Here is a 56,462-nt window from a genome sequence, read left to right on the forward strand (position 1 = left end):
GAGACGCTCACCACAACGTTTCTTTTCGAGAAGTTCACTTTCTGATCGCTGAGATCATGTGTTTCCCGGTCGAAACCACCCTGATAAAGTTATCCAAATTGTCGCGTTGACTAGGGGTTTCTTTCACTCCCTCGCCGCGGCGACTCGTACTACTTTACACAGGGGTAAACGGTCGTGCAACTCGAAATGACGTGACCTGAACGACAAAATGACACCAACGGCTCCCCCAGGAACCCACACACTCGCAAAACCCCTAGTCAGGGCATTATCGGTGGTAGAAAAATTCTTCTAAATTTTCTCTCAACCTTCCTGGATTATCCCCTCCAACCCCTTACAGACCCCAGGAACAAATCCACTCCCTCATGCGTTGAGATCACCAATACAGTAACCGTCTCACTAGGGAGTAAAACCATGCCAACGCTTTCCATCCTCGACTTCGCCCATATCTTCGACGGTGAAGACGTCAGCGTCAGCTTCGCACGCTCAGTCGAACTGGCTCAGCACGCAGAGCGCTTAGGGTACGAACGCATCTGGTACGCCGAGCACCACAACATGAAGTCGATCGCCTCCTCGGCCCCCGCCGTCCTGATCTCTCACGTGGGTGCTAAGACCAATTCCATCCGCCTGGGTTCGGGCGGTGTCATGCTTCCTAACCACTCACCACTGACCATCGCCGAGCAGTTCGGCACACTCGCCGGTCTCTACCCCAACCGCATCGACCTGGGTCTCGGCCGCGCCCCCGGCACCGACATGCGCACCCTGCAAGCGCTGCGCCGTGATCCCCGCGCCGCCGAAAGCTTTCCCCAGGATGTACAGGAGCTGGCCGGTTTTCTCGGCGATAAAAGTCTGATCCCCGGTGTGGAGGCAACCCCGGGTAAGGGTAGCCACGTACCGCTCTATATCCTCGGGTCGTCGCTGTTCGGTGCCCAGCTGGCCGGCATGCTCGGCCTCCCCTACGCTTTCGCCTCCCATTTCGCACCGACTCACCTGGAAGAAGCGGTGAAGGTTTACCGCGAGCGTTTTGAGCCCTCGGAACAGTTGGCCGAGCCCTACGTCATCGCGGCGGTCAACGTACTGGCCGCCGACACCGAAGAGGACGCCGCGTCCCAACTAGAGAAGGCCCGGCGGGATCGCGTGAAGCGGATGGTCGGCCGCGGCCACGATTACTCCGACGCCGAGGTGGAGATGCTGATGAACTCCGCCCAGGGTCAGCAGGTACTGGCAATGCTTAAGTACACCGCCTCGGGCACCGCACCGCAGGTTAAGGAATACCTCTTACGCTTTGCGAACTTCGTGGAAGCCGACGAGCTCATGCTCTCGCCGCTCTCGCCCAGCACCGCAGGTGTGCATCGCACCCTAGACATCGTGGCCGAGCAGCTTTTGCCGGACGCACCCCGCAACTCAGCTGCCGAGACCAAGTAATTCTCGGGGCCAGGGTGTGCCACAACATGAGTGAGGTAAAGACCTTGAGTGCATGAGACCGTGCGCGAGAACGCCCCATTGCGCGACTAATACCCGACGTTGTGTTGCGCTAACGGCGTGTGATAACTCTGTGATTTCAGACACTGTGGGTCGTACTGCTGGCTGTCCCCCACGTTGTTGCACACCGCCGGTGGGGGCGACCCGCAACGTCCTCCAGGGTTACCCGAGGGTAACCTCGCCCTTCACTGATCGAATGATCATTGCGCTTTAGGATATTCCCTTAACTTTTTCGGTTACCGCGCAAATCCGCAGGACAGCGAATTGATTAACGAATCTAATCTTTTCGCCCCCCACGATCCCGCAGTGAACGGTCAGCAGCGTCCATGAGCACCCGCTCCACGCCCCGGCCACATCGCCGCGGATCGTTCTCAGCGCGTCAACACGCCCTACACGTCACCCAGCGGTCACCGAAAATACATCTGCAGATTGTCCCCAAATCAGGCAGTGTTGAGAGTTTTCCTTTTAGACTATCGAGAGTTCGCACATTCGCCGGCCTCCCCCATCTACCGGCGAGCGATTAGGGAAAACGCCATATCGATAGCAAGGGATTTACCGCACACCCATGAAGCACGCAGCACCGAAGACCCCCTGGGTTAAGACCAAAGCGTTCAAGGCTGGTTACGCCGCCACCCTGGCGGGCGCAGTACTGGCCGTCTCGTCCATCACCGCAACCACCCCGGCCTCCGCACTGGCGGGTAACGAAACCTACGCCAGCTACACCGCCTCCAACGGGGTGACCTCGCAGTACCACGTCATCGCCAACAACATTGACTGGACCAAACCTGTGGGCGTTGTCTTCTTCATGGACGGCGATCACCACAACAAGAAGCAGACCACCATCCACAACCCCTCCGGCGCTTCGTTGCAGGCCATCGGGCAGGTAGCCAACTCGCACAACATGGTGTTGGTTCCCGTGGTCTCCCCAGATAAGGACGGCTCCCGCGGTGGCTTCACCTGGTGGGAAGACAAGCAGACCAACGGCAAGTGGTTCCGCGACTTCGCACAGAACTTCATTGCTGAACACGGCATCGATTCCACCAATGTCTGGACCTTGGGTCAGTCGGGCGGATCCGAATTCATCGGATACGAGCTCGGCGCCAACTCCCAGGAGAGCTGGCGCAACGGCGGAGGCGACATCATGGTCGGTGGCGGCAACTCCGACGGCATGAAGACCGACCCCTCGGCGGCCTACCGCAAGATCCCGATGTACTGGTACGTCGGCACCAACGACAACGTCAAAGACAGCAACGCCTACGGTTGGTCCGCCTACCGCGCTGCCCTCTCGGGCAAGGCTACCTACGACGCCAACGGGTTCACCAACACCCACCTGGTCATGGTGCCCAACACCAACCACTTCCAGTACAACCACGCACAGATCCTGGACGACACCCTCAACCGCAACACCACCGGTGCCACCTGGTCGATGACCACCCTCACCACCGCGTCCAACAAGACGCAGGCCGTGGACGTCTTCGACCCGCAGCCCGGCTACCAGGCCATCGCCGACTACTACTACCAGCACGGCGGCTTGGACAAGCTCGGTTACGCCACCGCGCAGCCCACCTTCACCAACGCCCGCGGCATCACCCAGAACTTCTCCTCCGAGAAGAACATCTACTGGACCGAGGCCACCGGCGCCCACACCATCGCGTGGAAGGGTGCCATCGGCGACCGCTTCGCACGCCAGGGATTCGAGAACGGCTGGGGTTACCCGAGCATCGACGAGACCTCCTACGCCGGCGGCGCCAAGCAGTACTTCGAGAACACCTACGGCGCGACCGCTGTGTACTGGTCCAAGGCCACCGGCGCGCACTCGCTGGTCAAGGACGGCGCCATCCGCACCAAGTGGGTCAACCACGGCCACGCCAAGACCCTCGGCTTCCCCGCCACCGACGAAATCTTCATGGATGCAACCGGTGTAGCGGGCCCGGGTGCCAAGGCATCCTTCGTCAAGGACGGCGAGCGCACCGTGGCCTACTGGTCGGACGACACCGGCGCCCACATCATGAACGAGAAGGGCGCGATTCACGCGGCCTGGCAGAAGTTCGGCGGCGCGGCGTGGATGGGTTACCCCGTCACCGACGAGACCACCGACGCCCACGGAGTCACCTCGGTGACCTTCTCCAACGGCACCACCCTGAACTGGACGGCTCAGTCCGGCGTGTGGGTCAGCTAGCCTGAGACGCAAAAAGCCCCGAGCGCCCCTCTTCGCGAGGAGCACTCGGGGTTTTTTCGTGGTTACTTCGAGAAAGTGGCGGTGTCGATCACGGCGCGGAAGTGCACCTCACCGGCGACCACCTTGTCGTAGTACTCATCGACCTGGTCGATGGAGATCTTCTCGATCTTCGCACCCAGGTTGTGCTGGGCGCAGAAGTCGAGCATCTCCTGGGTCTCAGGGATGCCACCGATGTTGTTACCGGTGAGCACCTTGCCTCCACCCACAAGGCTGCCCATGTGCAGGTTGAGCGCCTCCGGCGGCAGGCCGACCACCGACATCACGCCGCGGGGCTTGAGCAGGCTGAGGTAGGCGTCCACGTCAATGGGGGCCGAGATGGTGTTGAGGATCATGTCGAACTCGCCGCGATGCTCGGCGAAGAAGCCCTCCTCGGTGGTGGCCAGGGTGCGGGAGGCACCCAGCTTGGCGGCTTCGTCCGCCTTCTTCAACGAGCGGGAGAGCACGGTGACCTCAGCACCCATGGCTGCGGCGATCTGCACGCCCATGTGCCCCAGCCCGCCGAGGCCGAGGATGGCGACCTTCTGACCGGGCTGCACATTCCAGCGGGCCAGGGGCGAGTAGGTGGTGATGCCTGCGCACAACAGGGGTGCGGCGACGTCGAAGTCCAGGCCTTCGGGAATGGTGAGGACGAAGTTCTCGTTGACGGTGACCTTCTGCGAGTAACCGCCCTGGGTGATGGTGCCGTCGACGTCCTTGGAGTTGTAGGTGCCTACATTGCCGCGCAGGCAGTCCTGCTCCATGCCCGCCTGGCACTGTTCGCACTCACCGCAGGAGTTGACCAGGCAACCCACGCCCACACGGTCGCCGACCTTGAACTTGGTGACGTTGCTACCCACCTCGGCGACGACGCCGGCGATTTCGTGGCCCACGCACAGCGGGAAGTGCGCCTCTCCCCATTCATTGCGGATGGTGTGGATGTCGGAGTGGCAGATTCCCGCCGCTTTAATGTCGATGACGACATCGTCTTCGCGGGGGTCGCGACGCTCAAGGTCGACCACCTTGAAGGGCGCCTCGGGGCCGGTTTTTTGCAACGCTTTGACGGTGTAAGACATAGATACTCAACCTTTCAATGATCTGTGTACTTACTATCCTATCGGCGCTGGCCCGACCCCTAAAAGCGTTTCGCTATGCGCCGACCAACCAGCAGTCGTCCGACTGCCCGAGACCCTTGAAGCGGCGGTCCATGAAGGTCAAACCGCGCGGGATCACGGCCAGGGCCGCACCGGCGTGGGTGGGCGTCATCGGTGAGTAGAAAGAGACGTCGCTACCGGCGCGGCAGTACGCCTGGCCCAGCTTGCGGTTGGTGGCGTGCGGGATCACGTCGTCACCCCAGGAGCTGTTGATCAGGATCGGTGCCTGCGGGTGGCGTCCCTCGGCCGCCAGGCTGTTCTCGCGGAGCAGCTGGGTGAGCTCGGGGTTGTTCTTGATGACGGTGGACAGCGGCTGACCGGCCAGGGTGTACGCGCCGGTGTTCTTGACCGAACCGAACGCACTGATGGCCTCACCGGTGCACATGGTGCGGATCTGCGAGACGGCCTCCTGACCCTGGGGAGTCAGGTATTTGGAGTAGTCGATGCCGTAGCTATCACCCAGGCCTGCCAGGCCCATGAGCATGAACCCGTTGTAGAGGGTGCCGTCGATATTGTCCATGACGGCCTGGAGATCCGCCGGGGAGGCACCGGCAACGATGCCCTTAACGTTGAGCTCGGGGGCGTAGGTGGCCTGTAGCTCACCGGCGGAGGCCACGGCGCCGCCGCCCTGCGAGTATCCCCAGAGACCGACGGGGGTGGTCGCGGTGGCGATGCCCGCGCCCTGAGCAACGCGAGCGGCGTCCAGCACCGCATTACCCTGATCTACCCGGTTCAGGTAGCTGTGGGTGCCCTGGGTGCCGGATCCCACGTAGTCGGTGACCACCACGTTGTAACCGGAGTTCAGCAGCGCGGTGAGGGCAATGAACTCGTACTCAGTGCCCTTCTCGAGCTGATACGAGGGGGCGCAGGAATCCCCGAGACCCTGGGTGCCGGGAGCGAAAGAAATAACCGGACGCTCGCCGGGGCCGGACCACGCGACCTTCGACTCGAGCACGGCACCGGTCACGGCAACGGGCCGGCCACGGAAGTCGGTGGACTTGTACATGACCTTGGTGGCCTTGGCCGCAGGGCCGGTGATCACGTTATTGGGGTCGATGTTGAAGGTCATCGGGGCGGTCTTGACGATCGCTCCGTTGCTTGCGGGCAACGTTGCCGGAGCCTGATAGAAGTCGCTCGGCAAACCGGCATCGGAGTTGAGCTTGCCGTACCAGTCGGCTAGTTCGCCCTGGTCTGCGTTGTTGAGTTCGGGGACGATGTTTTGGATTTCGGCTTCGGTGACCTGCGCCGATTCGGTGGCGTTGTGCGGTAGGTCTTCTGCGGCGGCAGGGGCCGCGAGGCCGGTCAGGGTGAGAAGGGCGGTTGCGGAGAGGGTGCCTGCGCTGACAAGGGCGCGACGAAGGGTCTGCTGCATCGGAGAACCTCGGTGTGTGTATCTAACGTGTACGCCTAAATTGTAAGGGCGCCGTTGGTGGCTTGACGAGATACTTTAGTAGGGAAAAGCGGTGCATCTTTGGCGGCAAAGAGGGTCGGTCCTTTAAGCCTGACGCCTGTATAGACAGGAATAGTTTTCCCAGCTCAACCGTTCTATCCTCCGTCAGGCTCACCAGTTCAATGGAGGAACATTTATGCCAACCCTTTTCGATCCCGCCGACCTCGGTTCGATCAAACTTCGCAACCGCATCGTCATGGCTCCGCTGACCCGCTCACGCGCAGAAAAAGACGGCATTCCCTCAGATCTGCACGTCGAGTACTACAGCCAACGTGCCCGCAACGGCCTGGTAGTCACCGAAGGCACCTTCTTCGAAGACATCAACCGCGCCTTCGTTGGCCAGGCGGGTATCGCCACCGATCAGCAGCAGGCGGGATGGGCCAAGGTTGCCCAGGCTGTCCACGAACAGGGCGGGCAGATCGTCATGCAGATCATGCACGGTGGACGGCTCACCCTCCCCTCCATCAACGGTTTCGACCAGGGTGAGGCACCCAGCGCCATCGCACCGGGGGTCACCCTCCACGGTGCCGAGGGCCGGCAAGACGTCCCCACTCCCGTAGCCCTGGACGACGCCGGTATCCAGCGCGTGATCTCCGGTTTTGCTGCCGGCGCCCGCCGCGCCATCGACGCCGGTATCGACGGCGTAGAAATCCACGGCGCCAACGGTTACCTGCTCCACGAATTTCTCTCGCCCGACGCCAACCACCGCACCGACTCCTACGGCGGCTCACCCGAGAACCGAGCCCGCCTGCTCATCGAGGTGATCCGCGCGGTTGCCGCAGAGATCGGCGCCGATCGGGTGGGCTTCCGCATCTCCCCGATGCACAACGTCCAGGGTTGTATGGAAACCAACGAAGAGGACGTCGTGGCCACCTACAACGCCGTGATCGACGGCGTGAAAGATCTAGGGTTGGCCTACCTCTCGATCCTGCACCACGACATCGACGGCCCGCTGGTGGCCGGCCTGCGCGCTCGGTTCGGCGGGTTCACCATGCTCAACAGCGGCTTCGGTGAGATCACCGGCAAGGACGAGGCGCAGCGCATCGTCGAAGAGAACCTGGCCGACGCGGTGATGGTTGGCCGCGAGGTGATCTCTAACCCCGACCTCTCTTACCGCTGGGAGAAAGGCCTGCCCCTGAACGAGATGGACATGGCGACCTTCTACACCCCCGGCGCCGCCGGGTACACCGACTACCCCTTCGCCGAGGAGGAATCGGGCCGGTAGGAGGAGCCCCGCTGCGCCAGCGGGCGCCTGTCGAAAATCGGGGATATTCTTCAACAAAAACAGGGGCCTCCCGCATAGTGCGGGAGGCCCCTGCCTCAATCACTCACAGCTTTGAGAGAGTGCTCCTCTTAGCTGTTCTTGCGGCGGCGAGCTGCGAACATGACGATGTGGTAGTCGCCGGTAGCGTCAGAAACAGCGGTGTAGATCGGCGAGGTTGCACCATCGCGTTCGTACCACTGGGCGTACACGCGGACGCCCTCGAGAGGCGTGGTGGTCGGGTGGGTTTGGCCAGCACCGGCGTAGTCGGTCAGGACGCCGCCCAGACGGTGCACGACCTTACCGTTGACGGTCTTCTGGGCATCGGCCTGGGTAGTGCCCGACTCGATGACGTTGACGCCGTCGACGGTCAGGGTGCTATCACCGGGGGCAGCGTAAGCACCGGGTGCCGAGATGACCGAGCCGGCCACGACCACTGTAGTGGTGCTGAGAAGAACGAGCCCTCTGGCAAAGGGGGACTTAGCGTTATAACGCTTAGAAAAAGCCATGAGATCTATATCCAATAAAGGTATGTGATTGAGAGATTGTCGCTAAAGATTAGACATCTCCACGAACTGACGCATTACCTGCGACAAGTCTAAGTATGCAAATCATCACAATGGCCTACAAGATTATAAAGAAAGCATCGATAAATGCGAAAAGCGCAACAAAAATAATGAATTTTGTTTTGGAGCGATCTTCCCTCCAATCGACCCACTTCGGCTTAATCGCGCGGAAGTATACGCCTTGAGCCACAATGTCCCCCAGTTCAACGGAAGCTTCCCCCAAATGGTTGGCAGTGGGCAGATGTGGTGTATCATGCAGACATTCGTTTTGTAAATAATGCTTATTTCATACAGCGCTATAAATTATGAATAAATTATCTAATGTTATTAAATTCATTGATATGCGATATACATACGAATCGGTTTGTTGACGGTCATAGGCGCAATAAATCACAAGGTAAAGACAGGGGGTGCTACAGAGAATATTATTCTTATCGATTATCAACAAAAGGGAAGAATAATCTCAGTCAGCCACCCTGAGACCTCAACCGGGACATTCTCCTCCGGCAGACGCCCACCACCCCTACCACGCAACACTGGGGAAGGAGCGCCACGAAGAGACTGCGGACGGCCTATACCGCAACCCGCCGCCGTAGCACAGAGGGAGCACATCGTAAATCTGCTTTACATATGGTGCGAATTTACCCCGATTGCTTTAGCGTCTATTGCGGGTCGCAACCGATCACGAAGGGGTTCATATCGCCACTAGGAGGCCTTAGAAGGTTCCGTCTTCAGCCCCGCAGAGAGCTCAGGGCGAGCATCTAGTAAAGGGGGCTTTCATGTTCCCCTCAATGCTCGCTCACTAAGGTTTGGTTCAGACCCCTTAAGATCGCTCGAAACCGGCGTCCTGAGACCCCTCACACTGCAGGTGAGCGACCACCTGTTTGATCATCGCACCCATCCGCGAGCGCTCCGGAACGAGCGGTTCAAGCCCCAGAGCCAGCATCGGTTCGGCCGTCACGGGGCCCACCGCCGCCACCGTCATATGACGCAGGGCACCCACGAGGGCGTGTCGCTTTCCGGTGGCTTCGGCCCGGTGCATCATCGCCTCGAAGGCAGGAGCTGCGGTGAAAGTGATGGCGTCTACCTCCCCGGCGATCACGCTGTCGATCAGTGCCTCGGCCTTGGCGGGCTCCTTGGGGTCTTCCCATCGGTTGGGGTGAATCTGGACCACCGTGGCCCCGGCCCGTTCCAGGGCGTTCACCAGGGCAGGGTCAGGTTTGCCGTGCTGTTGAATGGTCACGTTCTTTTCGGCCACACCGCGTTCCATGGCCAGTTCGACCAGCGACTCGGTGGTCTCCTCGGCCGCCACACCGGAATCTTCAAATCCCAGCGAGCGCACCGCACCGCGTCCTTTGGCGCCGCGCACCAGGATCTGCGCGCTGGCGAGAGCCTCGCGGAGTGGGGCGCCCAGTTCGGTCTTGTCGACGGTCTCCAGCCAACCCTTCAAACCGTTGCCGGTGGTGACCAGCACCAGCTGGGGTGGGTGCTCGAGAACCTGTCGGGTTTCGTCCAGCAGCAGGGCGTCATCCTCGGTTTTGACGATCCGCACCGTGGGCGCGGCGATCACAAACGCGCCGTGGCGCTCGAAGGCGGCCGCTTGTTCTTCGGCGCGGCGGGAGGCGGTCACGGCGATGGTCTTGCCTACAAGGATTTCGCTCATGCTTCTATTGTGGCGCAGGTACTTTGCCCTGTCTCATCAGTACCTGCTCGGCCTCACTCTGTGGACGCCGCTGGCGGCTCTTCGTCGCCGGCGCACCGCCAGCACGGGGCGGCGGGGTCATCTTTGATGGCGCCGCAGTCGGGGCAGGTGAGGTGCATCCAGCAGGCGAGGTCGCCGCCTTGTTCTTCGTTAGAATCCATCGCCGCCGCCGTAGGAATCATGGGTCATGTTGGCGAAGCGGGAGTAGTGGCCCTGGAAGGCGACCGCGATGGTCTTGGTGGGGCCATTACGGTGCTTCGCGACGATGACGTCGGCCTCACCGGCGCGCGGGGACTCCTTGTCGTAGACGTCGTCGCGGTGGAGCAGGACGACCATGTCTGCGTCCTGCTCAATGCTGTTGTGGACGGTGATGCCATTGGCAATAAAGTTGTGGTTGCCCAGCACGGTGGCGTCGAAGACTTCTTCTTCACCCTCATAATCGATGGACACCACGGTGTCCCAGAAAAGATCGTTGACAGCCAACATATCGAGCTCTGCGGAGTCGAGTACTTGGGCTACCTTCGCCAACACGGGGGCAGAGGAATGCGCGTCTGGTGAGCGCAAGGCGTCCGCCACATGGATGGGTTCTTCAAGCACGTTACCCACAGTGTTCCAGACCCGAGGGTCAGCTTCTTCGGTTTTTGAGAGTCTTGCGACCTCGTGAACTGGGACGATGACTCCGAATTCATGGTAGAAGCGAACCAGGTCATCAGCGGAGCAAATCTTCAAGAAACCGTCGGTCGTTACCACCGAGATCCCAAAGCGCAACAGGAGCAATCCGAGCGCGTCCGCTACGAATTGGTGGGCAGCGAGAGTGATCGTCTCTTCCTTGTAATCAGCATGAGTTTCAAATACTGCCTTCAAGAATAGGCGGATGTGCTCCTTGGACAACCCAAATACAGGTGGAGTGACCCCTTCAGCCATAGCCGAATGGGCGGCGTCCAACACCTCTTCGTCGCTCCAGTGCACCCGCTGGCTGGGCCCGTTCACATGGCGAGGGGTGCCGATGCGGGTGCCAACCTCCAGTTCACCAAGGCCTTTCCAGCCACGGAAGGTGAAAAAGGGGTGGTTGGCGGTCGCGCGGATCTGCTTACCCGAAGCTAGCTTCAACCGATAGACGGGTTTGGTTCCCGTGGAGAATACGTGGGTCAGGTGGCGCTCAACGTAGCGCATGTCGTCACCCAGGGACCAGACAGGGACGTCCTTGGCTCCGGAGGCGAACAACTCACCCATTGTCGTTTCGGCACCGGTATCGGAACGCAAGATGCGAGTATCGGCCGTCAGGCAACCCGACTCACGCAAATCCGAGACCATGGGTTTCTTATCCGTGCGTTGCTCCGAGCCGCGGTTCAGCTGCGAAAGTGCGATGACCGGAACCTCAAGCTCCTTGGCCATGAGCTTCAGGGCGCGGGAGAACTCCGAGACCTCTTGCTGGCGAGACTCCACTTTCTTGCCCGAGCTCATCAACTGCAGGTAATCGAGCACGATCAGCTTCAGGTTGTTGCGCTGCTTCAGGCGACGCGCCTTGGCGCGGATCTCCATCAGGGTCATATTCGGGGAGTCATCGATAAACAGCGGGGCGGCCTCCATCTTGCCCACTGCCGTTGCAAGCTTCGCCCACTGATCGTCGTCCAGGTTGCCCTTACGCAGATCGGAAAGATTCAGCGAGGCCTCCGCCGAGAGGATCTTCATTGCAATCTCGTTACGACCCATCTCCAGCGAGAAGAACACGGTGGTCATGTTATGTTTGATCGCTGCCGAGCGGGCGATGTCGAGGCTGAACGTGGATTTGCCCATCGCCGGACGAGCCGCAATAACGATCATCTGCCCCGGCTGCAGGCCCGCGGTCAGCTCGTCGAATTCGATGAAGCCGGTCGGTACACCGTGGATGCCGCCCGCGCGGGAGCCGTTGGCCTCGATCTCGTCGAGGGTGGTGTCGAGGGCGTCTTTCAGCGGCACGTAGTCTTCGCTCTGGCGGCCGTCGGCCACGCTGTAGACCTCGGCCTGCGCCTGATTGACCAAACCCTCGACCTCGCCGTCGGCCTGGTACCCCAGCTGGGCGATCTTGGTGCCCGCCTCCACGAGGCGGCGAAGTACCGCCTGCTCGGCGACGATCTCGGCGTAGAACCCGGTGTTGGCCGCGGTGGGCACCGAAGAAATCAGGGAGTGCAGATAGGCCGCGCCGCCCACCCGGTTCAGCTCACCGCGCTTGTTGAGCTCGTCGGCAACGGTCACCGCGTCGGCGGGTTCACCGTGGCCGTAGAGGGTGATGATGGCCTCATAGATCGTCTCGTGGGCAGGCTTGTAGAAGTCGGCGCCGGTGACCTCTTCGACGACGTCGGCAATCGCATCTTTAGAGAGCATCATGCCGCCGAGCACCGACTGTTCCGCGGTGTCGTCGTGCGGCAGGGTGCGGGTTCCGTAGTCGTTCGGGTTCTCTGACACGTTCGCCTCTACTTTCGCGCGCACCCGTCACGGGCGCCGGTGCATCGGGGATTCTTGAGACTCCATTTTCGCACACCCGGCCGGAGGTGCAGGAGGACGCCCCCGGCGGGTTATGCCAGCACGTCGGCGGCGATCTTCGCCCCCAGTTCTTCGACATAAGGACGCGGGTTGGCCAGGGACTCTTGCAACGAGACTCCCAGTCCCAGCACCGAGTAGGCGGCGGTGATACCGGCCTCGGTGAGGCGCTGTTCGCTGAGCTCGTTCACGCCGCAGACGACGACCACCTGCGCCCCGACCGATTGTGCGGCCCGAGCCACCCCGGCCGGCCCCTTGCCATGCAGGGTTTGTTCGTCGAGTTTCCCTTCGCCGGTGATCATGACCTGGGCCCCGTCGAGGGCGCGGTGGAAGTCGGTAAGTTCAAAGCAGATATCCACCCCGGGCCGCATGTGTGCGCCAAGCGCCAGCGCCGCGAATCCCAGGCCGCCGGCCGCTCCGGCGCCGGGCTGATCGGCGAATGTTCCACGTGAAACATCCAAAGCCAACTCGAGAAGGTTGGAATAGTGCTTAAGAGCGTCATCCAAGAGGGGAACCTGCTCGGGACTCGCACCCTTCTGCGGGCCGAAAACCGCCGCCGCGCCCTCGGGGCCGCAGAGCGGATTGTCCACGTCGCAGGCGACCGTGAGGTCCACGCGTTCTACACGGGGATCGAGGCCGGAGAGGTCCACGTTCATCACGCCGCTCAGCGCTCCCCCGCCGGGAGCGATCGGGCTGCCGGCGGCGTCCAGCAGGCGAGCGCCGAGGGCCGTGAGCATGCCCGCCCCGCCGTCGGTGGTGGCCGAGCCGCCCAGGCCTAACACGATGTGTTGCGCCCCGAGGTCGAGCGCGTGCGTGATGAGTTGCCCCACCCCGGTGGAGGAGGCCCGCCAGGTGTCCAGTTGCTCGGCGGGGATTCGCCAGATTCCGCAGGCCTGGGCAACCTCGATCACGGCGGTCTGACTCGCCGGGTCGTAGGCGTAGCGGGCGTCGACCGATTGGCCGAAGGAGTCTTCTACGCTAACCACCTGTTCTTCGAAGCCTGCGGCGAGCGCGGCGTCCACGGTGCCGTCACCACCATCGGCGATGGGGCAGATGCGCGGGGTGAAGTTCTCCCCCAGGGTCTGGCGCATGCCGGCGGCGATGGCTTCGGAGAGTTCGGCGCCGGTGAGGGTGCCCTTGAACTTGTCGACGGCGATAAGAATGGTGGGTGTGGTGTTCATGGGTTAAGCGTATCGCCGGTCAGTGGGTGAGTTTCAGTCCGATCACGCCACCGATGATCATGGCGAGAAAGAGTAGCTTCAGCGGGGAGACCATTTCGGCACCGGTGAGGAAGGCATAGGTGATGGTGGCGACCATACCCACGGCCACCCAGACGGCGTATCCGGTGCCCACGGGGATCTCTTTCAGGGCGAAGGAGAGGCCTGCCAGACTGAGTCCCGAGCTGACGAAAAAGACGAGGGTTGGGACGAGTCGGGTGAAGCCGTTAGATTTATCGAGGGCGTTGGCCCAGACGGCTTCGAAGAGTCCAGAGACGACGAGAATAATCCAGTACATGACGCACTTTCAAGTCGGTTGATGAGTTCTATTCAAGCCGTCTTAGCTTCAGGGGTTGCGGCCCTGCCGGGTACGGCTTACATCGTCCGGGCCCCCATACCCTAGCACAGTGGCTGTATATGACAAACGACCGAAGCCCCCATACTGGCTTCGGTCGTTTATCTATCACACACACATTCTCGATACGGATTCAGCATTTATCTCGCATCGGCATTATCCAGAAAAGCCGGAACGCCTTGCGGCGCTTCTCGAACCTTCTGATAACTAGTTAACCGCATGTGGCTCCAACTCCGGTGACAGAATCCTGAAAGTATTCTGAGCGTTTTAAAAACGGTGTGTGAACATTGGCCGTTGGACTACCCGGCGGAACGAGTAAAAGTCTGCGGGAACGCGTACGAGCCCTAGCCAAATTCGGTCACGGCGGTAGGGTGGAGTAAAAGTTCACCCCAGCCAGAGGAGCATGATGGCCGCCAAACTTTTCGAAGAACTGACCATTCCTACGCGAGCCGGCAACGGCGTCCAGCTGAAGAACCGCGCGATCGTAGCACCCATGTGCCAGTACAGCGTGACGGAGCGCGACGGCGTGCCCAACGACTGGCACCTGATGCACTATGGCGCGTTCGCGGCGGGCGGTTTCGGTCTGGTGACCGTCGAATCCACTGCCGTCGAGGCTCGCGGACGCATCTCGCCGCTCGACCTGGGCCTGTGGGACGACGGGCAGATCGCCGAGCACCGCCACATCGTCGACTTCATGCATTCCCTCGGGGCGAAGACCGCGGTGCAGCTCGGCCACGCGGGTGGCAAGGCCGCCACTCCCCCGTGGTTCCCCGGGGAAAGTGGGGCGACGCTCTCTGAGGACGAGGGCGGCTGGGAGGTTGTCTCGTCCACGGACCAACCCATCTTCGAGGGTATGGCGGCCCCGCATCAGCTCAGCACCGACGAGATCAAGGACGTCATCGCCGCCTTCGCCGCCGCCGCTCGGCGCGCCGACGAGGCCGGTTACGACGCCATCCAGCTACACGGGGCGCACGGGTACCTGATCCACCAGTTCCTCTCCCCCGTCACCAACCAGCGCACCGACGAGTACGGCGGCTCGGAGGAGAACCGCACCCGCTTCGTGCGTGAGGTGTTACAAGCCGTGGCGGACGTGTGGCCGCGGGAGAAGGTGTTGGGAATTCGCATCTCCGGTACCGACTGGCTGGAAGAGACCGATCAGCCCGGTTGGACCGTCGAGGAATCAGCGCGGCTCATTCGCACCCTGCGGGAGGAATCGGGGCTGACCTGGGTGGACGTTTCGTCCGGCGGGCTGACCGACGGCAAGACCATCCCGATCGGGTTTGGCTACCAGACCCCGCTGGCCCAGCACATGCTCAACGAGTTGGCGGACACCGACGTCGTGGTCACCACCGTGGGCATGATCGACTCCGCCGTGCAGGCCGAAAGCATCCTCCGCACCCACCAGGCGCACGGTATCTCTTTCGCCCGCACCGCCCTGGGCAATCCACACTGGGCCACCCATGCCGCCCTCGAGTTGCGGGTACCCAAGGAGAAGCTCCCCAACGCCGTGCAGCTGTGGCGCGCTCGGTTCTAAAACGCGATACACAAAGCGGGCCGCCCCGCATGGGCGGCCCGCAGTGGTGAGTGTGGTTCCCCGCCGGGGTTAGGCGATCGGCATTAAGCGAACATTGCGATCAGCATGAAACCGGTGATCGGGTTGAAAAGGATTGAGGCAACTAGCAACAGCACGAAGGCGACCGTGTGCCGGCTGTAACGAAAGAGGCCGACGAGCGCGAGGATGCCCGCCAAGGCCGAGGCGACCACGCCGACCACCGTGCCCACCAATAGGACCGTCATCGCACCGCTGGGCGAGCCAGTGGTGAGTACCCAACCCAGGATGCCGGCGACGATTGCCGCCACCTCGGCGATCACACCGGCTAACAGCATCTGCGTGCTCGGATGGGAGGTGCCGAAGCGAGCACCGGCGCGCGGGGTACGGGAAGTCGTTTTCGATGAGGCCATGCCACCAGTATGCCGAATATCGCTGGAAGTTCGCATAAAGACGCCGCCGCCTCTCCACAGGGAGGGGCGGCGGCGTCTTCTAGATCGCTTGCCGGCGATAACCGAAATCGGTTACTTAGGCAGCAACAACCTCGAGCTCAACGTTGGCCACAACATCTTCGTGCAGACGCACGGAAACGGAGTGAGCACCGGTCGAGCGGATAGCCTTACCGAGGTGGATCGCACGCTTGTCGACGGAACCGAGGCCAGCAGCTTCGATTGCCTGTGCGATAGCGTCTGCACTCACCGAGCCGAACAGGCGGCCTTCAGCGCCTGCCTTGTGCGACAGGGTGACGGTAGCCTCAGACAGCTTAGTTGCCTGTGCCTGAGCTTCCTCGAGGGATGCCTTGGCACGAGCGGCACGAGCTGCGCGGATGGACTCAACCTGGCGTTCGCCGCCCTGGGTCCAGGTCACTGCGAAGCCGCGGGGCAGCAGGTAGTTACGTGCGTAGCCGTTCTTGACAGTGACGACGTCGCCAGCAGCGCCGAGACCGGTTACTTCCTGAGTCAGAATGATCTTTGCCATGTTCTTCTACTCTCCTTCTCTTTAGCGGCCAGCGCCGGAGTAGGGCAGCAGTGCAACTTCGCGGGCGTTCTTGATTGCCTGAGCGATCTTGCGCTGTTCCTGTACGGTGACGCCAGTGACGCGACGTGCGCGGATCTTGCCGCGGTCGGAGATGAACTTGCGGAGAAGTGCAACGTCCTTGTAGTCGATTTCAGTTACTTCAGCAGCCTTGAGCGGGTTCTGCTTTGGTTTGGGCTTACGGAGTTCAGCCTTAGCCATCGTGGTGCTCCTTCTTGGGTGGGAGCCCGCGGCCTGTACCGCGGGATGGGTGAATATTTTTAGTGAGTGAGGACGTTCGGTTTAGAACGGGGGCTCGTCGTCAGCGCCGCCACCCCAGTCGTAGTTTCCGCCGGACTGTGCGCCCCACGGATCGGTTGCCTGGGTGGACTGTTGCTGTGCGGGTGCCGCCTGCGGTGCAGACTGCTGGCCACCGTTGTAACCACCGCCGTTGTTGTAACCGTTGCCGCCGGAGTAACCGCCCTGCTGGCCACCGGCGTTGCCGCCGTTGTAGCCACCGTTCTGGTTACCTCCAAAGTTGCCGCCACCGTTGTTGAAGCCGCCGCCCTGCTGACCACCGAAGTTGTTACCTCCGGAGCGCTGGTTGCGGTTCACGTTGGCGGATGCGAAGCGGAGCGAGGGACCGATCTCGTCGATTTCCAGCTCCATCGAGGTGCGGCGTTCGCCCTCTTTGGTCTCATACGAACGGGACTTCAGACGGCCCTGGGCGATAACACGCATACCCTTGCGCAGCGTCTCGGCGACGTTTTCAGCCGCTTCGCGCCACACCGACGCACGCAGGAAGAGGGTCTCGCCCTCTTTCCACTCGCCCGATGCGCGATCGAAATTGCGCGGGGTGGATGCGATGGTGAAGTTAGCTACTGCCGCACCGTTGGGGGTGAAGCGGAGCTCGGGATCGCCGGTGAGGTTACCGACGACGGTAATGACGGTATCGCCTGCCATGTGATGCCTCCTGGTGTTCGTTCAAGTATCTTTCGTTCACAGTCTCACACAGGGGTATGACATTTTAGGGCCATCCCGGTGAGGAAGTGCGAAATTACTTGGAGGAGATCTTCTGATCTTCCGGACGGATGATCTTGGTGCGCATCACGGACTCGTTCAGGTTCAGAACGCGGTCCAGCTCTGCAGCGGTTTCCGGAGTAGCAGTGAAGTTAACGACGGCGTAGATGCCTTCGTTCTGCTTCTGGATTTCGTAAGCCAGGCGACGACGGCCCCAGATGTCCATCTTGTCGATGGAGCCGCTGTTCTTGGTCACGATTTCGAGGAACTTGGAGAGGGTGGGCTCAACAGCCTTGTCCTCTACCTCGGGATTGAGGATAACCATCAGTTCGTATGCACGCATGATTAAACCCCTCCTTTGGGCTAAACGGCTATGGGATTTCCATAGCAGGAGATTCTTACGTGTGGTGTACACGCCGGGGATTGGCCGACCGTGCACATACCCGCCCTACTTTACCGCACAGGCGGGGTTTTGAGCAGAGGGTATCTGTAGTTCGGCTCAAGGTCACAGTAATTCCAGCCGTGTAATTTCGCTGGTTTCTGCACTTCTGGACGCCGGTGGTGGCTCGCTCGACCGAGCTTTAGTACATGCGGGGGCGAGCCAGGGCGTTCATGATGCCCACGCGGATGGGCATGGTGAACAGGTCAACGAACATCAAGATGCCCAACAGACCGGCGAAGATCAGGCCGATACCGATCGGCATGAGCAACCAGGCCAAGCCGTGCAGAGTCAGGTACAACAGCGCCATGAACGGCTGACGCAGGTAGAGCTTGTGGCCGCCGAAGACGCCCACAAAGAACCACAGCAGATATGAGATCAACAGAGACTTCTGATGCACCACGTACACCGGACGCCCGGCGGTAGCACCCAGCCCGTAGCTCGGGGCGAAGGGGTTACGTTGGTTGGGGTTCGGCAGGTACTGCGGGGTGTAATGCTCAGGTTGCTGAGACAAGAATTCTCCTCGGTGTAAGGGATCCACCGGGCACTTTCCAGGTGGTGGGTCTTACCTCCTTAACTTACCGGTCAGAACCCTCCCGATATAGGGGGTTCGCACAGGGCTAAGTAGGTCGAACGGGGAAGCTGCGGGTGGCGTCCTACCCCTCGATATGGCCGGGGCACACCATACCCGACTCGTAGGCAAAAACCACCACCTGCACGCGGTCGCGCAGGTGCAGTTTCGAGAGGATCGACCGCACGTGGGTCTTGACCGTTGTTTCGGAGACAAAGAATTGCTGGGCGATCTCGGCGTTGGAGAGCCCCTCGGCGATGGCTTTGGCGGTGTCTTGTTCGCGCGGGGTCAACAACTCAACCTTCTGCGCGTATATGTTCGTTTCGGAATGCTTCTGTTGGCCCGCCGACTTCACGTATTCTTCGACCAACCGAGCGGTCACCCGGGGTGCCACGATGGACTCGCCCTCGCTCACCACCTGCACCGCGCGCACCAGTTCCTCCGGCTCGGCGTCTTTGAGCATGAAAGCGCTGGCACCGGCCTGCAATCCCGAAAAGGCATACTCATCTAGGTCGAAGGTGGTGAGGATGATGACTTTCGAGTCGGTCTCCGAGGTGATGAGTCGAGTGGCCTCGATGCCGTCCATCACCGGCATGCGCACGTCCATCAGCACCACATCGGGGGCCAGCTCGCGCACCATGCGCACACCCGCCGCGCCATCGTTGGCCTCGCCCACAACCTCAATGTCGGCACCTTCGAGCACCAGGCGGAAACCCATGCGCAACAGCGACTGATCATCAACAAGTACCACCCGTAGGGGGACGTTAGGTTCAGACACCGAAACCTCTTTCGATAGTTCTGGGAAAATATAAGGTTTCCCCTCTATTTTAGGACGATCCCGCCGGCTTCTCGGCGCTCCAGCGCAGGTGGGCACGAACCGTCCAACCGCCTACATCGTTCTCGCCGGCCCGCACCGAACCGTCGTAAAAAGCCACGCGCTCTCGCATACCAGCCAAGCCCTTGCCGCTACCCAGGCCGGAAAGCCCCGACGTCTTCGGAGAGGCCGTGAGCGCGGCGGTGCCATCGTTGATGACGGTCACCCAGATATCGGGCAGCTTCACGTTGACGGTGACCTGCACCTTGCTGACGTCCCTGCCATACCGCAGGGCATTCGTCAGCGATTCCTGCACAATGCGGTAGAGGCTCAGGCGCAGATTGTGATCGGCGGGGATGGTTTCTCCCTGGTGTTCAAACGTAACTGGCAAACCCGTGGACGCGAAGGACTCGACCAGCTCGGCAAGGTTGGTCGCGGCGTCCTCCGCCCGACCCTCCGCCGGGGCCAACGGGGCGTGATCTCCCGCCGGGTCGCGCAACACTCCCAGAGTGCGGCGCATGTCGGCCAGCGCCGAGCGCCCGGTACTGGAGAGCTCGCCCAGCACCTCTTCGGCGCGCTCGGGGTTCTTCTTGCTCACGATGCGTGCCCCATCGGCCAGCGCGATCATGACAGTCAACGAGTGAGCCACCACGTCATGCATCTCGCGGGCAATACGGGTGCGTTCCTCGGTAGCCGCGAGGGTCTGGGTCTGCTCGAAGTGTTTAAGCACCTCTTGGTCGAAGAGACGGTTCTTGCGGGTCGAACGGCCGGCCATGAGCACTACCAAATTGAACATGGCGATGAAACCCAGGCCGATGCCGTAGATCAACAACAATTCCCAAAAATTCTCATCATTGGGAACGCCGCCGGTAGATAGTTCCACACCGTTCTTGAAACCGCGTTGAAAGTCCACCGCGCCGAAGAGAACGTAGAAGACCATCAGCACGGTATAGGCCAGGCTGGCGGTTTTCCCGTTGCGAAGAGAGGCAACGGTGTAGAGGAAGATCCAGGTGGTAAACCCGCTGACCGAGTTGGAATTCGAATTGGTCGCGAAGATCATGACCGTCTCCATCACCAGGGCGATCACCATCAACAGGAAAGGGAACCGGTGCCGCAGGAAGATCAGCCCCGAAAAGACCAGGTTGGTGACGATCAGTATCCACCCCGTTGAACCCAAAAACTGAGGGTCGCCATCTGAGAAGACGCGCTCCGAGGCGACACCGGCGATCGTCATTAGCCCCACGCCGAGGATATTGGCCGCGGCCAACATCGCGTTCACGGCAGTGGGATGGTGGAGCATCCAGCGCCGGATCAGGCCGTAGCGACGCGTCAGCAGGCGCTGCCCCTCGTTGAGAGGGGCAGCGCCTGCCACAGGATATGCGCCGGTGGGCATGTTTTAGTTATCCCTTAACGTCTGTGAAGCGGAAGCGCAGGTAACCCAGCAACGCGGGGATGCCGCACCAGAGGGCCAGAATGCCGCCGGCCTCAACGTTGTTGAACTTGGCGTCTTCGGGCACGGAGTACTCAATCATCGCGCGACCCACCTGGGAGGGAAGGTAGGGCGTCATGTCACTAGCCCAGTCGAATCCCATAGAGAAGATCGCCAGCAGGATCGGCAAGATCAAGAAGAGGGTCACGACCATCATGATGCCGCCGGCATTGTTACGTAGCAACGCACCGAATCCGATACCCATCCAGGCCACCATCATGAAGTACAGACCCACACCCAGGGCGTGAAAGAACACTCCATTCTCGAACGGGAATTTATCTTGAATCTCGCCATTGATGAACTGGAAGGCAAGCAGGTAGCCGATCATTGCCAACACAAAACCCAGCACGAAGCTGATCAGGCTCACGACCAGCAACTTGGCCAGGTAGATCATCGAACGCTTGGGAACCACGGTCATCGTGGTGTGGATAGACCGGTTGGCATATTCCGAAGCCAGGAACACAACAGCCACGGAACCAACCAGCATATTGCCCATATCGATACCCACGGATCCGAGAGTATGCACGATATTACCCAGGCTGTCGATACTCATTCCTTCCATACCGTGTTGCGGAGGAGCATCTGCCGCGGCATCTTTCATATCCTGATACATGGTGTTGACCATCAGGGCGCCCAGCAGAGAGAAACCGAGCATGAGGGCCGAGATGATGGCGGTCATCACCCAGCTGGTGGTGAGAGAACGGAACTTCAGGAACTCAGAGCGGAGTACCCCGAAGAAGCTGAGTTTCTTATCGGCGTACCGCGACGGTACCTCGGCACCGTGGCGAGCCTCAGTAGTGGTTACAGCAGTCATTACTTGGTCTCCTTAGCTGAAGGGTCTGCCCAGGGGGTGGACGGCTGACTCGACTGCACTTCGGCATGTCGAGGGTGAGCAGTGGCGTCTGCCGAATCTGCGGCGACGGAGCTGACGCGGGCGTCCTGCTCGTACATCGTCGCTCCCTGAGCCACGGGCATACGCTCGGGGGTGGAGTTGTCCGTGCCCAGTTGCGAGGAGGTGTATTCGACCTCTTCGCGGGTCATGTGCATGTACACGTCTTCCAGCGTGGCCACCTGGGGAGTGATCTCGTGGAGCAGCACGCCGTTCTCGGCCGCCAGGCGAGCCAGGGAACGCGAGTCCAGGCCCTTGACCATGAGGCCGTCGTGATCGACGCCCGAGACGGTAACGCCCTGGGTGGCCAGAACGCGATCAAGCTCTTCACGCGCATCGGTGCGCACGAGAACGCGGTCGTTGTCTGCCAGGTTCAGGTAGTTCTGCATCGAGGCGTTGGCCAGTACTCGGCCGCGACCGATAACCACCAGGTTGTCGGCGGTCTGTGCCATTTCGCTCATCAGGTGGGAGGAGATCAGCACCGTCTTGCCCTCGGAGGCGAGATAGCGGGCCAGGTTGCGTACCCAGATCACGCCTTCGGGGTCGAGGCCGTTGACGGGCTCGTCGAGAATCACGTTCTGCGGATCACCCAAGAGAGCCGCGGCAATACCCATGCGCTGCCCCATACCCAGCGAGAAACCCTTGACCTTCTTCTTGGCCACGGCGCTCAGGCCGGTCATTTCGATGACCTCGTCCACGCGCGACTTCGGGATCGAGTGCGTCAGCGCCAGCGAGCGCAGGTGGTTCAGGCCGGAGCGGCCGGGGTGCATGGCCTTGGCGTCGAGCAGGGTTCCGACCGAGGAGAGCGGGGAGGTCAGGCTGGCGTACCGGCGTCCATCGATCAGCGCCTCGCCGCTGGTGGGTTTCTCCAGGCCGACCAGCATGCGCATGGTGGTGGATTTGCCGGCGCCGTTGGGGCCGAGAAAACCGGTGACTTTGCCGTTGGGAACGGTGAAACTGATGTCGTTGACGGCGGTCTTATCGCCGTATCTCTTGACTAGGTTTTTGACTTCGAGCAATTTTTACTCCTCGTGACGGGCCTTGTGGCTGCTAAGGCATATCTCTACCGTACGGGGAGTCGAGGAGGCTTTCCTCACTCTCAAGGATGAAATGTAGGTTCTCTTGGGTATGAGTTACCCCAAGAACCCCACGACCCCGCCGAGCACCGATGGGTGGTCGATGTTCAGCGGGGTCGATGAGGGTGCCTGTGGCCAGTAGAACTTAGGGCTCTTTCTTGTCGGCGAACGCCTCGACCACGGGTTTGATGCCGTTCATGAGCGGACCCATGACGTCCACCGGTAGCGGGAAGACCACGGTGGAGTTCTGGTCGGCTCCCAGCTCGAGGAGGGTCTGCAGGTAGCGCAGTTGCAAGGACGCCGGCGATTGGCTGAGCGTGTCTGCTGCGGCTTTGAGCTCGGCGGAGGATTCGAGCTCGCCGCGGGCGGAGATGATCTTGGCGCGCCGTTCTCGTTCCGCCTCCGCCTCGCGGCTCATGGCTCGTTGCATCGCCTCGGGGATCTCGACATCCTTGATCTCTACCACCGAGACGTCGATGCCCCAGCCTTCGGTGCGGGCGTTGATGATGCTCTGCAGGTCGGAGTTGAGGTCGTCGCGGTGGGCCAGCAGGTCATCGAGTTCCGCGCGGCCCAGCAAGCTACGCAGGGTGGTTTGCGAGATTTGGGAGGTTGCTACGGCGTAGTTCTCCACCTCAAGGACGGCCCGGAGCGGGTCGGTCACGTTGAAGAGCACCACTGCGTTGACCCGGGCCGGGACGTTGTCTTTGGTGATGATTTCCTGCGGCGGAATGGTCAGGGTAATCACGCGCAGATCGACCCGCTGCAGAGAATCGATGAAGGGGAATATAAGGTGAACGCCCGGGTTCAGCATGGGCCTTATATGACCAAATCGGAATGCTATGCCGCGCTCATACTCGGGGATCACGCGGATCGAGGCGATCAGCAATACGAGAACAACGAGGATGAGGCTCCCCACCATGATGAGAACTGACATGGGTCTCTACCTTTCTTGCCCCGGTGTCGAGGCCGAAGTTTCTAGTTGTTCGCTGCGTTCCACGACCATGCGCTCTAGCGCCTCTGCGGTGGTGCGATGCAAAGGTGCCTCCTTCACGCCGCTCCACCCGCGGTTCGTCCCCAGACGAGAGGCGCCCACCCGGGGTTTCGAGGTCGGCGAAACAACCGGCAGCAGTTCGCGTTCTCGGGTGGCCACACCCTTGGCCTTGCGCTCGTTCGCTACTCCACCCCATTTCTGGGCAAAGCGATCCATGAGCACCTCGGTCGACTCGGTGGCCGAGACGTTGCGTACGTGAGTGACTCCCAACCCGTCGAGGTTGGCGGGGTGGTGCAACAGCTTGATGCCCAGGGGCACGGTGAGTCCCAGGCACAGCACACCCACCGCCAGTTCAACGGCCAGCTCCACGGGAGAGTGAAAGAGCACAGCCGCCATAGCCATGATGACCAGGGAGAAACCGGCTACCGCGGTCGCCAAGCCCCGGTGGAAGCGTCCGGAATCCGAGTAGGGCCAGGGGTCGATCTCACGCACGATCTCCCGCCCCTGATTGGAGACGGTGCAGGTGCTTTTGACCGGGCAGGTGTTGCAGATATCGGCGTTACCGCGATAGCGCATCACCCGGTTGTCGGTGTCGTAGGCGGTCGGCCACAGCCACTGGTCTTCGGGGCAGAGCCAGGCGTCATGCGCCTCGTGGTAGTGGAACCCGAAGGTGCGGTTGGCCACGGATCGCTGCGAGGATCGTCGGGCTAACCAATCGAAGAGGTAACCCAGGCCCACCAGGAGCAGCGCGTAACCGGCCGCGACCCAGACCAGGGTGGTCACGCCCCAGAGATGCTCAGGCATGACTACCTCTCTCGACGATCGCTGCGATAGGGGCTGACCTGCTCGGGAGTCTTCTCGGCTCTCTCCTGGGCGGCGAGCTCGTTCATCCGCTCCTCGGTGATCGTCTCGTAGAGCGGGGGATCCTGTAGCTGCAACGTGGTGGGCTTGGCGTCCTTGGCGAAGTAGGCCTTGATCGCGCGGAAGCTCAGTAGCAGCAACGGGAACACGCCCGTGATGAAGATGATGTCGCCGGGCATTCTCAACCACTCGATGAGCGAGTTGGTGGGGTTGTTGATGAAGTCGAAGGTGCGGGCTTCGTAATAACCGGTGTTCACCGATTCATAAAGCTGGCTGACGCCCATGGGCAGCAGCGAAATGAACACCATCCAGATGAGGCCGATATTCAGCGCCCAGAAGGAGTAGCGCAACCCCTTCTCGGGCCACTTGTTCTCGGGGATGATGTAGCGTAGCCCGAACACCGCGAAGGCCAGGGCCAAGAATCCGTAGACGCCCATCATGGCGCCGTGGGCGTGGTTGGCGGTTAGCGCGGTGCCGATCTCGTAGTAGGAGACGATGGGCAGGTTGATGAGGAAGCCCATGACGCCGGCACCCAGGAAGTTCCAGAAGCCCACGGAGACCAGGAACATCACGGCCCAGCGATGCGGGAAGGGCTTGGTCTTGTTGGTGTACTGGCGGGCGCCCAGCTGCATGAAACCCCAGGCCTCCACCGTCAGGAAGGTCAACGGCACAACCTCGATGGCCGAGAAGAACGCGCCGAAGGCCATCTGCTCGGCGGGCGTTCCCGAGAAGTAAAGGTGGTGCAGGGTGCCGATGACGCCGCCGAAGGAGTAGAGGATGGCATCCATCATGATGATCGCGATGGCGATCCGCTCGCGGACGACACCCAGCAACACGAACAGGTAGGCCACCATCACGGTGGTGAAGAGTTCGAGGAAGTCCTCGACCCAGAGGTGCACCACCCAGAAGCGCCAGAATTCCGCGACCGAGATGTGGGTGCCGGAGCTTGCCATGTGTCCTACGGCGTAGAACATGGGGATGGCCAGGCCCGAGAAGAGGAAGAGCCAGGGCATGGTGTCTTTGCGTTGGCCCTTGATGGTTTGGCTCATGGTGCGGTAGACGATGAAGATCCAGAGGAACATACCCGCCGTGATCGCTACCTGGAAGACGCGGGGCAGGTCGAGGAACTCCCACTGCTGGGAGAAGATGCTGCCCGCTGGCAGGAGGCCCTTTTGGGAGAGCCATTCGAAGGCCATGGATCCGAGGACCACCACGACCACGGCGATGAAGAGGATCACGGTGAGCAAGCCCTGTTTTTTGGGCTCTTTTTTGGTGATCAGCGGAGCCACGAAGATTCCCCCGGCCAAGAATGAACCGGCGGTCCAGAGTAGCGAGAGTTGCAGGTGCCAGGTTCGCGAGACCGTATAGGGGAGGATCTCAGCGATCCAGTCCACACCGTAGAAGCTGTCGGGTTCCACTCGGTAGTGCTCGGTCAGGGCACCGAGCATCATCTGCAAGAAGAACAATACGGTGATGGTGATGAAGAAGAGACCGGCGGCTTTCTGCGACGGGGTGAGGTGCACGTCGTCGGGCTGGCGGAAGTCTAGGATGGGGGCTTCTTCGCCGTGCCACCCGATGGTGCGCGACCAGCGTCCGTAGATCAGGAAGATGATGCCGATGCCGCCGATCAGCGCGATGAGGGAGAGGGTGGACCACACGAGCAGTTCGGCGGTGGGCTTGTTGCCCACGTTGTCTTCACCGGGCCAGTTGTTGGTGTAGGTGTAGTTCTGATCCGGACGCTCGGCGGCAGATGCCCAGGCCGTCCAACCGAAGAAGGCGGTGGTGTCGTAGATTTCTTGGTCGGTCTTCAGGGCATCGCGGAACATGCCGTTCTCACCGGACTGCGTGCGCAGGTAATCGTTGTAGTGATCAACCATCCGGTGGAATTCTTTGACCTGCTGGTCCGTCCACACGAGGGTCTTGCTGTCCTCGTTGTAGCGGTTTTGGCGCCATTCGTCCTGCACGGCTTGGGCAGGCTCTTGCTTGCCCTGGGCACGGTATTCCTCGATAGCGTGTTCGGTGGTGAGGTGCAGGTATTCGGCGGTGAAGTCGGGGCCGAGGTAGCCGCCGTGGCCGAGAACCGAACCGTATTCTTGCAGGCCGCGGCTTTGGAAGATCTCCTGGCCGTGGGTGATCTGCTCGGAAGTGGCGATGGTGTTGCCGCGTTCGTCGACGATTTTGTCTGGCAGCGGCATCGATAGGGCGTAGGTTCGCATGGCCAGAATGGCCATAATGGTGAAGCTCAGCAGCAAGACAATGGCGAGACCCTGCACCCAGCCACGGCCCGCATATGCGGAAACATGATCGATGCGTTGTTCCGTCTTGAGCCGAGCGGCCGTGGAGATTCTTTTGCGCATGAGAGCGTCTCTCTCGTTGAAAAAGCGTATGTGACCTGGGGGGAAAACCCCCTCTTAAAAATACGCACTAAAAATGCAAATTTTCAACCGCGAGAGACGAACTCACGACTACATTTCTTTTAGTCGTTTTACTTAGGCTCTGAGGCGGGCAAATTCTCCGCCGCCCACGCCTTCAACCGACGGGTGGCTTCTTCTTCACCCACGGCCCCTTCATCAAGCCGCATATCCAGCAGGAACTTATATGCTTTACCAACCATAGGGCCAGGTGAGATACCCAAAATCTGCATGATCTGCTGGCCGTCTAGGTCAGGACGCATCGCGTCCAGCTCCTCCTGTTCGGCCAGTTCTTTGATGCGCCGCTCCAGGTCGTCATAGGCCTTCGCGATGCGGGTGGCCTTGCGCTTATTACGGGTGGTCACGTCTGCCCGCGTGAGTCGATGCAGGCGTTCGAGCAGATCACCGGCGTCCCGCACGTAGCGGCGCACCGCCGAATCCGTCCACCCGGCGTCCCCATATCCGTAGAAACGCATATGTAGCTCCACGAGTCGTGCCACGGCCTTGATCGTGTCGTTGTCGAAGCGCAACGCGCGCATGCGCTTCTTGGTCAGCTTGGCGCCCACGACATCGTGATGCAGAAAGCTCACCGACCCGTTGGGTTCGAACTTGCGGGTAGCGGGCTTGCCGATATCGTGCATGAGCGCGGCGAACCGCAAAACGAAGTCGGGGCTGGGAACCTCGCCGTCGGGCCCGGTCTCCTGCGCGGCCGCCTGTTCCATTACCCTCAGGGAATGTTGATAAACGTCCTTGTGGTGGTGGTGCTCGTCGACCTCCAACTTCAACGCGGGGATCTCGGGCAGGACGTACGCGGCCAACCCCGAATCGACCAGCAGGTTAATGCCGCGCACGGGAGCCGGGGCGTTGATGAGCTTGACCAGCTCGTCGCGCACCCGCTCGGCAGAGATGATCTCGATGCGCCCTGCCATATCTTTCATCGCCGCGAAGACGTCCTCGGCCACGTCAATATCTAGCCGAGCCGCAAACCGGGCAGCGCGCATCATGCGCAGCGGATCGTCGGAGAAGGAATCCTCTGCCTTGCCGGGTGTCTGAATCACGCCGGCATTCAGGTCACGTATGCCGCCGAAGGGATCAACCAGCTCCATCGACGGCAGGCGCAAGGCCATCGAGTTAATGGTGAAGTCACGGCGGAACAGGTCGTCTTCGAGGCTCGTGCCGAAAGCGACGGTGGGCTTTCGTGAATCGGGATCATAGGCCTCGGCACGGTAGGTAGTGACCTCCAGCATCTCGTTGCCCTTACGTATGCCGATCGTGCCATATTCTTTGCCGATCTCCCACGTGGTGTCTGCCCAGTGTTGGACTACCGCCAGCGTCTCGTCGGGGGTGGCATTGGTGGTGAAGTCGAGGTCGGTGGCCCGCTGACCTAAGAAGAGGTCACGCACGGGCCCGCCGACCAGCGCCAATTCGTAACCGGCTGAGTGAAAGAGTTCGCCGAGAGACAGGGCAACAGGGTTGATAGCAGAAGAATCTAAGAGGTTCGCCATAGTGCTCTCTATCGTGCCAGATAATTCGCCACCACACCTGCAGAGTGGGAGCACATTCATACATCTTCCACGCTATCGGTTAAGGTAGGGGTATGACCTTTCCAATTCCCCGGGCACCCAAGAAGCGGGCATTTACGCCCGTTTCAATGTTGTCCACGGTTGAGGAAGTCTCTGCCGGCGGGGTGATCGTCGACTTCGATCAGCCCCAGCTCCCCGTGGCCATCATCGCCCGCATCAACCGCGGCGGACGCCTCGAATGGTGCCTACCCAAGGGTCACCCCGAAGGTGCCGAGACCAACGTCCAGGCGGCGACCCGCGAAATTGAAGAAGAAACCGGTATCGCCGGGGACGTGCTGGCCTCGCTCGGGAGCATCGACTATTGGTTCACCGTGGCCGGCCACCGGGTGCACAAAACCGTGCACCACTTTTTGCTCTCCGCCACCGGGGGATATCTCACCACCGAGAAAGACCCGGATCACGAGGCCGTAGACGTAGCATGGGTAAATATCGACGACCTCGGTCGCAAACTCTCTTTCCCCAACGAACGCCGCATCGCTGAGATCGCGCGCGAGTACATTATCCACCAGCTCTCCTAACGCCTCGTCGAGGCACCGGTAGAGCCAGTCGCAAAGGGTACACACGTGGCACGTACGGGTGCAGTTTCTAGCGCAATTATGGCCTCGGGAACCCTGGTTTCCCGTATCCTCGGCTTCGTTAAAACCATCCTCATCACGGTCGCCATCGGTAGCGGCACGGCGATGGGTACCATCTTCGAAACCGCCAACACCCTGCCCAACCTGATCTACGTGCTGGTGGCCGGGGGTATCTTCAACGCGGTGCTGGTGCCGCAGATTATCAAGGCCGCCAAGCACGAAGACGGCGGTTCCGACTTCGTGTCTCGATTGGTCACGCTGGCGACCACCGGCATCGTGGCCGTCACCGCCGTGGTGGTGGCCTGTTCCTGGCCGATCATCTCGCTCATGGGCCGCGGGTGGACCCCCGAACAGCGAGCGCTGGGCCTCATCTTCGCCCTGTGGTGCCTGCCGCAGATCTTCTTCTACGGTTTCTATACGATCATCGGTCAGGTGCTCAACGCCCGCGGCGCGTTCGGGTGGTTTATGTGGGCGCCGGTGATCAACAACGTGGTGGCTATCGCCGCGCTGATTCTCTTCATCGTGATGTTCGGTCGTCAGACGAACTCCACTCCCCCGTTGCACGACGTGTCGAATTGGACCACCGCGCAGACGCTGGTGTTGGCCGGTTCGGCCACGTTGGGTGTGGCGATCCAGGCCCTGGTGTTGTTGGTTCCGCTACGTTCGACCGGGTTGAAGCTGCGACCGAAGTTCGGTTGGCGCGGTATCGGCTTGGGTGACTCGGCGAAGTTGGCGGGTTGGACGCTGGCCACCGGCATCGTCTCGAACCTGGCATTCTTTTACCTCACCCAGACTGCCTCGAACATCATCTCCACCGACGGCACGGTGGTGCCGGGTATTCAGTCGCTGAACTACTCCTCGATGCTGTACTCGTTGCCGCACGGCGTGATTGGCCTGTCGATCGCCACCTATCTCTTCAACCGGATGTCGGCGGCGTCCCAGGATGAGGACGACGAGAACGTGGTGGCCGCGCTGTCGTCGGGCCTGCGCGTCTCGTCGTTGGCGACGATCTTCTTGGCGGTGGCGCTGATCGTCTTCGCCGGCCCGGTGGGCATGCTGTTCGGTAACGGCAACACCGCTTCGGCGGCGCAGATCGGTCAGACCGTTGCGGTGATGGCTCTCGGTGGCCCGTTCTTGACGATCTCGTTCATGATGATGCGCGTGTTGTACGCGCAGGAGGACGCCCGCACGCCCTTCTTCATTCAGCTCATCTCGGCGGTGTTCATCGTGGTGTTGGGCTTCATATCTTCGCATCTCGACCCGCATTACATCGTCTTCGGTCTCGCTGCCACCTACGCTTTGCAGAACGTGATCGCGGTGGTGCTGTGCCATCGGGTGCTCCACCGTCGTTTCGGTTCGTACGATGGGCGCAATATTGTCTCCACGCACGCGCGGGTGGCGCTGGCATCTTTCTGTGCGGGCCTGGTGGGCTCGCTGGTGTTGTGGATGCTGGGCGGGTACGCCTTGACCGGTTTCGCCTGGGGTTCGATGCTCAACGCGATGATCACGATCGTGGTGGGTGGCCTGGTAATGTCTTTCGCCTACTACATCTTCTTGCAGGTTTTCCGCGTGAGCGAGCTCGATACTTTGTTGGTTCCGTTACGCCGCAAGATTCCGTTTCTCTAAGGTGGTTGCGCGCAACACACGTTTGCTCAAGTAAACTTCCCCTTAGACTCTCAACGATTTCAGACTCTAGCCTCGGAGGGTACGTTGTCCCAGAACCCATCTCATGCAATCCCGCTTCACACCCTGCTCGGTGAGCGTTACAAGGTGACGGCGTCTGCGTTGGAGACCGCTGAGGGCGACGCCGTGTTGGAGGGCAAGGATCAGGTTCTCAACCGCAAGGTCTCGATTGTGGTGGCGACCCCCGAGCATAATGACCGCCTGATGACGAATGCCCGCACTTTGGCGCGCAACTCGCGGTCCACGGTTCAGATTCTGGACCTCGGCAACACGAACGGCCGCACGTACCTGATTACCTCGTACTCCCGTTCAGAGACGCTGGTGGAGAATCTGCTGGCTGACTCGCAGGTGTTGGCGGCGTCTTCGGAGACCCAGGAGGCCCTGGGGCAGGAGATTTTCGGCGACGAGGCACATACCGGCCAGAATTCCCACGTCTCGCGTTCGACTCGTTCGGACCGTTCGGATCGTTCGTCCATTTCGGCGACCCGCGACGTTGAACCGGAGGCTTCGGTGGCCGCCGGTTCGACCACTACTGCTCCCGCTGCGATGGGCGCGGCAGCTGGTGCCGCAGGCGTGGGCGCCGGTGCGGCTGCAGCGGCCGGTGCCGCGGCCCACGACGAGGATCCGACCGAGACCCTCGCCGCGGGCCAAGATGAAAACGAGGATTACGAGTACACCGACTACGACGAATACCCCGAAGAGCCGGATTTCGACGACGAGGACGACCGCAGCCGCGGCGGCGTGCTGGTGGTGGCCATCGCCGCGATCCTGTTGCTGGTGATGGGTGTCGCCGCAGTGTTTGCGAACCTCAACGGCATGGTCGATCAGGACGCCTCGAACGAGGCCGCGGACGTCAGCGACGCCTACTCGACGACCCCCTCCCCGACCGCGGCGTCCTCATCGGCGTCGGCCTCGCCGAGCCCCACCCCCACCCAGAAGCCGGACGCCGAGATCACCACGGCCTCCCGCGTGGTGCCCTCCAACCCGAATCTGATGGCGGATCAGGATCAGACCCTGGGCCAGCTGACCGACGGTAACCCGGGCACCCAGTGGATGAGCTACGGTTTCGGCTCCGCTAACTTCGGCGGCCTGGTCAGCGACTTCTCGCTGGCATTCGAGCTGAAGGATAAGACCACGGTTTCGCAGCTGACCATGGATCAGGTCGGCGGCTCGGGTGGCGCGTTCACCGTGTACACCAACGATTCCGCCTCTCTGGACGGCGCGACTGAGGTGGGCTCCGGCTCGTTCAGTGACCCGCAGGTGCAGACCTCTTTGGACACCAAGAAGCAGGGTGAAGGCGCCAAGTACGTCATTGTGAAGTTCACCGAGGCCCCGCAGCAGTCGCAGCCGATCGCCGGCATGCCGTACGGCCTGCGCATTGCCGAGGTCAAGGCCTCTAACTAACCTGTGAACCGCTCCGCGGGCAGGGGTTCCGTCGGTGAGAGCCGCGCGGAATATTTCTAAGCGCGAGGCGGTTGAACTCATCGATACACGACCTACCTTCTGATGAAAGGAAGCCCATGACGACCAATGGATTTGGTGGCGTTTTCGCAAACGGTTCCGGGGTCAACCTGAACCTGGGCGCCGCTGCCCAGCAGGACGACGCCCCCGAGCAGAACGCACCGGCTGAGGGCGAACAGACCGTGCACGACGTGATCATCGTCGGTTCCGGCCCGGCCGGTTACACCGCGGCGATCTACACCGCGCGCGCCTCGCTCAAGCCGGTCTTGTTCGCGTCGTCGGTCTCCCCCGGTGGCGACCTGATGACCACCACCGAGGTGGAGAACTTCCCCGGCTTCGTCGAGGGTATTCAGGGCCCCGAACTGATGACCACCATCGGTGCGCAGGCCGAGCGATTTGGCGCCGATATCCGCTACGAGGATGTCGAGTCTGTAGAGCTCGAGGGTGATACCAAGAAGGTCATCCTCACGGACGGCTCGGTTCATCTGGCCAAGACCGTGATCCTCTCGACCGGTTCCGAGTACCGCAAGCTGGGCGTGGAGGGCGAGCAGCGACTCTCTGGCCACGGTGTCTCCTGGTGTGCTACCTGCGATGGCTTCTTCTTCAAAGAGAAGGCTTTGGCCGTGGTCGGCGGCGGCGACTCCGCCCTCGAAGAGTCTCTGTACCTGACGAACCATGCCTCGAAGGTTTATCTGATCCACCGCCGCGACTCTCTGCGCGGTTCGGAGATCATGCAGCAGCGCGTGTTCGAGCACCCGAAGATCGAGGTCATCTGGAACTCGCAGGTGAAGACCATCAACGGCGACGCCAAGGTCACCTCGGTGACGCTCACCGACACCGTCTCCGGCGGGGAATCCGAATTGGACGTCGAGGGTGTGTTCGTCGCGATCGGTTCCGACCCGCGCACCGACCTGGTCAAGGACAAGCTGGAGCTGACCGAAGCCGGCACCATCGCGGTTGAGGGCCGTTCTTCGCGCACCTCGATCCCCGGCGTCTTCGCCGCCGGCGACGTCATCGACTCGACCTACCGCCAGGCGATCACCGCCGCCGGTTCCGGCTGTGTGGCCGCTCTGGACGCCCAGCACTACCTCGAGACTCTCTAAAGATTTAGCCTTTTGAAAGGAAAATAGACATGGCAGAGCAAGTAACTGACGCAACTTTCGCCGACGAGGTACTCTCCTCCGACAAGCCCGTGATCGTGGATTTCTGGGCCGAATGGTGCGGCCCCTGCCGCATGGTGGGCCCCGTGATCGATGAGATCGGCGAGGAGTACTCCGACAAGGTGAAGGTGCTGAAGCTGGACGTGGAAAACAACCCCGCGACCGCAATGAAGTACGGCATCACCTCCATCCCCGCTATCTACGTTTTCAAGGACGGCGAGGTCGACAAGCAGACCGTGGGCGCCAAGCCCAAGGCCGCCCTGCTCAAGGAGTTCGCTCCCTACCTCGAGGGCTAATCACCTGCTGAAGCGCTCTGCCTGGGTGTGATGCCCGGGCGCAGGCCCCCGTTCCGCTCGCGCGGTGCGGGGGCCTCTTCGTGCGCGCCGGTTGTTGGGGAGGACGCCGCGGGAAGGCACCCTCCCCGGTTATCGGTTCTTCCGTGCGGTGCTCTCGTCGCATAGATCGAGCGTGCAGGTGATGCCGATGCGCTCGCAGAAATCTTCGTCGTGAGAGACCACCACCAGCGCCCCGGCATAGGAGTTCAACGCTTCGACCAGCCAGTCGACCCCGGCGATGTCGAGGTTGTTGGTCGGCTCGTCGAGGAGGAGCAACTGGGGCGCTGGGGCGGAGAGCAGGACGCGCGCCAGGGCGACTCTGAGCCGTTCGCCGCCGGAGAGTGTACCCACCGGTTGCAGCACGCCCTCGCGGCGGAACAGGAGCTTGGCCAGTTGATCCCGGAGGCGTTGTTCTGAGGCCTCCGGATTGGCCTGGGCAACGACGTCGAGGAGGGTACTCTCAGACGGTAAAACAATCTGTTGAGGTAGATAACCCAGGTTTTCCAACCGGTACGAACAGGTGTAGGCCGGTTCGACCCCGCCGGTAGGCGCCCCGGCGATTTCGCGCAGTAACGTGGTTTTGCCGCTGCCGTTGGGGCCTGCGACGCGGAGCCGCTCTGGCCCCTGCACGATGACAGATACCGGACGCGCGGCGAGGGGAACTTCGTCCTCACCGGCGGGGTCGGTGGCGGCTACGGTAGCCATGCTGAAGTTGGGCGCGCAAAATTCGTCGGGTGCGGCGTCCGAGTCTCGAAGGGTCAGTTCGAGGGCACGTTTACCGGCCGGCAGCGCCGTCTCGGGGAGCTCTAGGTAAATCGCCTTCTGTTCGCGGATCTCCCGCTCGGCGGCCTCGACGGCACTTCTCGCCCGAGCCTCATCTGCCTCGTGGCGAGCCTTGAGGCGCCCCGCCGAGACCTGAGCGTCCATCGCGCGCAACCCGGCCACCATCTTGGGAACGGTTTTATTTCGCTGCGCCTGCGCACCCCGCTTGGCCCGTAGCGCCAGTTTCTCGTTGGCTTCGATGCGCTCTCTCTTTTGCTTGCGCTCCACCGCCTCTGCCTCAGTCAAACGACGCTGAGCGGTTGTTTGTTCAGCTACGATCGCCTTTTGATATTCCTCGTAATTACCCCCGAAGAAGCGCAGGGTACCAGCATGAAGTTCGGCAATCTCATGCATATGGGACAGCAACCTACGGTCGTGGCTGATGATCAGAGCCGGAACGTTGAGGGTCAATAGGTGGCGCGTCAGGCGCTTTTGCGCGGGGGTATCGAGGTTATTGGTGGGTTCGTCGAGAATAAGGAATTCGGGTGCCCCAAACGTCAGCGCAATGAGCGCAGCTCGCACCGTTTCGCCTCCGGAAAAGGTCGAGAGCCTACGGTGTAAGAGAGCTTCGGGTGCACCCGAGTGCTTCTCGGCGGGGCCGAAACCTTCGTGGGCGAGGTGTGCGACGATCTCATCGGGTAGCATCCATCGGTCGCCGATGGTCTCGTAAAGCTCGTCGGAGTACTCCCCCGCTTCGACCCTCTGTAATGCCTCCAGCACGTCCACTACCTGGAAGAGATCGGCGAGTGTGGCGGTAGCAGTAATGCCGAGATCTTGCGGGAGGTAGCCGACCCGTGGATAGCCCCGCACCTCCCCCGAGGTCGGTTGCAGGCGTCCCGCAAGGATGCGCGCCAGGGTGGATTTCCCTCCACCGTTGTCGCCGACGAGTCCTGTCAACGGAGCTGTCAACGACCCTGAAACATCATCGAGGCAGAGCGTGCCGTCAGGCCAGCGCAGGGTGAGGTGTGAAAATTGCAGACCGCCGCCCGAAGTGAGCGTGGGACGAGAAGGAGTGGTCTCGATATGGGAATGGTATGTGGGCATGAAGGAGCCTCTCAGCGTAGAAATTGAGGACGCTGACGGCCGGTTGCGCATCAGCGTTATGCGGAGAGTGCGCGCTGCTTCACGCCTGATCCCTTCGTCGACGACAAGACGAGATCATCATAAGACCTTTGTGATGCCCCAGTCGAGGGTGAGAAAGAATGTTTCACGTGAAACGTCCGCCCCATGAGGAGTTGCCGATGCACAGCCCGTGCTTCGGGGGCGGTAACGATCTGTAGCGAGATGGGAAAGTATCGTTGAGCTATGAGGTGACTTCTCAAAATAAGTTATTTGCAAAGTCGCCGGAAACCCGCGCTTAAATCGATGCACGAGCAACCGGTCGAGATTAAGGCAGATTATTTAAATAGATCAATTATAAATCAGTTCAAGCTCGATAAATGGGTAACAATCTAAAACCTTATGAATATTAAACCCTCTATCGAGCAACGATTATTTTCTACATATTTCTTCTAAAGAAAATCTCGGGTCTTCATTATTCTTCAATAAACCGGGTGATAATAGCCCCAGACGCCTGCATCGGCGCCATGTCTTAACGTCATGTTTCACGTGAAACATTGTTACGACTCGAGGCTTCAGTTGTTGTTCTGAACCGCCCCCCTCACTCAGAACGAACCTGATGGGGGTTCCCCAATAAGTCCTTTCTGATAGTTCTGCCATCCGATTTGAAAATCTTCTACATCCCCCTCATGTCGACCACGCCTATCTACAACTCATTAATGACCACTGGCCTCCCCACCCGGGGGTCTCACGCACCAGGTCCAGCTCGCCACTGTCATCCATCGAGAGACCCCTTCAGCTACTTTTCCCATCCCTACCCTTCATCCTGTCGTAGACCCTTCACCTCAGGACTCCGCGTGATGTTTCACGTGAAACGTCAAGATCATTCTGGGGATTTTTACCATGTAAACATATCTCTAAAGTTGGTTTTCTATATTCTAGATTCAAAACTTAAGATTGACTCCTGCAGCAAAACAAGGGGCTCATCAACCCTTCCACACGGTCGTTGACTATATTCCTCGACCATGCTGAAATCGCCCCCGTCGGAGGGACTGCGGACCAGTTCAGACCTAGTATCAAGATGATGAACATCGCATGTTTCACGTGAAACATCTCCACACTCCCTCGTTGAAGAAACGTTCTCAGACCCCGAAATCAACCGACGACTCTGCCCCACTACCCACGGTCAACAGTGACCAGAAATTTGGAAAACAACCTGCGATCACGACTTGGAGTACACCTTCATCCGCACCGAATCGCAGCCTCTTTCCTGAACCCACCTCAGAAATATCGGTTCAACAACACCCCTAAAACGCACGCCACAGAGCCCCCTCTCTCCACATATGCGCTCCCCTCAAGATGTGCTCACATCCGTTCTCCTTTTAGTGATGCACAAATATAATTACTCAGCTATTATGCACTCACATATTTTTCACGGTCTGGCAGGGATAATCTATATAAGGGATATATTTATAAATCTCCACCAACATCCATCAAAAAAAAATAATTGAAATATACTTTCAACGCCCCAGTGTTATTTAATGGACCAACACGAAATTCAATTCCCCAATTAATTCACAGAGTCTCTCAACAACGCCTTATCTTCAAGAGTGCTCGCCACCCGGGCTCACTAACGTCCCCGACCCTGCGCCAGCTACCCCTCTCCCCCGCCAGGCATTTCCTGCGACTCAAAGAAGCGCTGTGCTAGGGGTGCGTTGTTACTTTGTTTCAGTTCCCTTGTGAGAACTTCGCGCACAACAACGAGTTCTTGGATCACAGTTCCAGCAGAGCACTCACAACGCTCAGCCTTCAACTCGCGCAGCATCCAGGGTGCACAGCACCCAGCACGCGCAACTCTCTTCATCAGCGGTATCCAGTGAAAACAGCCCACACCACGCAGAGGCCAGGGGCCATCACAAAGTTCTTCACAACTTCTAACTCAAAAATTTCACGCGGTGATTCGACCCGTTTCAACCATTCCTACCGAGTTCCATCTTTCTCATCCGAAGAAATTCTTGACCGTCTGCACATCTTCTCAACAACATCGAGAGAGGCCTCAGAACCGCCAAAATTCAGAAATTTCACGTTTCAGGACGAAAATCGGGCCGCTAGGCGGTCGTCTCCCGCGATTTTAGAGCTGACCATGGATGATTGAGCATTCGAACCCTTCAGAGGTGCTGAGAAGCGCTCACAGCCGTTTTTACCCCGCGGGAAGCCCGCATTTCTGGTCTAATTCATCGTTTTAGTCTAGTTCAGCATCTCCGGCCCTTCGGGGCAGGTTGCCGAGTGCCTCCCCTGAAACCCGTCCCGCGGTGCCCACGTTCTCAAACCTTGAACCCCCAGCTGAACCCCTAACATGTTTCACGTGAAACGGCACGCGACTCCGATCCCCTCAACGCCCCCGCACACCCTCCCACGCAAACGACAAAGGGCCCGCCGAACGTACCTGCTCGACGGGCCCTTGAATGCCGGTTCGCTACTTCTTCATCTTCGGGTCCAAGACGGAAATGATGCGGTTCAGATCCTCCACGGATGCAAACTCGATGGTCATTTTGCCCTTGCGCGCACCCAGCTGAATCTTCACGTCGGTGTCCAACTTATCTGCGAAGGCCTCGGCAATGTAGTCCAAACGTTCGTGATGTTTCTGTGGCTGAGGCGCCTTACGTTCCTTCTTAGGAGTCTGCGAACTAGCGGCTACGAGTTCCTCTACGGAGCGCACCGAGAGTCCCTCGTTGACTGTCTTCTGCGCGATACGCTCCATCTCGGCCTGGCTGCGCAAAGCGAGCAGGGCCCTCGCATGACCGGAAGACAGCACGCCGGCGGCTACGCGACGCTGTACCAGTGCGGGCAGTTTCAGCAGACGCAGGGTGTTTGAGATCTGCGGACGCGACCGTCCAATACGTTGCGCCAGCTGCTCCTGGGTCGTGCCGAATTCATCGAGGAGCTGCTGATATGCGGCGGCCTCTTCAATGGGATTCAGCTGCGATCGATGCAGGTTTTCCAGCAACGCGTCCCGCAACAGGTCAACGTCCTGAGTGTCGCGAACGATGGCCGGGATCTTCGTCAGACCGGCGCGCTGAGTCGCGCGCCAACGGCGTTCGCCCATGACCAGTTCGTACTTCTCAGCACCCTTTTCTCGAGACGGACGCACCACGATGGGTTGCAAGACGCCGATCTCTTTGATCGAGTGCACGAGCTCTTCCATGTCCTGCTCGTCGAACTCGGAGCGCGGCTGCTTGCGGTTCGGGTGGATGTCTTTGACGTTCAGCTCGGCGAACTCTGCGCCCGGCACGGGAACCAGCTGCTCACCATCGTCCTCGTCGGAACCGAAGAAGAAGTCCACGGGACGCCGTGCGGTGGTGGTGTTGCGCAGGGCTACTCCCATGTCGGCCCGCTTCTTGCGAGTCTCCTTGGCGGTGGATGTTTCACGTGAAACATTCTGTTTCTTGGCGTTCGAGGCGGCAGAAGTTGAAGACGATGTTTCACGTGAAACATCGCCGGTTTTGGCCGCATCGCCAGACTTCTTCGTCTTGTCAGCCTGAGTATCAATAGCCTGCTCGTCGACCGGCGAATCACTGACCGATTCAGATGCGTTTTTTCCCTGAGTCGCAGGTTTCTCCACCGCGGTCTTACGTACCGCAGTCTTCTTCTGGTCGGTCTCACCCTGGGTGGATTGAGACTCTTCAGGTTCGCCCTGCGAGGCTTGAGGCTGCGAAGTCTTAGACTGTGCAGTTTTGCCCCGGGCAGTCGAGTTCGCGCTACCCGCGGTCTTCTTCCCCGCCGAGGACGTCCGTGAGCGAGTGGCCGAGGAAGTCGACTTCCCCTCGGTACCGCTCTTCGCCTCTCCCGTTGCCGCCTTATTGCGGCCGGCACCCGAGGTGCCTTCACCAGCGTCCGCTGAGGATTTCTGCGGCTCCTGAGTCTTGGTCTTCGTTTCCGGGGCTTCTTCGGTAGTCTGCGGGATCAAGGCGCCCAGACCGCGCCCTAGTCCGCGTCGCTTTTCAGCCACAATAAACTCCATCTGCTCAGCAAAGTTTTCTCTACGTCAAGTGTAGGTGAGAGCGTCCGATTCTCGATGCGCCCCGCACCCGACCGAGCGATGTTTCACGTGAAACTTTCGCGCCTCTCCCCTGGTTCGCTCCTCACTTAAAAACAAGACGGCCCCTTCTTCGAGGGGCCGTCCATCAATGAAAATACTTTATGAAGTTGTTTATCAGCCTAAGCTCCACGCTGAGAAATCTCGATCGCCGCGTTGAGATAGGCCAGCGAACCGCTCGAAGTCGGGTCGTAGCTGATGACCGTCTGCTGATAGCTGGGGGCCTCAGAGATACGCACCGAACGCGGAATCAAAGTATTCAGCACCTCATTCGGGAAGTGCTCTCGCACCTCATCCGCTACCTGCGAGGCCAGATTGGTGCGACCGTCGTACATGGTCATCAGAATGGTGCTGATGTGCAGATCCGAATTCAGGTGCTTTTGGATCATCTGGATATTCTTAAGCAGCTGGCTCAGACCCTCCAGGGCGTAGTACTCGCACTGAATCGGGATGAGTACCTCACGGGCGGCGCAGAAGGCGTTGATGGTCAGCAGACCCAGGCTCGGCGGGCAGTCGATGAAGACGTAGTCGAGTCGGGGCAGCCCCTCACGCTCTCGATAGGCGGCGTAGTCGGCTAGCGCCGTCTTCAGACGGGTCTCGCGGGCAACCATCGAGACCAGTTCGATTTCCGCCCCGGCGAGGTCGATATTCGCCGGGGCGAGCCACAGGTTAGGAACGTCGGGACATTCCTTGACGATGTCCGCCATCGGCACATCGTCGATGAGCACGTCGTAGGTGCTCTGTATGTCGGTACCGTGTTCCACGTTCAGTGCGGTGGAAGCGTTGCCCTGCGGGTCGTTGTCGACTACCAATACGTTCATACCCTTCACCGCCAGAGCGGCTGCCAGGTTCACCGCGGTGCTCGTCTTTCCAACGCCACCCTTCTGGTTTGAAATGGTGAATATGCGAGTAGACTCCGGGCGATCCAGGGTGATCTTCTCAATGTCCTGGTATTTGCGCTTTTCGCTCATGACTTCCTTCACCAGTGCAGTGTCGAGGTGTGTGGTGCTGACGGTACGTTCGAGTTTTTCACGTGTTTCACGTGAAACATTGCCGCCCCGGTCGGGCTTGATGGACGAATCCTGCGGATCCGGGGGCAATCCGAAATCGGGCACATTCACGGGTAAATCCACGGGTGTCCTCCTGGGCGGACGAGGGTACAAGGTTGCTGTGACTAGGTTACCCGCTGAGTAGTCGCCACTGGAAAGAGCACGCTAGAGGTAACTTCTGATCGTTGTTTTTCTGATTTACACCCGAGAGACAGACCGCGTGAGAGTAAAGACCCTCGGAGTACTCGCTCACCTGCTAGAGACACTTCATTTCAAGACCCACGTGCACCCCAACCAACTTTCGTGGATTTGCACCCTTAAAAACGCTTTTTAAGGGTGCAAATCCACGAAAGGTGGAGCGTGACCCACCGATGCCAGCAGAAAGCCTCAGTGTGGTCGAGTCTTAGCCTCCCCGGGAATCAAGATCCCAAAACGCTATCCAATAAGAGAACTCCACGCTTTCCCCCAAGAGACCTCCACGCCACCCCAGCGCTCTCGCTCCCCTCCCCCACGCACAACAAACGAACCCCCGTGCCGCACTGGCACGGGGGTTCGTTCTCATCACACACACATTAGAGGATTAGGAACCTCTTTGAGGAAGATTCACATCTTTCTCTCACACACATTCAGATTGCTTCAAGGAGTCTGTCTGTAGCTTTTCTCCGCTACGCCCTGCTCTCTTGAACCATCTGATATACATCTAACCGCATTGGCCTTAGGAAATTGTTTAAAGACCCTGACAAAAACCTATGAATACAAAAATTTCCCCGCTCACTAGTATCAATGAGCGGGGAAATTTCTTTGGTCAAGGCCCTGCTACAGCCCCAGCACTCTCGAGAACCGGCGCAGCCACAGGGGCGTTTACAGCGCGATTAGAGACGCACCTGCACCACCGTCGTCGGCTCGGCCAGCAACGACTCTCCGGCGGTGAGAATGTCCACCTCGCGGGCGCCGTACTTGTTGAGCTTCTTACGTGCCTTGGTGATCTCCTCGGCCGCCGAGCGGCCCTTAATCGCTAGCAACTCGCCGCGTCCGCGCAGAATGGGCAGGGTGATATCGAGTAGCCCCACCAGCGCCGAGACAGCACGGGCGGTCACGTAATCGGCGTCTACCTCACCCACGGCCTGCTCGGCACGCGAGCGCAACACCGTCACGTTCTCCAGGCCCAGATCGTCCACGACCTCATTCAGCCAGATCACGCGACGCTCCAGCGGCTCTATGAGCGTCAGAGAGAGGTCGGGGCGGGCGATGGCGAGGCAGAGGCCCGGCAGGCCCGCTCCGGAGCCCACATCGGCCACAGAGGCGCCCTCAGCGATGTATTCCTGCACCACCGCGCAGTTGAGCACGTGCCGGGCCCACAGGCGCGGTACCTCGCGCGGGCCGATGAGGCCGCGCTCGATACCGGAGGTGGCCAGGTGTTCCACGTAGCGTTGCGCCAGCGGCAGGCGAGCGCCGAAGACGGCCTCGGCGGCCTTGCGCTCCTCACCCGTCAGCTCGGGCAGTTTGGTCTGAGTCTCGGCCACGGTTTAGTCCTCCGGCAGGGAGATAACGATGTGGCGGGACGAGCCCTCCCCCTCAGACTCGCTGTGCAACCCGTTCTCGGCCACCAGGTCGTGCACCAGCTTGCGCTCGTAGGCGCCCAGCGGTTCGAGGTGGTAGTCCTCGCCGGTCTCCTTGACCTGGGCGATGGCATCTTCGGCCAGGGCGGCCAGGCGCTTGATGCGGTTCGCACGGTGGTTGGCGATGTCGAGGATCAGGCGGGAGCGGTTGCCGGTCTCCGAGAGCACGGCCAGGCGTACCAGTTCCTGCAGGGCGTCGAGAACCTCGCCGCGGCGTCCTACCAGGGCCTGCAGATCCTCGTTCTCTTCGTCGTCGGTAATGACCGACAGGTAGGTGCGGCCGTTGCGCACCTCGATGTCGATGTCGCCATCGAGGTCGGCGATATCGAGCAATTCCTCGAGGTAGTCGGCGGCGATGTCGCCTTCTTCTTCGAGGGCCGTGAGGTCGTCTTCTACCTCGTAGTTTTCGGTTGTCTCAGACACGGTGGTGGTTTCTCCTGAGGTAAAAGTTACTTGTTCTTCTTCTTGGAGCGCTTCTTGCCCACGGGTTGCACGCGCTGACCGCGGTTGGCGCGCTCACGCATGGCTTCTTGTTCCGCCTCGTGCTGTTCCTTGGTCTTGCCGACCGGGGGAAGACCCTTAGCGGCGCGGCGCTCGTTGAGCTCGCGCTCCGCCTGCGAACCGGGGGTGGGGTTGTTGCGGATAACCCAGTACTGCTGGCCGACCGACCAGAAGTTCGAGATGGTCCAGTAGATGAGCACACCGATCGGGAAGTTGATACCGGAGATCAAGAAGATGATCGGGAAAAGGTAGAGCATGATCTGCTGCTGGCGGTAGATCGGCGACTCTTTGGCCGCGTCCGACATGTTCTTCGCACCGAGCTGCTTCTGCGAGTAGAACATGGACGCCGACATCAGGATCACCAGCAGGGCGGCCACGGCCACGGTCATGGCGTGGTTGCCGTCGCCGGGCTTGAGCATGGTGGAGAACAGCGGCACCTGGTTAAAGATGTAGGAGCTGTTGAACTGCTTGACCAGCTCGGGGGTGAGCACGAGAATGCCCTCACCTCTACCGGCTGCGTTCGGCACGTTGCGGAGCACATCGAACAGGCCGAAAAAGATCGGCATCTGCACGAGGATCGGCAGGCAGGAGGCCAGCGGGTTAGCGCCGGTGCGGCGGTAGAGCTCCATCTGCTCCTGTGCCATGGCCTGGCGGGAAAGCTGATCTTTCTTACCCTTGTACTTGGCCTGCAGCTTGGCCATTTCCGGCTGCAGTTCCTGCATGCCGCGCATGGATTTGATCTGCTTGACGAAGAGCGGGATGGTGACGGTTCGCATCACCAGGGTCAGGCCGATGATGGCCAGCACCCAGGTCAGGCCCGAGGCCGGATCCATGCCGAGGGCGGTGAAGACGGAGTGGAAGGCCCAGAGAATCGCCGAGACGATCCACTTGAAGGGCCAGAGAATGACATCCATAGAGTTCTCCTTGGCTTGCGAGAAGCGCGTTTATCGTGGGGCGTGCGGAGGGTTTAGGAGTGCACGCGCGGATGGTTCAATAACAAAATCTTGGGTTCGGATCCCGGTGCGAACGTCCGGGGGCCGGGTGGGACGTCGTCGATCCCGCCGGTTGCCCACGGATGGCACCGTAGCAGGCGGCGCACCGTGAGGGAGAGCCCCTTGATGGCGCCGTGCACGGTGAAGGCCTCGAGGGCGTAGGCGGAACAGCTGGGAAAATACCGGCAGACCTGCCCATAGAGCGGGGAGATGAGCGCGCGGTAGACCTTCATGAAGGCGATCAGCGCGTTCTGTGGGAGCGTCCAGATCGCCTCGCCAACGGTGCTGGGATGCAGAAATTCGTGGGGCGCCCGCGCCAACAATTCGTCGTTGGGATCCGGCTGATGTGAGGAGTGTGCGCCCATAGGGTTACGACTCCTCTCGCGGGGTCTGGGGTTCGGCAGCCTCGGGGCTATCTGCTACTGCCGATGAAGATGTTTGCGGTGCAAGTTTAGCAAGAACCGCCCGCTCTGCGGACTCATAGTCTTTGCGTAACTGGGCGAAACTCGCGCCGGCGGAGGCGGGAAGGGCGCGCACCACGAACGAGTACCCTTCAGGACGCTGGGCGACGGTTGCCGCCGCGATCTCGCGCAGGCGTCGCTTGGTTTTGTTGCGGGTCACCGCGTTACCCACCGCCTTGGAGACGATGAAGCCGACCAGGGTGGGGCGCGGAGGTGTTTTGACCGCATATAGAACTAAGTTCCGGCGTCCTGAGCGGACACCGGAACGTGTAGTTTCTGAGAATTGGACGTGAGTCCGCATCCGGTGCTGTTGAGCCAGCACATGCACTCCTTTCGGATTCGGCCGCTCACTGCGGAGCGAGCCGAGAAGGGAAGGAGATTATTTATGCCGAGAGGGAAGCGCGGCGCTTGGAACGGCGGTTCGAGAGAATCGCGCGACCGGCACGGGTGCGCATACGAAGACGGAAGCCGTGCTTCTTGGCGCGACGGCGGTTATTCGGCTGAAAGGTCCGCTTGCTCATGTGTTACTCCAAAACGTTTGGTTGTGGGGCGCAACCCTTCACCAATGTTTAGAAACAGGTTGACGCTTGATCTATGGACTGTGGACGCTCGATTTCCGCTTCTTGCCCGGCATGGCGGGCGTGGAAGGGTGCACGGGTGCGCACACATACGACTAAAAAACTCTATGGGCTTAAGCGGCGCGGGTCAAGCGCGAACCCGGTGGGTGTTTGGTCACAACCGGTGCACAAGTACTTGTGCACCACTGTGGATTTTGTTAAATGTCCCCTGAATATCGACAGTTTATCCACAGGTGGTAGGTTTAACTCATCAACAGCTTGAAATTACAAGAATTACAAGGGTTGTAGGGGTGTGTGCGATTTAAACTCCACACGCCTCCCCCACGATTTCCCCCGCTTAAATCACAAGTTTTCCACGCTGTGTATAAACCTTGTGGATAAGCTGGGGTTAACCGGCTCAGACCGGCTAAAATCTTAAACTCATTTGCCACCAACCCCTCGAGGAGCATCATGGGAGAGTCCCTCAACGAAGAAATCATGGTTCGCTGGAACCACATGATGTCTCTGCTACGCAACAGTGTCAGCCCTCGCTGGGGTGGTTTCGTCAGCCTCGCCGAACCGCAAGCACATATGGGCAATGTTCTGCTGATCGCGGTGCCCAACGAGAAAACTCGCGAGGTCTTCCAGACCACTATTAATGCCCAGCTCAAAGAAGCGCTGGGGGCGGCTTTCGGTGAGGGCACCTCCGAGGCGATCGTGATCGATACCGGTCTGGCTACGTCGGCACCCAAGCACACCCCGGCGTCCACTCCCCCGGCCCCTGCGGTCGAAGAGCGCCCCCGCGAAGAGTCCGGCAACGGGCCGTTTGCCGCAGACAAACCGGTGCTACCCGAGGCAACCGCACCGCATTCGCTGGCCTCGCAGGTTCCCGATGCCACCCGGCAGGAACGCCCCCGCACCGAGGACGAATCCGAGGGTGGTTCACAGGGCGAAAGCTCCGTGCCCTCGTTGCGCGATCTCGAGGCGGAACTAGGCCAGTCCAGTCCCACCTTCGCGCAGGATCCCGCCCTCACTCCCGAACCCGGAGCGGACGGCTCAGCCCCCGCCGCGCAGTCGAACCAGGCGTCCGCCCACCACGCCACCGCGGCAGAAAACGGCGAGCCTATGTGGGAATCTTCGGCGCGGTTGAACCCGAAATATACCTTCGATACCTTCGTGATCGGGCAGTCGAACCGCTTCGCGCACGCGGCGGCTTTCGCCGTCTCCGAGACCCCAGCCAGCGCTTACAACCCGCTGTTTATCTATGGAGACTCGGGGTTGGGCAAGACCCACCTCTTGCACGCGATCGGACACTACGCCCAGCACCTTTACCCCGGGATCCGCGTGCGCTACGTGAATTCCGAGGAGTTCACCAACGACTTCATCAACTCGATCCGCGACGACGAAGGCTCCTCGTTCAAGCAGATCTACCGCAACGTGGACATGCTGCTGATCGACGACATCCAGTTCTTGGCGGGTAAGGAGCACACGCAGGAGGAGTTCTTCCATACCTTCAACGCCCTGCACAATCACCAAAAGCAGGTGGTCATCACCTCCGATATGCCGCCGAAGCTGCTGACCGGTTTCGCGGAGCGGATGCGTTCGCGCTTCGAGTGGGGCTTGATTACCGACGTGCAGCCGCCGGAACTGGAAACCCGCATCGCGATTCTGCGGAAGAAGGCGCAGAACGAGTCGCTCGAGGTTCCCGATGACGTCATGGAGTACATCGCCTCGCACATCACCACCAATATTCGCGAGTTGGAGGGCGCACTGATTCGCGTCAACGCCTTCGCCTCGTTGAACAAGCAGAAGGTCGATCGGCCGTTGGCGGAGCAGGTGCTCAAGGACCTCATCATGGACGACGGCGCCCAGGAGATCACGGCCGCGCAGGTGTTGGCGGCCACCGCCGAGTATTACGACGTGACGATCGAAGACCTACAGTCAAAGTCACGCAATAGGACGCTGGTGGCAGCGCGTCAGATCGCCATGTACCTGCTGCGCGAGCTGACAGATATGTCGCTACCGCGTATCGGTCAGGAGTTCGGCGGTCGCGACCACACCACGGTGATTCACGCCGATCGTAAGATCCGCAAGCTGATGAGCGAGCGTCACCAGGTGTTTAACCAGGTCACGGAGCTCACGAACCGGATCAAGCAGGAGCAGCGGACTCAAAAATAGGGCCGAAACGGGCCTGTGGATAACCTGTGCTGTGGATATCTTAAAGTGTGGATGTTAAGTGCATAGTTATGCGAATGGTGTGGAGATCGTTATGCGCATAAATATTCATCCACTTAAGCCTCACAGCATCGCCTGTCGTTGACCACATTTTTTCAACAGGCAAGATCCTTGCAAATACTGGGAAGTAGCGGGATTTCCACACGATCCACACGCGTTATTAACACTACTCCCTTTAAAAGAAAAAAGACCAAATAACATTTTCCCTGCCCCGCTCGGCTCGGATGGATGTTCGGGGAGCTGTAATTACAAATTTTCTCCCTCGCCCATGGCCGATACGAGAAGATTTTGGTAATTACAAAAGTGATCGGCTCTCTCTGGGCTATCCGGTAGAGTTAGAGGCTGAGTACTGCCCACCGTCGCGCGCACATTTAACGCGTGGGCACCCCAAGCTTTCTCACGAGGAGTCCCGGTGAAATTCACTATCGATCGCGAAGCACTCACTGACGCAGTCAGCTGGACTGCCCGCTCACTCTCACCGCGCCCTCCGGTACCCGTTCTCTCGGGTCTGCTGATTAAGGCAGAAGCCGGCGAAGTAACCATCGCCAGCTTCGACTACGAGACCTCAGCTAAGTTGCACGTCTCAGCCGATATCTCCGAAGAAGGAACCACCCTCGTCTCCGGTCGACTCTTGGCAGAGATCTGCCGTTCACTGCCGAAGCAAGCCGACGTCGTCGTAGAAACCAACGACTCCAAGCTGCACCTGAACTGCGGAGCCGCCAACTTCAACCTCTCCACGATGCCCGTGGGCGACTACCCCGACCTTCCGGGTCTGCCTGCGGTCTCCGGAACCGTCGAAGGTTCAGAGTTCGCCCGTGCCGTCACGCAGGTGGCGGTGGCGGCGTCCAAGGACGACACCCTCCCGATCCTCACCGGTGTGCGAATGGAAATCGAGGGCGACACCATTACCCTGCTCGCCACCGACCGCTACCGCCTGGCCATGCGCGAGCTGAAGTGGAACCCCACCGAGGCCGACATCTCAACCGCCGCCCTCGTGAAGGCAAAGACCATCACCGAAGTTGCCAAGACCCTCGGTGGCGCCGGTCAGCTAGACATCGCGCTCTCCGATGCTCACGAACTGATAGGTTTCGAATCAGAGAATCGCCGCACCACCTCCCTGCTGGTGGACGGTGAATACCCGAAGATCCGCGCGCTCTTCCCCGAATCCACTCCGATTCACGCGATCGTCCGCACCTCCGATCTGCTCGAGGCCGTCCGCCGCGTCTCGTTGGTGGCAGAACGTAACACCCCCGTGCGTCTGGCCTTCACCCAGGGGCAGGTCACTCTCGATGCGGGCACCGGTGAGGACGCCCAGGCGTCCGAAACCCTGCACGCGCAGCTAGAAGGCGACGACATCACGGTTGCCTTCAACCCCGTATACCTCTCCGAGGGGTTGAACACCTTCGGCACCGAGTTCGTACGGTTCTCCTTCACCACTCCCCCGAAGCCCGCGGTGATCTCCGGGCAGAAGGATCCGATGGAGGAAGACTCCAAGGACTACCGTTACCTGCTTATGCCGGTTCGCCTGCCGAATCAGTAACCTCGCAGTAATCCCCGTGGGCACTTTGCTGCACGGGGTATGCCGAGGGGAAAGGTCCGCGTGTACATCGACCATCTCTCGTTGATGGACTTCCGCACCTACCAGCTGCTGAACCTTCCGCTGAACCCGGGGCCCACGGTTTTTCTCGGCTCCAATGGCGTTGGCAAGACCAACATCGTGGAGGCCATCGATTACACGGCCAACCTCGGTTCACATCGGGTGAGCAATGACGCCCCGCTGGTGCGTGTGGGGGCCTCGCGTGCCTTCATCCGCACCCGGGTGGTACGTCACACGCAACAGACCATTACCGAGTTCGAAATTGCGCCGGGTAAAAGCAACCGAGTTCGCATTAACCGTGCGGCCCCGGTGCGTGCCCGCGAGGCGCTGGGTATCGTCGCCACCGTGGTGTTTTCTCCCGAAGATCTGCAACTCATCAAAGGTGAGCCGGCCTATCGGCGCCGCTTTCTCGATGATTTAGCGGTCTCGTTGCGACCCGCCGTGGCCGGGTACCGGGCCGATTATGAACGGGTTCTGCGGCAACGGAATTCGTTGTTGAAGTCGATGCGTCGCGGCCGGGCCGGTGAAGACGAGCTCAATACTTTGCGGGTCTGGAACGATCAGCTGGCGAACGCTGGCGCGCACCTCATGCAGGCTCGCCTGCGTGTTCTAGCCAGGGTCTTGCCACAGATTCAACGAGCCTATGGCGAGCTGACGGACGGTTCTAAAGACGTCTCGATGGTGTACGAGTCGACGATCTTTCCCGATATCACCGCGCAGGTGTTAGATAAGGCAGCGCTCATGGAACACCGGGATTTCGTGGCTGCCATGCAGGCCGGTTTTGAGGCGAAACAAGACGAGGAGATCGATCGCGGTGTGACCTTGGTGGGTCCCCATCGCGACGAGATCGTGTGGCATCTGGGCGGGATCCCAGCCCGCGGGTTCGCTTCCCACGGCGAGACCTGGTCCCTGGCTCTGGCGTTGCGGTTGGGCTCGTGGTACGTGCACGTCAGCGAAGATGACTCGCCCGGTGCCTCCCCGATCTTGATCCTCGACGATGTCTTCGCCGAATTGGACGCCACGCGACGGCACAGACTCGGGGCCATCGTGGCAGACGCCGAGCAGGTGTTGGTGACCTGTGCGGTGGCCACGGATATCCCCGAGGAGCTGGGAAAGCCTGCGATGGTGCGAGTCAGCCCCGGTCACACCGAGTATGCGGAATAAGGAATATATTCATGCAGGAATATGATCCCCACCGCGACGAAGACGTGATCGACGCCCCGGCTGCGTTGCTCAACCGACTCCGTCTGGCCGCTGCCCAACGCGGTGAAGGGCGGCTGACCGGAAACGCCGCGAAGAAGATCCTGCGCGGTTTCAGCTCAGAAATGACGCGCGCCCGCGGTGAGAAGCGCACCCGCCGCACCTACGACGGCGCCTATGACACCCGCGTCCTCGGCGGGTACACCGGCCCTGGACGTTCGGCGCGAGACCCGCACTCGCTGGGCGGCATCGTCGACTCGATGATCGCCCACCGTGGCTGGAAAGAACCTGTGGCCGTCTCCTCGGTCTTGGCTCGCTGGGAGGACCTCATGGGTCCCGGCCTGGCCCAGCACGCCCACCCGGAGGGGTACGAAGACTCGACGGTGACCATCCGCTGCGACAGCACCGCCTGGGCCACCCAGATCAAGCTCATGCGCGGGGAGATCCTGGCGATGTTCGCGCGCGAGCTCGGTGACGGGGTGGTCACGCAGCTGGTGGTGCGTGGGCCGAACGCCCCCAGCTGGAAGCGCGGCAAGCTGCGCGCCCCCGGTGGACGCGGCCCGCGGGACACCTATGGATAAATTTCGGCTCTGCCGGGGTGAAGGCGGGTTCCGAGGGAACCCACAGCCGGGGGTGCTGAACCGCTAAAAACCACCTTCTCGGGCCTTTGGTGCATGGTTGGGCTGTGATAACCCGTGCGCAGAACGCATAATCAGTGGGTTTTGTGGCCCGAATCGCGGTAGAATTGGGGATAACTATGAAACGCGCCCGCTAGGGGCGTTTTGATCCTCATCTCAAGGAGCCTAATTAACTGTGGCAACTGAAGAAACACCCCACGAATATGGTGCCTCCGACATTACGGTGCTCGAAGGGCTCGAAGCCGTTCGCAAGCGTCCGGGCATGTATATCGGTTCGACCACCGAACGCGGTCTGCACCACCTGGTCTATGAGGTAGTCGATAACTCGGTCGACGAAGCCCTGGCCGGTTACGCAGACCATATCGAGGTGACCATCCTTGAAGACGGCGCCGTCCGTGTGAGCGATAACGGACGCGGCATCCCTGTCGACGAGCACCCCACCGAGCACAAGCCCACCGTCGAGGTCGTCATGACCATCCTGCACGCCGGTGGTAAGTTCGGCGGTGGCGGATACGCGGTGTCTGGCGGTCTGCACGGTGTGGGTATCTCCGTGGTCAACGCGCTCTCCACCAAGGTGGAGACTCAGGTGCGTCGTCAGGGGTACGCCTGGGATATCTCCTTTGCCAACGGCGGTGTGACTCAGCAGCCGCTGACCAAGGGTGAGGCTACCGACGAAACCGGAACCACCCAGACCTTCTGGCCCGATCCGGAGATCTTCGAGACCGTCGAGTTCGATTTTGAGACCCTGCGCGCCCGTTTCCAGCAGATGGCGTTCCTCAACAAGGGGCTGACCATCTCGCTGACCGACGAGCGCGAGATGCACGAAGGTGATCAGGTTGCTGGTGAGGATTCCGAGGCGAAGAAGTCGACGATCAACCAGGTCGGTGCTAACGAGGCCGGCTTCAAGACCGTCACCTACGTCTACGAAAACGGCCTGCTGGACTATGTGAAGTTCTTGAACACCTCGAAGAAGCTCGACGTGGTCAACGACGAGATCATCGCGTTCGAGGCCGAAGATACCGAGCGCGTGATGAGCCTCGAGGTCGCGATGCAGTGGACTTCCGCCTACAAAGAGTCGGTGCATACCTACGCGAACACCATCAACACCCATGAGGGCGGCACCCACGAAGAGGGCTTCCGCACCGCGCTGACTTCGCTGGTCAACCGCTATGCGCGCGAGAACAAGTTGCTGCGGGAGAAAGACGACAACCTCACCGGTGAGGACGTCCGCGAGGGCCTCACCGCGGTGGTTTCGGTCAAGCTCGGTGAGCCGCAGTTCGAAGGTCAGACCAAGACCAAGCTCGGTAACTCCGAGGCGAAGGCGTTCGTGCAGCGCATCATGACCGATCAGCTGGGCGATTGGCTCGAGCGTAATCCCCAGGTGGCGAAGGAAATCGTGCGCCGCGCGATCACCGCGGCCTCGGCTCGTATCGCCGCTCGCAAGGCGCGCGAGACCACTCGACGCAAGGGGCTCCTGGAGACCGGTTCGATGCCGGGTAAGCTCAAGGACTGCTCGTCGAAGGATCCCTCGATCTCCGAGATCTACCTGGTGGAGGGTGACTCCGCGGGTGGTTCGGCCGTGCAGGGCCGCGACCCGAAGACCCAGGCGATCCTGCCGCTACGCGGAAAGATCCTCAATGTGGAGCGCGCTCGCCTCGACCGTGCCCTGTCGAACGCCGAGATTCAGGCGATGATCACCGCCTTCGGTTCGGGTATTGGGGACGACTTCGATATCGAGAAGGCTCGCTACCACAAGGTCGTTTTGATGGCCGATGCGGACGTCGACGGTCAGCACATCACTACCCTTCTGTTGACGCTGCTCTTCCGCTTCATGCGCCCGCTGATCGAGGCCGGTTACGTGTACTTGGCTCAGCCGCCGCTGTACCGCCTCAAGTGGTCGAACGCGCCGCACGACTACGTCTACTCCGACGCCGAGCGCGACGAGGTCTTGGCTCGCGGTCTGGCGAACAACCAGCGCATCCCGAAGGACAACGGCATTCAGCGTTACAAGGGTCTGGGCGAGATGGACTACACCGAGCTGTGGGACACCACCATGAACCCGGAGACCCGCACCCTGCTGCAGGTCACCATGGACGACGCTGCCGCCGCCGACCAGGTCTTCTCCGTACTTATGGGTGAGGACGTCGAGTCCCGCCGTGAATTCATCCAGCAGAACGCTAAAGACATTCGATTCCTTGATATTTAGGGGTTTACCCCATGACTCATGCGCTATATAGCGCTCAATGCATATATATCAAGGGTGAAGAAAGAAACGGAATCCTCTTATGAGCGATGAGCAACAGAATGAAGCAGATCAGCCCGTACCGGGCGAGGTTGTCGGTAGCGCGCTGGAATCTGCGGTGGCGCCCGGTGGCCGCGTCAACCGCGTAGACCTGCGCTCCGAGATGGAGCGCTCCTACCTGGACTACGCGATGGCCGTCATCATCGGTCGTGCCTTGCCAGACGTCCGTGACGGCCTCAAGCCCGTGCACCGCCGCGTCATCTACGCCATGTACGACGGCGGCTACCGCCCCGACCGCTCTTTCAACAAGTGCGCTCGCGTGGTGGGCGAGGTCATGGGTCAGTACCACCCGCACGGCGACTCGGCCATCTACGACACTCTGGTGCGCCTGATCCAGAAGTGGACCATGCGCTACCCGCTGGCGCTGGGTCAGGGTAACTTCGGTTCTCCCGGTAACGACGGTGCCGCTGCCCCGCGTTACACCGAGACCAAGATGGCGCCGATTGCGCTGGAAATGGTGCGCGACATCCACGAAGACACCGTGGACTTCCAAGACAACTACGACGGCAAGAACCAAGAGCCGACCGTCCTGCCCTCGCGCATCCCCAACCTGCTGATCAACGGCTCCTCGGGTATCGCCGTGGGTATGGCCACCAACATCCCGCCGCACAACCTGCGCGAGGTCGCCGACGGCGTCGAGTGGTTCCTGAAGAACCCCGGCGCCACCGACGAGGAGCTCCTCGAGGCGCTCATGCAGCGCATCAAGGGCCCCGACTTCCCCACCGGTGCAACCATCCTCGGCCACAAGGGCATTGAGGACGCCTATCGCACCGGCCGCGGGTCGATCACCATGCGCGCGGTGGTCAACGTGGAGGAAATCCAGGGTCGCACCTGCCTGGTGGTCACCGAACTCCCCTACCAGGCCAACCCCGACAACCTGGCGATCAAGATCGCCGAGCTGGTCAAGGACGGCAAGCTCTCGGGTATCGCGGATCTGCGCGACGAAACCTCGGGCCGTACCGGTCAGCGCCTGGTGATCGTGCTCAAGCGCGATGCAGTGGCGAAGGTGGTGCTGAATAACCTCTACAAGCACACCCAGCTGCAAGAGAACTTCTCGGCGAATATGCTGGCGATCGTGGACGGTGTTCCGCGCACGCTCTCGCTGGATGCGTTCATCCGTCACTGGGTCAATCACCAGATGGAAGTCATCGTCCGGCGCACCCGTTACCGCCTGCGTCAGGCGGAGGCCGAGGCGCACATCCTGCGCGGTTTGCTCAAGGCTCTGGATGCCCTCGACGAGGTCATCGCCCTTATCCGCCGCTCTCCCACGGTGGACGAGGCACGCACAGGGTTGATGGACCTGCTGGATATCGACGAGGAGCAGGCACAGGCCATCCTCAACATGCAGCTGCGCCGTCTGGCCGCCTTGGAGCGTCAGAAGATCCAGGATCGCCACGACGAGCTGATGCGTCTGATCGCCGAGTACAACGAGATCATCGCTTCGGAGGATCGTCAGCGCGAGATCATCTCGGAGGAGCTGGGCGACATCGTCAACCGCTACGGAGACGATCGCCGCACCAAGATCCTGATGGGTTACGACGGCGACATGTCGATGGAAGACCTGATCCCCGAAGAGGAAATGGTCGTGACCATCACGCGCGGTGGCTACGTCAAGCGCACCCGTAGCGATCAGTACCGTTCGCAGCACCGCGGTGGCAAGGGCATTAAGGGTGCCTCGCTCCGTGGCGACGACGTGGTTGAGCAGTTCTTCGTGACCACCACCCACAACTGGATTTTGTTCTTCACCAACCTGGGCCGGGTCTACCGCACCAAGGCATACGAGTTGATGGAGGCCGGTCGCGACGCCAAGGGCCAGCACGTAGCGAACCTGTTGGCGTTCCAGCCCGACGAGACCATCGCCAAGGTGATGGAGCTGAAGTCGTACGAAGACGCTCCCTACCTGGTGTTGGCTACGAAGAACGGCCTGGTCAAGAAGTCGAAGCTGTCTGACTACGACACCAACCGCACCTCCGGTGTGATCGCGATCAACCTGCGCGACGGTGACGAGCTAGTCTCGGCGCGTTTGGCTTCGGCCGAGGATGACCTCATGCTGATCTCGCGCAAGGGCCAGTCCCTGCGTTTCACGGCCTCCGACGAGGCGCTGCGTCCGATGGGCCGCGCGACCTCCGGCGTGACTGGTATGAAGTTCCGCGAAGACGACGAACTGCTCTCGATGAACGTTGTGACCGACGATTCCTACGTGTTCGTGGTGACCGAGGGTGGCTACGCCAAGCGCACCAAGGTCGAGGAATACCGCGTGCAGGGACGTGGCGGCCTGGGTATCAAGGTTGCTAAGCTCGCCGAGGACCGCGGCAACCTGGTCGGTGGCCTCATCGTAGAAGAGGACGACGAGGTGCTGGTCGTCATGCAGTCCGGTAAGGTGGTGCGGACGTCCGTGGGTGAGGTCCCCGCCAAGGGACGCGACACCATGGGCGTGATCTTCGCCAAGCCGGCGAAGAACGACCAGATCGTCGGGGTCGCCCGCAACCAAGACCGAGACCTAGAAAAGGGCTTGGAAGAGGGCGCGACCTCCGCTGGCGCGACGGATGAAAAAGAGGTCGCACAAGACCAACAAGCGGCGGAAAATGAAGTACCGTTAGAAAATGGTCAGGATCAGCAGGAGATCGCAACGGAAGACTCCACTGACCAGAATGCACACGGAGGTAACTAGTGAGCAGAACCGGCACTAACGCACGCAAGCCGAGCCCGCGTGTGGCACCGCGCCCCGGAACCACGCGTGGTAACAAGCCGCTCGTGCGTCCGGCACCGCGCTCGAAAGTGCGTCGCGCGCGCTTGGTGGTGGCGAAGGTCGATACCTTCTCGGTCGCCAAGCTGATCTTCCTGCTTTCGGTTGCTGCGGGCATCGTGTTCGTGGTGGCTTCTGTGGTGCTGTGGCTGGTCATGCAGGCCACGGGCGCTTTCCAGGGAATCAACGACATGCTGACGATGCTGGGTACCACCGGTAACCAGATCGATATCTCGGAGTTCCTCTCGCTGGGTCAGGTGGCGCTCTACACGACGATCATCTCGGTGATCAACGTGGTGCTCTTTACCCTGTTGGGCGTGATCTGCGCGATGCTGTACAACGTGGCCGCGAAGCTCGTGGGTGGCATTGGCGTGACGTTGACCGACGACTAAAAGATACTTTTCCGCCCCTCGTTGCGGGGCCGGATAAGACTGTGACGCGGATTACCGCATTCCGATTTGGAAAGATCGGTGGTCTCGTGTAGAGTTTTATCTCGGCCCTGAGGGGTCGGTGAGGGCGTATAGCTCAGACGGTTAGAGCGCTACACTGATAATGTAGAGGTCCCAGGTTCAATTCCTGGTACGCCCACTTCCTGATTGAAGGAGTTTCATGAAGAAGGTTTTCGTGGTTGTTATAGCTACGGCGGCAAGCTTCGTTGCGGCTCGTAAGATTCAGGAGAACCAAGAGTCGAAGAACTCTTGGAGCGAGTCGACAGACTCGATCTAGAATTCAATAGAGAGTTCGCCGA

48 protein-coding genes and 1 tRNA gene are annotated in these 56,462 nt (G+C 60.5%); 18 read left to right on the plus strand and 31 right to left on the minus strand.

Annotation, left to right across the window (positions count from 1 at the left end):
* The first annotated feature begins 411 nt into the window (after positions 1–411).
* Both VVR12_RS10190 and VVR12_RS10195 read left to right on the plus strand, forming a co-directional pair.
* Positions 412–1,422 (plus strand): LLM class flavin-dependent oxidoreductase, encoded by a 1,011-nt coding sequence (locus tag VVR12_RS10190; protein ID WP_368551161.1) that lies wholly within the window; start codon positions 412–414, stop codon positions 1,420–1,422.
* 622 nt (positions 1,423–2,044) lie between these two features.
* The gene (locus tag VVR12_RS10195; RefSeq protein WP_368551162.1) at positions 2,045–3,658 is read left to right on the plus strand and encodes an LGFP repeat-containing protein; all 1,614 of its coding nucleotides are present in this window, start codon (positions 2,045–2,047) and stop codon (positions 3,656–3,658) included.
* Between the two features lie 62 nt (positions 3,659–3,720).
* Here the strand turns inward: VVR12_RS10195 and VVR12_RS10200 are convergent, their stop codons facing one another.
* Both VVR12_RS10200 and VVR12_RS10205 read right to left on the minus strand, forming a co-directional pair.
* Positions 3,721–4,770 carry an NAD(P)-dependent alcohol dehydrogenase gene (locus VVR12_RS10200; protein WP_368551163.1) on the minus strand — a complete coding sequence of 350 codons (1,050 nt, stop codon included), beginning with the start codon at positions 4,768–4,770 and terminating at the stop codon, positions 3,721–3,723.
* A gap of 73 nt (positions 4,771–4,843) precedes the next feature.
* Positions 4,844–6,220, minus strand: coding sequence for a lipase family protein (locus VVR12_RS10205; protein WP_368551164.1), 1,377 nt, complete (start codon positions 6,218–6,220; stop codon positions 4,844–4,846).
* A 214-nt stretch (positions 6,221–6,434) separates the two neighbouring features.
* Here VVR12_RS10205 and VVR12_RS10210 point away from each other — a divergent pair, with 214 nt between their 5' ends.
* On the plus strand, positions 6,435–7,523 hold the full coding sequence (locus VVR12_RS10210; RefSeq protein ID WP_368551165.1) for an alkene reductase: 1,089 nt from the start codon (positions 6,435–6,437) through the stop codon (positions 7,521–7,523).
* 128 nt (positions 7,524–7,651) lie between these two features.
* On the opposite strand, the gene VVR12_RS10215 is transcribed toward VVR12_RS10210, so the two are convergent.
* The 6 genes from VVR12_RS10215 to VVR12_RS10240 form a co-directional block, all read right to left on the minus strand.
* The gene (locus VVR12_RS10215) at positions 7,652–8,068 is read right to left on the minus strand and encodes a hypothetical protein (protein ID WP_368551166.1); all 417 of its coding nucleotides are present in this window, start codon (positions 8,066–8,068) and stop codon (positions 7,652–7,654) included.
* An 880-nt stretch (positions 8,069–8,948) separates the two neighbouring features.
* A complete protein-coding gene (locus VVR12_RS10220) occupies positions 8,949–9,788 on the minus strand; it encodes a uroporphyrinogen-III synthase (protein ID WP_368551167.1) in 840 nt (279 codons plus the stop codon).
* Between the two features lie 53 nt (positions 9,789–9,841).
* Positions 9,842–9,988 (minus strand): hypothetical protein, encoded by a 147-nt coding sequence (locus VVR12_RS10225; protein ID WP_368551168.1) that lies wholly within the window; start codon positions 9,986–9,988, stop codon positions 9,842–9,844.
* On the minus strand, positions 9,978–12,272 hold the full coding sequence (gene dnaB, locus VVR12_RS10230; RefSeq protein ID WP_368551169.1) for a replicative DNA helicase: 2,295 nt from the start codon (positions 12,270–12,272) through the stop codon (positions 9,978–9,980). Before dnaB ends, VVR12_RS10225 begins: the two co-directional genes overlap by 11 nt.
* A 110-nt stretch (positions 12,273–12,382) precedes the next feature.
* A complete protein-coding gene (locus VVR12_RS10235) occupies positions 12,383–13,528 on the minus strand; it encodes a glycerate kinase (protein ID WP_368551170.1) in 1,146 nt (381 codons plus the stop codon).
* Between the two features lie 19 nt (positions 13,529–13,547).
* Positions 13,548–13,862 (minus strand): multidrug efflux SMR transporter, encoded by a 315-nt coding sequence (locus tag VVR12_RS10240; protein WP_368551171.1) that lies wholly within the window; start codon positions 13,860–13,862, stop codon positions 13,548–13,550.
* A 463-nt stretch (positions 13,863–14,325) separates the two neighbouring features.
* Here VVR12_RS10240 and VVR12_RS10245 point away from each other — a divergent pair, with 463 nt between their 5' ends.
* A complete protein-coding gene (locus tag VVR12_RS10245) occupies positions 14,326–15,453 on the plus strand; it encodes an NADH:flavin oxidoreductase/NADH oxidase (protein WP_368551172.1) in 1,128 nt (375 codons plus the stop codon).
* A gap of 83 nt (positions 15,454–15,536) precedes the next feature.
* Here the strand turns inward: VVR12_RS10245 and VVR12_RS10250 are convergent, their stop codons facing one another.
* The 14 genes from VVR12_RS10250 to VVR12_RS10315 all read right to left on the minus strand — a co-directional run bounded on the left by VVR12_RS10250 (position 15,537) and on the right by VVR12_RS10315 (position 28,548).
* Complete coding sequence (locus tag VVR12_RS10250) at positions 15,537–15,881, minus strand: hypothetical protein (protein ID WP_368551173.1); 345 nt, start codon at positions 15,879–15,881, stop codon at positions 15,537–15,539.
* 115 nt (positions 15,882–15,996) lie between these two features.
* A complete protein-coding gene (gene rplI / locus VVR12_RS10255; RefSeq protein ID WP_368551175.1) occupies positions 15,997–16,446 on the minus strand; it encodes a 50S ribosomal protein L9 in 450 nt (149 codons plus the stop codon).
* Between the two features lie 21 nt (positions 16,447–16,467).
* Entirely contained in the window at positions 16,468–16,704 is a 237-nt protein-coding gene (gene rpsR / locus VVR12_RS10260; protein WP_368551176.1) for a 30S ribosomal protein S18, read from the minus strand.
* An 81-nt stretch (positions 16,705–16,785) separates the two neighbouring features.
* A complete protein-coding gene (locus VVR12_RS10265) occupies positions 16,786–17,445 on the minus strand; it encodes a single-stranded DNA-binding protein (protein WP_368551177.1) in 660 nt (219 codons plus the stop codon).
* A 94-nt stretch (positions 17,446–17,539) separates the two neighbouring features.
* Positions 17,540–17,845: a 30S ribosomal protein S6 gene (rpsF, locus tag VVR12_RS10270; protein ID WP_368551179.1), complete on the minus strand. Its 306-nt coding sequence runs from the start codon at positions 17,843–17,845 to the stop codon at positions 17,540–17,542.
* 238 nt (positions 17,846–18,083) lie between these two features.
* Entirely contained in the window at positions 18,084–18,455 is a 372-nt protein-coding gene (locus VVR12_RS10275) for a TM2 domain-containing protein (protein WP_368551181.1), read from the minus strand.
* 142 nt (positions 18,456–18,597) lie between these two features.
* Positions 18,598–19,290 (minus strand): response regulator, encoded by a 693-nt coding sequence (locus VVR12_RS10280; protein WP_368551182.1) that lies wholly within the window; start codon positions 19,288–19,290, stop codon positions 18,598–18,600.
* 49 nt (positions 19,291–19,339) lie between these two features.
* On the minus strand, positions 19,340–20,719 hold the full coding sequence (locus VVR12_RS10285) for a sensor histidine kinase (protein ID WP_368551183.1): 1,380 nt from the start codon (positions 20,717–20,719) through the stop codon (positions 19,340–19,342).
* 7 nt (positions 20,720–20,726) lie between these two features.
* On the minus strand, positions 20,727–21,629 hold the full coding sequence (locus VVR12_RS10290) for an ABC transporter permease subunit (protein WP_368551184.1): 903 nt from the start codon (positions 21,627–21,629) through the stop codon (positions 20,727–20,729).
* Positions 21,629–22,723, minus strand: a complete 1,095-nt coding sequence (locus tag VVR12_RS10295) for an ABC transporter ATP-binding protein (protein ID WP_368551185.1) — start codon at positions 22,721–22,723, stop codon at positions 21,629–21,631. Before VVR12_RS10295 ends, VVR12_RS10290 begins: the two co-directional genes overlap by 1 nt.
* 202 nt (positions 22,724–22,925) lie before the next feature.
* Positions 22,926–23,714 carry a slipin family protein gene (locus VVR12_RS10300; protein WP_368551186.1) on the minus strand — a complete coding sequence of 263 codons (789 nt, stop codon included), beginning with the start codon at positions 23,712–23,714 and terminating at the stop codon, positions 22,926–22,928.
* A gap of 6 nt (positions 23,715–23,720) precedes the next feature.
* The gene (locus VVR12_RS10305; RefSeq protein WP_368551188.1) at positions 23,721–24,575 is read right to left on the minus strand and encodes a transposase; all 855 of its coding nucleotides are present in this window, start codon (positions 24,573–24,575) and stop codon (positions 23,721–23,723) included.
* Between the two features lie 2 nt (positions 24,576–24,577).
* Positions 24,578–26,989 carry a nitric-oxide reductase large subunit gene (locus VVR12_RS10310; protein WP_368551189.1) on the minus strand — a complete coding sequence of 804 codons (2,412 nt, stop codon included), beginning with the start codon at positions 26,987–26,989 and terminating at the stop codon, positions 24,578–24,580.
* A 128-nt stretch (positions 26,990–27,117) separates the two neighbouring features.
* Positions 27,118–28,548, minus strand: coding sequence for a CCA tRNA nucleotidyltransferase (locus tag VVR12_RS10315; protein WP_368551190.1), 1,431 nt, complete (start codon positions 28,546–28,548; stop codon positions 27,118–27,120).
* Between the two features lie 92 nt (positions 28,549–28,640).
* On the opposite strand from VVR12_RS10315, the gene VVR12_RS10320 reads away from it, so the two are divergent.
* From VVR12_RS10320 to trxA, 5 genes are all read left to right on the plus strand, one after another.
* Positions 28,641–29,144, plus strand: coding sequence for an NUDIX hydrolase (locus VVR12_RS10320; RefSeq protein WP_368551191.1), 504 nt, complete (start codon positions 28,641–28,643; stop codon positions 29,142–29,144).
* 45 nt (positions 29,145–29,189) lie between these two features.
* Positions 29,190–30,827, plus strand: a complete 1,638-nt coding sequence (gene murJ, locus VVR12_RS10325) for a murein biosynthesis integral membrane protein MurJ (protein WP_368551192.1) — start codon at positions 29,190–29,192, stop codon at positions 30,825–30,827.
* An 84-nt stretch (positions 30,828–30,911) separates the two neighbouring features.
* Positions 30,912–32,288 carry a serine/threonine protein kinase gene (locus VVR12_RS10330; RefSeq protein WP_368551194.1) on the plus strand — a complete coding sequence of 459 codons (1,377 nt, stop codon included), beginning with the start codon at positions 30,912–30,914 and terminating at the stop codon, positions 32,286–32,288.
* A 116-nt stretch (positions 32,289–32,404) separates the two neighbouring features.
* Positions 32,405–33,448, plus strand: coding sequence for a thioredoxin-disulfide reductase (trxB, locus tag VVR12_RS10335; RefSeq protein WP_368551195.1), 1,044 nt, complete (start codon positions 32,405–32,407; stop codon positions 33,446–33,448).
* Positions 33,449–33,477: 29 nt separating this feature from the next.
* Positions 33,478–33,801: a thioredoxin gene (gene trxA / locus VVR12_RS10340; RefSeq protein ID WP_409349903.1), complete on the plus strand. Its 324-nt coding sequence runs from the start codon at positions 33,478–33,480 to the stop codon at positions 33,799–33,801.
* A gap of 129 nt (positions 33,802–33,930) precedes the next feature.
* On the opposite strand, the gene VVR12_RS10345 is transcribed toward trxA, so the two are convergent.
* The 9 genes from VVR12_RS10345 to rpmH form a co-directional block, all read right to left on the minus strand.
* Positions 33,931–35,706 carry an ABC-F family ATP-binding cassette domain-containing protein gene (locus VVR12_RS10345; protein WP_368551196.1) on the minus strand — a complete coding sequence of 592 codons (1,776 nt, stop codon included), beginning with the start codon at positions 35,704–35,706 and terminating at the stop codon, positions 33,931–33,933.
* A 2,491-nt stretch (positions 35,707–38,197) separates the two neighbouring features.
* Positions 38,198–39,730 (minus strand): ParB/RepB/Spo0J family partition protein, encoded by a 1,533-nt coding sequence (locus VVR12_RS10350; protein ID WP_368551198.1) that lies wholly within the window; start codon positions 39,728–39,730, stop codon positions 38,198–38,200.
* Positions 39,731–39,939: 209 nt separating this feature from the next.
* Complete coding sequence (locus VVR12_RS10355) at positions 39,940–40,788, minus strand: ParA family protein (RefSeq protein ID WP_368551220.1); 849 nt, start codon at positions 40,786–40,788, stop codon at positions 39,940–39,942.
* A gap of 950 nt (positions 40,789–41,738) precedes the next feature.
* Entirely contained in the window at positions 41,739–42,368 is a 630-nt protein-coding gene (gene rsmG, locus VVR12_RS10360) for a 16S rRNA (guanine(527)-N(7))-methyltransferase RsmG (protein ID WP_368551222.1), read from the minus strand.
* 24 nt (positions 42,369–42,392) lie between these two features.
* Entirely contained in the window at positions 42,393–42,908 is a 516-nt protein-coding gene (locus tag VVR12_RS10365; protein ID WP_368551200.1) for a protein jag, read from the minus strand.
* Positions 42,909–42,934: 26 nt separating this feature from the next.
* Positions 42,935–43,900 (minus strand): membrane protein insertase YidC, encoded by a 966-nt coding sequence (gene yidC, locus VVR12_RS10370; protein ID WP_368551202.1) that lies wholly within the window; start codon positions 43,898–43,900, stop codon positions 42,935–42,937.
* Between the two features lie 53 nt (positions 43,901–43,953).
* Positions 43,954–44,343, minus strand: a complete 390-nt coding sequence (yidD, locus tag VVR12_RS10375) for a membrane protein insertion efficiency factor YidD (protein ID WP_368551204.1) — start codon at positions 44,341–44,343, stop codon at positions 43,954–43,956.
* A 4-nt stretch (positions 44,344–44,347) separates the two neighbouring features.
* Positions 44,348–44,761: a ribonuclease P protein component gene (gene rnpA, locus VVR12_RS10380; protein WP_368551205.1), complete on the minus strand. Its 414-nt coding sequence runs from the start codon at positions 44,759–44,761 to the stop codon at positions 44,348–44,350.
* Positions 44,762–44,822: 61 nt separating this feature from the next.
* Positions 44,823–44,960, minus strand: coding sequence for a 50S ribosomal protein L34 (gene rpmH, locus VVR12_RS10385; RefSeq protein ID WP_083147179.1), 138 nt, complete (start codon positions 44,958–44,960; stop codon positions 44,823–44,825).
* Between the two features lie 507 nt (positions 44,961–45,467).
* Here rpmH and dnaA point away from each other — a divergent pair.
* The 9 genes from dnaA to VVR12_RS10430 all read left to right on the plus strand — a co-directional run bounded on the left by dnaA (position 45,468) and on the right by VVR12_RS10430 (position 56,440).
* Complete coding sequence (dnaA, locus tag VVR12_RS10390) at positions 45,468–47,174, plus strand: chromosomal replication initiator protein DnaA (RefSeq protein WP_368551207.1); 1,707 nt, start codon at positions 45,468–45,470, stop codon at positions 47,172–47,174.
* 469 nt (positions 47,175–47,643) lie between these two features.
* Entirely contained in the window at positions 47,644–48,771 is a 1,128-nt protein-coding gene (gene dnaN, locus VVR12_RS10395; protein WP_368551208.1) for a DNA polymerase III subunit beta, read from the plus strand.
* 60 nt (positions 48,772–48,831) lie between these two features.
* Entirely contained in the window at positions 48,832–49,992 is a 1,161-nt protein-coding gene (gene recF, locus VVR12_RS10400) for a DNA replication/repair protein RecF (RefSeq protein ID WP_368551210.1), read from the plus strand.
* Between the two features lie 11 nt (positions 49,993–50,003).
* A complete protein-coding gene (locus VVR12_RS10405; protein ID WP_368551212.1) occupies positions 50,004–50,609 on the plus strand; it encodes a DUF721 domain-containing protein in 606 nt (201 codons plus the stop codon).
* Between the two features lie 232 nt (positions 50,610–50,841).
* Positions 50,842–52,872 (plus strand): DNA topoisomerase (ATP-hydrolyzing) subunit B, encoded by a 2,031-nt coding sequence (gene gyrB / locus VVR12_RS10410; protein ID WP_368551213.1) that lies wholly within the window; start codon positions 50,842–50,844, stop codon positions 52,870–52,872.
* A 79-nt stretch (positions 52,873–52,951) separates the two neighbouring features.
* Positions 52,952–55,639, plus strand: a complete 2,688-nt coding sequence (gene gyrA, locus VVR12_RS10415) for a DNA gyrase subunit A (protein ID WP_368551215.1) — start codon at positions 52,952–52,954, stop codon at positions 55,637–55,639.
* Complete coding sequence (locus VVR12_RS10420) at positions 55,639–56,106, plus strand: DUF3566 domain-containing protein (protein WP_409349904.1); 468 nt, start codon at positions 55,639–55,641, stop codon at positions 56,104–56,106. The genes gyrA and VVR12_RS10420 overlap by 1 nt, the downstream gene beginning before the upstream one ends.
* A gap of 122 nt (positions 56,107–56,228) precedes the next feature.
* A tRNA-Ile gene (locus VVR12_RS10425) sits at positions 56,229–56,302 on the plus strand.
* A gap of 21 nt (positions 56,303–56,323) precedes the next feature.
* Positions 56,324–56,440 (plus strand): DLW-39 family protein, encoded by a 117-nt coding sequence (locus VVR12_RS10430; RefSeq protein ID WP_368551217.1) that lies wholly within the window; start codon positions 56,324–56,326, stop codon positions 56,438–56,440.
* Positions 56,441–56,462 lie beyond the last annotated feature (22 nt).

This window comes from Rothia sp. LK2588, assembly GCF_040946465.1.
Classification (GTDB): Bacteria; Actinomycetota; Actinomycetes; order Actinomycetales; family Micrococcaceae; genus Rothia.

Coding starts and splice junctions, on each gene's coding strand:
- VVR12_RS10190 (WP_368551161.1), top strand. CDS start 412: ATGCCAACGCTTTCCATCCTCGACTTCGCCCATATCTTCGACGGTGAA.
- VVR12_RS10195 (WP_368551162.1), top strand. CDS start 2,045: ATGAAGCACGCAGCACCGAAGACCCCCTGGGTTAAGACCAAAGCGTTC.
- VVR12_RS10200 (WP_368551163.1), bottom strand. CDS start 4,770: ATGTCTTACACCGTCAAAGCGTTGCAAAAAACCGGCCCCGAGGCGCCC.
- VVR12_RS10205 (WP_368551164.1), bottom strand. CDS start 6,220: ATGCAGCAGACCCTTCGTCGCGCCCTTGTCAGCGCAGGCACCCTCTCC.
- VVR12_RS10210 (WP_368551165.1), top strand. CDS start 6,435: ATGCCAACCCTTTTCGATCCCGCCGACCTCGGTTCGATCAAACTTCGC.
- VVR12_RS10215 (WP_368551166.1), bottom strand. CDS start 8,068: ATGGCTTTTTCTAAGCGTTATAACGCTAAGTCCCCCTTTGCCAGAGGG.
- VVR12_RS10220 (WP_368551167.1), bottom strand. CDS start 9,788: ATGAGCGAAATCCTTGTAGGCAAGACCATCGCCGTGACCGCCTCCCGC.
- VVR12_RS10225 (WP_368551168.1), bottom strand. CDS start 9,988: ATGGATTCTAACGAAGAACAAGGCGGCGACCTCGCCTGCTGGATGCAC.
- VVR12_RS10235 (WP_368551170.1), bottom strand. CDS start 13,528: ATGAACACCACACCCACCATTCTTATCGCCGTCGACAAGTTCAAGGGC.
- VVR12_RS10240 (WP_368551171.1), bottom strand. CDS start 13,862: ATGTACTGGATTATTCTCGTCGTCTCTGGACTCTTCGAAGCCGTCTGG.
- VVR12_RS10245 (WP_368551172.1), top strand. CDS start 14,326: ATGGCCGCCAAACTTTTCGAAGAACTGACCATTCCTACGCGAGCCGGC.
- VVR12_RS10250 (WP_368551173.1), bottom strand. CDS start 15,881: ATGGCCTCATCGAAAACGACTTCCCGTACCCCGCGCGCCGGTGCTCGC.
- rplI (WP_368551175.1), bottom strand. CDS start 16,446: ATGGCAAAGATCATTCTGACTCAGGAAGTAACCGGTCTCGGCGCTGCT.
- rpsR (WP_368551176.1), bottom strand. CDS start 16,704: ATGGCTAAGGCTGAACTCCGTAAGCCCAAACCAAAGCAGAACCCGCTC.
- VVR12_RS10265 (WP_368551177.1), bottom strand. CDS start 17,445: ATGGCAGGCGATACCGTCATTACCGTCGTCGGTAACCTCACCGGCGAT.
- rpsF (WP_368551179.1), bottom strand. CDS start 17,845: ATGCGTGCATACGAACTGATGGTTATCCTCAATCCCGAGGTAGAGGAC.
- VVR12_RS10285 (WP_368551183.1), bottom strand. CDS start 20,719: ATGCCCACCGGCGCATATCCTGTGGCAGGCGCTGCCCCTCTCAACGAG.
- VVR12_RS10290 (WP_368551184.1), bottom strand. CDS start 21,629: ATGACTGCTGTAACCACTACTGAGGCTCGCCACGGTGCCGAGGTACCG.
- VVR12_RS10300 (WP_368551186.1), bottom strand. CDS start 23,714: ATGTCAGTTCTCATCATGGTGGGGAGCCTCATCCTCGTTGTTCTCGTA.
- VVR12_RS10305 (WP_368551188.1), bottom strand. CDS start 24,575: ATGCCTGAGCATCTCTGGGGCGTGACCACCCTGGTCTGGGTCGCGGCC.
- VVR12_RS10310 (WP_368551189.1), bottom strand. CDS start 26,989: ATGCGCAAAAGAATCTCCACGGCCGCTCGGCTCAAGACGGAACAACGC.
- VVR12_RS10315 (WP_368551190.1), bottom strand. CDS start 28,548: ATGGCGAACCTCTTAGATTCTTCTGCTATCAACCCTGTTGCCCTGTCT.
- VVR12_RS10320 (WP_368551191.1), top strand. CDS start 28,641: ATGACCTTTCCAATTCCCCGGGCACCCAAGAAGCGGGCATTTACGCCC.
- trxB (WP_368551195.1), top strand. CDS start 32,405: ATGACGACCAATGGATTTGGTGGCGTTTTCGCAAACGGTTCCGGGGTC.
- trxA (WP_409349903.1), top strand. CDS start 33,478: ATGGCAGAGCAAGTAACTGACGCAACTTTCGCCGACGAGGTACTCTCC.
- VVR12_RS10345 (WP_368551196.1), bottom strand. CDS start 35,706: ATGCCCACATACCATTCCCATATCGAGACCACTCCTTCTCGTCCCACG.
- VVR12_RS10355 (WP_368551220.1), bottom strand. CDS start 40,788: ATGAGCGAAAAGCGCAAATACCAGGACATTGAGAAGATCACCCTGGAT.
- yidC (WP_368551202.1), bottom strand. CDS start 43,900: ATGGATGTCATTCTCTGGCCCTTCAAGTGGATCGTCTCGGCGATTCTC.
- yidD (WP_368551204.1), bottom strand. CDS start 44,343: ATGGGCGCACACTCCTCACATCAGCCGGATCCCAACGACGAATTGTTG.
- rpmH (WP_083147179.1), bottom strand. CDS start 44,960: ATGAGCAAGCGGACCTTTCAGCCGAATAACCGCCGTCGCGCCAAGAAG.
- dnaA (WP_368551207.1), top strand. CDS start 45,468: ATGGGAGAGTCCCTCAACGAAGAAATCATGGTTCGCTGGAACCACATG.
- VVR12_RS10405 (WP_368551212.1), top strand. CDS start 50,004: ATGCAGGAATATGATCCCCACCGCGACGAAGACGTGATCGACGCCCCG.
- gyrA (WP_368551215.1), top strand. CDS start 52,952: ATGAGCGATGAGCAACAGAATGAAGCAGATCAGCCCGTACCGGGCGAG.
- VVR12_RS10430 (WP_368551217.1), top strand. CDS start 56,324: ATGAAGAAGGTTTTCGTGGTTGTTATAGCTACGGCGGCAAGCTTCGTT.